Genomic DNA, 47078 nt, shown 5'->3' with positions numbered 1-47078 from the left:
GCGCTCCCCGGCGAGCGCCAGGGCCGTGGGGTCCCGGTCGAGGGCGACGAGCCGCGCCTCGGGGAAGCGGGTGAGCAGCGCCTCGCTGTGGCCCCTCCAGCGTTCCTGACCGCCTAATCCTTAGCGGCCTGGGTCACCAATGTTGCCCAAGATGCGAAGTCTTGGGCAACACGTCGGGCTTTCTCCGGGTTCTCCTCGAGAGCCTTCTTCACGAGGTTTCGGGTGACGTGCCGTTTCGCGAGAGCCACGGCGTTCTCCAGCTGCCCGAGGGAGCTCGGGGTGGTGGGCGCCTGGTCCGTGCGGTTGAGCACTTCGCCCTGGATGGCCTTCTTCGGCTTGCCGTACCCGAGCGTCTCTACCGCCGTCTTGAGCGTCGCAGCAGTGGGCTGGCCGTTCTTTTTCTCCGATTTCGACCAGGCTTCTGTGACGGCTTCCAGCCCGTTGTGCCGGAGAACGGGTGCGAGGACCTGGACGTGGCCGGTGTTGGCATTCGCTCCCTCCGGGAGCGCCGTCTGCACCTTGGCCGTGGCGACGAGGAGGTAGCCGTGGGTGGACGAGTAACCCCAGCGGCGCTCCACGTAGTCTACGAAGTTCTTGTACTCCGGGCTCCACAGGTCGTCGTCGTGGATGAGCGCGAGGGCGGGGCCCGCCTCACGGTTGAAGCGCTCCCGCGCCTGCCTAACGGTGAGTTCAGCGTTGTCCTGCGCCTTACCGATGATCTCTTCTAGGACCGCCAGGCGTTCGGCCGCCGTCCCTTCGCGAGCGGCGCGTGGGAGCGGCACGAGGCCGGTCGGCGTATCCGCTGGGTCGGCACGGTCAGCCGCCTTCGCGAGGCCGGCCCTGCCCGCTCCGGCAGGGGATGCCGCCGCTGCGGCCTTCTGGAGCAGCTTGGATGCCATCAGGCGCCTTTCTGTACGAGTGCGTGATCCAGGAGCTGTCCGTACCACCCTCGGAGCCTCTTGGCCTCGCGGCCAGGAGCGGCAGTGATCGGCGCGCAGGCCAGTCGGCACTCCTCGCGCACGGAGTAGCTGACGATCCCGGAGTAGTGGCCTTCGTCGGCGTCCAGGTCATCGAGCACCATGTCGCCAAAGGTCTCGACGATGCGCTCGTTGACGAAGTGGTTGACGGCACGCATGTCGTTCTTCTTGGGAAGGATGCTGCGTACCAGTCCGGCGATCTCCAGGTCCTCGTTCATCCCGCTGCCTGGCGCACTGACGAACCGGATGGTGCGCAGCGCCTGCTCGGCTCCGAGCTGGCCGTCCGTGGTCAGGGTTGCCGGGATGAACACCTTCTTGGCGGCGATGAGTGCGCAGGTGGCGAGCTTGCCGCCAGCCCTTGGGGGGACGTCCATGACGGCCAGGTCGATCTCACCGTTCAGGCCCTCCAGGGCTCGGCGAAGTCGAGTCTCGAACATGGTGGCGTCGGTTTCACGGCGACCGAGAGGGCGCTCCGAGGGGAGCACCCAGACGTTGGACGGCCATGACGCCCCAGCGCGGCTGATCGCGTCGTGGATGAGTTCGGCGGGGTCTCCCGGCAGGGTGTCGGCCTCCGGGTCGATGTAGAGGAGGTCGTTGATCGTGAAGCGTGGTTCCTTCACGCCGAGCTCTTCGGTGAGCGTGGCTCGGGGATCGAGGTCGACGGCGAGCACGTTGAGCCCGCGTTCGGCGGCTTCCGCCACCATGCCCGCAGAGTTGCTCGTCTTGCCGACGCCTCCCTTCTCCGAGTAGTTCGCGACCCTCTGCACGCCAACCTCCACCTGTACGATCAGTTCCGCGCTGGATCTTCGCCGCATAGACACCATTTCGGCAAATCGCCGCAGGTTGGGACGTCGTGCTGGCTTAAGCGCACGGGAGGAGCGTAGCGCCCCCAGATTCCCAAATTTGGGAAACACCGGCGCCACCACCTTGAGACCATGAGGGATTTGCCCAGAAACAGAAAAAGGCCCGGTTCCCGCGATGTGCGGGAACCGGGCCTTGGATCAGTTCTGCGTGCCGGTCATGGCCTGGGCGTAGGCAGTGGCCTGCTCAGCCTTGGCGGGGTCGAGGGCGGCCAGGTCCCGCAGCAGCCCGGCGACGGTGAGGGCGTTGCGCTCGGGGAGGACGACGGTGCCGTCCGGCGCACGGACGACGCCAGCGGCGGGGTTGGCGGGGACGGGGGCCGCGGTAACCCGGCGACCCTGAGCAAAGGTGATGTCGGCAAAGTCAGCCCCTTGGATGACGGGGCCGGATATGCGGGCGCCGGGGGCGATGTGGTTGTGGACGGTGGCCATGGAGTCCTCCTGGTGGGTGGTGCGGGGAGCGTACAGATCAGGTGTGCGAGCTGGCGGGGGAACGGTTCGGATGTGGCGGGTGCTACTCGGGCTGACTGATAACGCGGTCGTTGCTCTCGTCCCAGGCGGTGCAGTGGTTCGTGGTGCGGCCGTCGTCCCACTGGACGGTGATGGACCACCAGCGTTCGTCGTCGCCGCGGTCGATGGCGACGACCCGGTAGTCCTGGCCCCAGTAGCCGCAGCGGTAGCGGCCTCCGATCTGCTGGGGGCCGAGGCAGCGGGAGACGTACTCCTCGCGCGTGGGGGATTCGTCGATCTCGCCGATGAGGCCGAGGGCTTCATCGAGCTCGTAGTCGTACGACATAGGGCAGGGTCCTCTCAGCGGTTGTGGTTAACGTCGAGGTTTTTGATGCGCTCGATGCGGGCGCGGCCGGTCACCGGGTGCTCGCCTTCGTGGTGGCGATCAGCGCGGCGAGGCTCTCCCAGCCGTGGTGCCAGGCGCTGTCGAGGTGGAAGGCGCCGTTCATGCCGAAGTCGGCCTGGCGGTAGAAGCCCTCCTTGCCGGTCTGGGTGGCGAGCTTCTCCAGGACGCCCTTGCCCGGCACCCGGCGATCCGCGGCGTAGTGGGTTCCGAGGGACAGAGCGAGCGCGGCCGCAGCCGCGCCGGGGTGAACCCGGATGCCCAGCGCACGGGCGCCCAGCCCGGCGAGAATCGCCTGGGTAGCGGTGTAGGTGAGGCAGTGGTGCAGGCACGCCTTGCGGCCGTCGGCCGTGCCGTGGGCCGTCTTCTCCTTGGTGCGCGGGTCCTCGTAGGTGACCGGTACCTCGTCGGAGGCCCCCTTCACCCGGGCGCAGAAGTCCGACTGGATCCACATATCGCCGATCGCGCTGGCGGCGCGGGTCAGTCCGAGTAAGGCGGCGAAGACGGCGGGACGCTGCATGATGGAGTCTCCTGATCTCGAAGCGGGTGACGGAGGCAGGGCGGTCGGCCCTTTGCCGATGCGCGGCGGAAGTGCTGTCGCCCCGGCCGGTGTGGCCGGAGCGATGAGTCTGCGGTTCAGAAGGGCGGTTCGTCGGGCCAGGGGTCACGGACCGGTAGGAGCCGGAGCCTGTGTGTCGGGCGGTCCCAGCACCAGCAGATCTCGCCGCCCGGGTACGGGCCCTCGGACCACCAGCCGCCCTCGCCTTTGCAGTCGGGACAGCCCGGTCGGGGCCTGGGGGAGAGCCGGATCTCGTGACACGAGACGGCCAGTTCCCAGCAGCCAGCCTCGAGCGCGGCGGCGGCCGTGAGGACGGCCGGGACAGCGGAGGCCAGCAGCAGAGCGGTTCGGGCACGCACCGGTCAGCTCCGTGACGGGTGCGGCAGGACCAGGAAGCGAATGCCCGTACCGCTGGAGCAGGGCTCTGCGGTGAGGAAGTCCGGTTCGTCGCGCACCAGCTGGAGCATCGTTCGCTTGATGAAGTCGGCCGGGCGCCGGAGGTCGACACGGTCCTGGTGGAAGTCGCTCAGATTCACGGTGCGCGGCTGGTCGCTGTAGGTGCGCTTGCTCCACAGCCGGGAGCGCACGATCTTGGCAGCCTGGTCGCCGTCAGGCGCCGCCGGCACACCCCGGGGCACCGCCCGGCATCCGGCCGCGTGCGCGTTGACGGCCAGAGCGGCGTCCTGCTCGGACATCGGGGTGCGCGCGGCGGTCTCCGCTGCGCGGAAGGTGCAGCCGAGGCACGCGGCGGCGTAGAAGGAGGTGCCGCGTTCGCCACTCACGGTGTAGACGAGGACGGTGGCGCCTTCCAGGGCCCGGTAGCGCTGGGCGACGATCGTGCCTTCCGGGGTACAGGTTTCCGGGTCCGGCTCGGCGGGGCGGTGGGTGGGCAGGCTGAGTGCCATGGATGTCTTCTCCTTGGTCTAAGCGAGGCGGTCGGTGTGGGTCACGTGAACCCCCTCATCAGGGGCGAGGTCAGTGGGCAGGGGCCTGCAGGGGCACTTCCGCGATGGGGGTCCAGGTGATGTGCCGGCGATCGTGCCGCTGGGCGACCAGGCTCAGACGGTCGGCGCGCAGGGTGACGGGCTCGCCTCTGTGATCGGACAGGGCGGCCTTCAGAACGCGCCGGTCCGGGCGGTCAGGGCCGTCGGTGACGTACGCGAGCGAGAGGTGCGGGTAGTAGATGGCCGGGATCAGGGGGAAGCGGCCGCCGGTGATCTCTGCGTCAGCGCGGGCGGTCAGCTCCCACAACTGGCGGGCGGGCTCACCGGGGCGCGCGGCGCATTCCACGGCCACCGTGCCGACGGTCGGCCGGTCGAAGACAAGGTTGAACGGGGAGATGATCTGGCACTCCTTGGAGACCCGCTCGACGATCGCGTCGATCTCCTCGTCCCGGTAGTCGTCGACGGGGCCGGCGTGCAGGAGGGTGCAGTGCACCCACGGTGCCGGAACCGGCGCGAGCCCGGGGCGGTGGGATATCGCGCGGTACAGCTCCACCAATGCCTCGCGGACGACTTCCTGGTCGAACAGCAAGTGCCAGTGCAGGTCGGCCCGGCCCGCCGGCCAGGGATTTCTGCGCGACTCGACGCCGGCGAAGAAGCTCTCCATGAACGGACCGGTCACCGCAGGACCCCCGCGGCCGCGGTGAGCTCGGAGGCCAGCCGGACGGTGCTGAAGCCCTCGTGGCGCAGCTGGTCGCGGGTGGGGAGCTGCGCGTGGAGGTCGTGCAGTACGTGGGTCGGTACCACGCGGTTGCGGGCGGCGTTCTGCGCTTCGACGACGACCAGCGGTATGTCGAAGAGGACTGCCACGGTGGGGCGTTCCCAGTAGCGGGCGCGGGCGAGGAGGCCGGCGCGAACGTGGAGGTAGATGTTGGTGCTGTCGACCACGGTGGTGAGGTTCCGGGAGAGGCGGGCGTCCAAGAGCAGGTTCTGGATCTGGGCTGCGACCGGTGTGGCCGACTGGTCGGCTTCGTCGTCGGTGGCGAGCTTGCGGTAGGCGTCCAGGCAGACGCGCCAGCTGGCCGGATAGTGGGAGGCCAAGCTGGACTTACCGCACCCAGGCGGGCCGACGAGAACGCACAGGGTGCCGGGTTCGAGGTTCAGCGGGTCCATCGGTTCCCTTCATGAACATGGGGCGGCCCCGGCCGGGAAGGGCCAGGACCGCGGTGGTTGTGTGCTCTGCTCAGCGGTTGATGTGGAGGTTTTTGATGCGCACCCCGGTGCCGCCGGGGGACAGCAGGCGGCCGCCGGTGCCGCCCTGGCCGTGGATGAACACCGGGGCCGGCTCGGGCTGCTGCTCGGTACCAGCCTTCGCCGCGGTGGCGGTGCGCAGGCGGATGACGATCCAGCCGACGACGGCAGCGATGAGCACGACGAACGGGGTGAGGGTGGAGAGCGCGGTCATGGCGGTCGAGACCTCCGTCACGGCGGGGGCGGCGATGCGCAGCGCGAGGGAGATGGCCAGCGCCGTTCCGGAGAGGGCGACGGCGGCCAGGCACACTCCCTTTGCCCACCCGGGCACCGGCTGGACGGCGCCGGCCTGGTGGGCGGGGGCGGGTTCGAGGCGGGGGGCGACTTCGTGGGCCCACATCACCCGGCCGTCCGGCATGGTGATCTCCACGGCCGCCGGGACGCGCACGCCGTAGAGCTCGACTTCGCCGCGCGGTGCGGGGACGGGGTAGGCGTTCTGGTGCGGGGTGCTGACGTAGGGGACGGGGTCGGCCATGATGGGTGGGCTCCTTGTAGCGAGCACTGCGGGGACCGGCGTCCTGTGACGGGAGGCCGGTCCCCGCGGCGTGTTCAGAGGGCAGTCAGAGGCGGATGGCCCCGAGCGCGTGGGCGAGGGCCTGGGCGCTCTGGTTGATGGCGGGGGCGAGCCCGGTGGAGGCGAGGAAGAAGCCCAGCAGGATGCAGACGATGGCGCTGCCGCCGCGTATGTACCCGAAGCGCATAAGCATGATCACGATGACGAGCAGGATGAAGACGGCGCTGACGCTGACGGCCACGGAAACGGTCTCCTTCGTGGTGGTTGCCGGGAGCGGGACCAGCGGCTCGGCCAGCCGGTCCCGGGTGAGCGTGGGTTAGGGCAGGCGGTAGACGGACCTGCCGAGGTTGATCAGAGCGCCCTCGGTGGCCAGCGTGCTGACTTCGTTGTTCACGCTGCGGGTGGCGGGGCCGCCCTCGATGCCGCAGCCGACGGCCGCACGGATGTCCTTGAGGGCCAGGCCCTCGGGCTTGTCGGCCAGGGCGGCGAGGATGCGCTGGCGGATCGTGGGGGCCTTCGCCGCGGCGGCGTACGGGGACGGGGCTTCGGCGTCGGGGGTCTTGTCGCGCGCGGCCTCCAGGACGTCCACGATGTGTTCCAGTTCCTTGGTCAGGCCGGGCAGGCCCGTGGCGACGTCGAGCGGCGCTGACGGGGTGTCCGCAGGCTGCGGCGTCTCGGGCACCGGCGCGGTGGTGTTCCGGCGGGCGTAGGTGGCGCCGGCCGCGCGGGCTTCGCCGGGGGTGAGGGTCGGCATCGGGCAGCTGTCCATCAGTTCTTCGAGCTGCGGGTAGCGGCCGGCGACCTTCTTGAGGACGAAGGTCCTGAAAAGCGTCGCCTTGCCCTCGGTGATCAGCCAGCCCATGCCGGGGGTCGGCACGCCCTCGGTGGCTGCGGTGCCCTCGAACAGTTCCTTCGCTCCCGCTCCCTGGTAGATCCGTTCCGGGATGGGGGAGATGTGCGCGCCCGCTGGGGCGATGCCGTCCAGGCCCATGCCCTGGGTGGAGGAGGAGGCGGTGCGCAGCATGACGACGTGGCCCTCCTTGCCCTTCTCGCGGATCTCGTGGTTGTCGCCGAGCTCCTTGAGGTGGAGGGACTGGACGGACAGGTCGACGCCGATGCCGACCTTCTGGCCGGTCTTCTGCAGGTCACCGATCATCCAGGCGGCTTCCCGTCGGATGTCCTGGTCCAGGGAGGAGAGCAGGCGGTTGATCTCGTCGCCGGTCCACTGGATCACGCGCCACTGGCCGTGGAAGTCGAAGTCGCCGCGGCCGGAGCTGTGGTTCTCGCGGTAGACCTTGACGGCGTGCAGGGCGCGCAGCTGCTTCATCGTCTCGACGGGGCCTTTGGCGAAGTAGTCGATGCGGCCTTCCATCTCCGGCATCGACATGCCGCCCTGGACGTCGGCCATCCAGGAGATGACGCCGGAGATGCGCTGGGCGGCGCCGAGCAGGCGCATCAGGCCGGACTTGCCCGCGCCGGTGGTGCCGGCGGCGATGCCGTGCTGGGCGCGGCCGGTGTCGAAGTTGAACAGCTGGATGCGGGCCACACTGCCGTCGTGGGCGACGCCGATACTGATCCGGCCGCGTTCGTCCATCCTCAGGTCCTCGCGCGTGGGGGCGCGGACCTCGAGCAGCGGGTTGGCGCGGTAGATGTAGACGACCGCTTCGCGCGGGCCCGCGCCCTCCATGACCAGGCGGGAGGTGTCGTCGATCTCCAGCGCGCTGCAGAGCTTGGCGTGGTTGACGCTGAGCGTCTGGCCGCGGGCGGAGGAGATCCACAGCCGGATCTGGTCCTCACCGATGTCGTGCTGGACGAGGTCGACGCCGGGGGCGGCGCCGCCGGTGATGTCGACGTGCTCGGCCCACATGCGTTCCAGCGCCTGCCCGGGGGTCTCCTCGATCGCCGCGTGGAGCTGGGCGTGGTGGCGGGCTTCGGCGAGGCGGGGGGCGACCTGGACGGCGAGGCGGCCGGGGCCGTATCCGGGGAGTTCCCTGGTGTCGACGGCATCTTCGGGGACGTCGAAGACTGCTGCGATGGCCCGCTTGTTCAGGGCGGGCGGCATGGCGTGGCCGGCGGGGGCCAGGATGACGGCCTCGAAGTCGGGCTCGCCCGCCTGGTACTGGCGGATGCCGTGCAGTTCGGTCTCGCCGGTGACCTGGGCCCGGGCCCACAGCACCCGTACGTGGTCCTGGAAGGTGACCGGCTCGGGCTCCCCGACGGGCTGCGGCTCCTGGAGGACGGGCAGCTTCTCCGCGGCCTGGCGCAGCCCCTTGGAGCGGGTGAAGGGGGCCATCGGCACCATGACGGCCGTCCAGGCCGCCGCGCCGAGCATCGGCCAGCCGTTGGGGTAGTGGAAGACGGGGGCGAGCAGGCTGGCGGTGTAGGTGGCGGACCAGCCCAGCACCGGCAGCGTCCGCATCGCGGCGGTCAGCTGGCCGGTCCAGTCGTCGCCCTCCATGCGCCGCCACAGCCGCCATCCGGCGACGGCGCCGGTGACGATGGCCGCGCCGTGGGCCCACCAGGGCAGTTCCAGGGTCGGTCCGATCGCGGCCCAGGTGCCGGCCGCGCCGTAGACCAGTCGTTCCGCCCGGGCGAGGCGGCGTGCGGTCTTGCGTGTCAGCCCCCGCTCCTCGGCGACGGGCTCGGCCTTCACGATCTCGGTCGTCATGTCCCCTCCGGGGCAAAAAGAGGGGAGGGGACCCGGCCGTGCACCGGGCCCCCTCCTGGGGCTGCGTGTCCGCTCCGCGATCAGAGGCGGGCGGGGTGTTCGGTTGGCACCTGCGATGCGTGGGCGGCCCTGCTTGTTAGGCGAAGCGGTGGGCGGCAGCGGCCACGAAGCGATCGGCGGCCTTGATGGCGTCCTCCCGGAGCGCGGCGAGCTCTTCCAGGTTCGCGGCGTTACGGATCGCGTAGGACGCCTGGGCGGCCTCTTCCGCGGCCGGGGCGAGCGAGGGGGCGAGGACCGCGACCAGGACTTTGGGTGCTTCGATGGCCGAGCGGGTGTGGTGCGACTCGGCGCGGGCCTCGGTGAGGCGGTCCAGGTCGGCTCCGGTGAGCCGCAGTTCCTCGCGGACGGTCATCGCGCGGCGGTGGCTGGCGATGGCCGACGCGAAGTCGGTCACCGCCGTCAGCTCCTGGTCGCGGCGGTGGTCGATGCGGGCGTCGTCGCGGGCGGTACGCGCGACGCGGTGCTGGAGGAGCCCGGCGACGACGGCGCCGAGCAGGGTACCGAGCACGGCGATAACGGTGCTTAACATGAATCTCCCTCAGTCCCCCGAAGTGCAGGTACGGGTAGCGGTTCTCCCACGGCTTCCTACTTGACTTCGTTGAAGCCGGGCTTGGGCTGCTTGAAGCGCGAGGACTGCGACACCTCGTGGATGCCGCCGTACTCGCCCTGGTGGGCGTCGTTGAAGCCCTGCGCGTCGGTCTGCATGACGTCGGCCGCGTTCGCCAGGTCGCCGGAGGCGTCGGCCACCTTCCGCAAGGCGGCGGAGCCTTCCAGGATGAGCGCGGTGTGCTGCGGGTCGACCTCGGCCGCGTCACACATCTCCGACATGTGGCTGGCCTTGTCGGCGTTGCTGTTCATCCGCCGCTGCAGGGCCCACACCTTCTCCTTCAGCAGCAGGGCCTGCGTGGTCAGGGCGGTGACGCGGGCGCCGAGGGCGAGGAAGCCCAGCCCTTCGCCGTCGGCGGGGATCGCCGGGAGCGCCCCGCCGTGGGGAACGATGTCGCCGGACACAATCGGCCTCCTAGTGCTCGTTGTGGATGCGCGCGGACGGGGTGCGCAGGCCCGCGTCGGCGGTGGCCTGGGTGTACGGGCGGTAGGCGTCGTCCATCTCGGTCTTGGCCACTTCGCAGGTCTCGGCGCCGTTGAGGGATTCGGTCTGCATCTCCTCGGCCTTGCGGGAGAGCAGTTCCATCGACTCGGCGAGCTTGTGCATCGCGCGGCCGGTGACGGTGCCGATGATGTTGTGCTTGGCGGCCAGGACGGCCGCCAGCTCGTCGAGCGCGTACCGGATCTCCTTCGCCTCGCCCGCGAGAACGACGCACTCGTCGTGCGTGGCGAACGCCTGGGAGACCACCGTGTCCAGGAAGTCGATGACGTCGTCGAGCGTGACTTCGGTGGCGTGCTCGGCGCTCATCCCGGCCTGCATGGGGGTGGTGACAGCGGGCGCGGTGCCCACGGATGCCTCCTTCGCGATCGGGGTGCTGGTGTTGCCGGTGCCGACGGGAAGTGCCCGGGCCCCGGTGGTCACGGCGGCGGGCTCCCAGCGGCGGGCCCGGGAGCCGGGGACGTGCAGGCTCTCCACCGTGATCACCGTCTGTCCGAACGGGTCGGTGGCGCGCATGGAGTCGTAGGCGCTGCGCCGCGCCCCGCCGGTCCACGCCCCGGGGCCGGTTGCTCCGGTGGTGCCTCCGGTCTGGCCTGCCTTGGCCTTGGCCCGCTGGCCCGCGCGCTGGGTCCGGTCCTTGCGGCGCTGCTTGTGCCGGGCGAACGGGCCGCCGCCGCTGGCCGGTTTGCCGCCTCCCGTGCCCCGGCCCTTGCCGCGGCCCGGAGTGGGCCCCTTGGGCCTGCCCGGCTTCTTCTTCAGATTGACCTTGGGAGGCGCGCTCCCCGGGCCCGCCCCGGGAGTCTTGGGGGTCTTGGGTTTCTTGGTCAGGTCGACCTTCGGAGCCGCCGTCCCGCCCGCGCCCGGACCGGGCTTCTTCGCCTTCTTCTTCGTCAGGTCGACCTTGGGAGCGGTGCTGCCCGCGCCCGGGCCAGGGGCCTTGGGCTTCTTGGTGAGGTCGACTTTCGGGGCCGGGCCGGAGCCCGGCTTCGGCTTCTTCGTCAGGTCGACCTTGGCCACCGCCGGCTTCGCGCCGTCCTTGCCCTTGCTGTCCTTCTTCTTGCGCTTGACCTTGCTCAGCACGGGCGGGTCGAGGTGCTTGCGGCGCTTCTTCAGCCGCCGCCGCATCTCCTTGACCGTGGCCTCGCCGAGCGTGACGCGGCCGGCGTCGGCGGCCTTCTTCTCGTTCCGCTTGCCGTTCCGCTTTGCTTCTTTCGCCGCGCGGCGGGCCTCCTGAGCGGCCTGTTTGCGCTGGCGGGACGCGCCCCGTACCTGCGCCCGTTCTTCGAGGCCGGCGGCGTGCCGGGCGCCGCGCCTCTGCTGGCGGGCGGCCTGGGCGGCCGCACGCCGCTCGTTGCGGCCCCTGGCCCGCTCCAGGGACGGTCTGTGCTTCCCGCCCTGCGAGCGGCCGTTCGAAGGCGCCACGATGCCCTTCCCCGGGCTCTTCGGGGCCGTCCGCCCCGCCGCCCCGGAGCCCTTCGACGCGGCGCCGCGGCCACCGCCGCCGGTGCTGGGGGAGGTCGTCCTGCCCGAGGGGGCTTTCGTGGCGCCGGGTGCGGTCCTCTGCTTCGGGCCGCCGCTGCCCGCGCCGGTCGAGCCGTGCTTCGCCGGACGGCCCGCGCCGCCAGAGCCGCGACCACCGCCACCACTGCCGCTGCTGCGTCCACCGCCGCCCGTGAGCGAACCGCGGCCGCCGCCCAGGGCCTTGCGGCCGTAGTCGTGGCTGGAGGGCAGGGCCTTGGCGCGCCGCTGGGCGGCCTTGTCGTGCAGGCCCTGCATGGCCAGGCCGTGCTTGGCGGCCGCCGTCTCGCCGGCGAGCTGGTTCTTGAGGCGGGCTTCGCGCAGCGGCGCCGTCTCCGCCTCCTTCTCCAAGCGGCGCTGCCGCCGGTCCTGCAGGGCGGTGGCGGTGCCCCGCAGGGCGGCCAGCGCGACGGCCAGGGCGGCCGCGAGGCCGAGCGTCCCGAGGCCGGGACCATCGGCCTCCTCCTCGCCGTCCTCGTCGTCGGGGTCCAGGCCCTCCGTACGGAGCGTGACGGCCGGGGCGGCAGCGCCGGGAGCGGGCGGGAGGGAGGGCGTGAGGGCGGTCAGGGAGTCGGCCACCGAGCGCCGGCGGCGGGGCGCCGGAGGTGCGGCCGCCCCGTCGCCGTCCGGCTCGGTGTCGTCCGGGGGCGGCGGCGGGGCGGTGGGCGGCGCCGGGGGAGGCGCGCCCGGGAGCGGGGGGAGCCCCGGTGAGGCGCCTCCGCGGGGGCGGAACGAGACGACGGTTCCGCCGCCGTCCGCGCTCCGGTTGTCGTCAGCCACGGGCTTCTCCAGAGGGTTGACAGGGAGTGACCAGGTGAGGGATCCTCGCGCGCCCGCGCGCCCATGCGCCCGCGCGCCCGCCTTGACCCCCGGACCCGGTCCGCCCCAGGGTGATGATGATGGTGATGACCGCTACGTGCCGTGACGGCTGGTCTGGCGCTCCACCCAGTTCTCCAGGGTCCGCGCGAGGTCGCGCCAGGCTTCCGGATCGCCCGCCTCAGCCCGGTCCTTGCAGATCGTGCGGACCCGGTCGTACCAGGCTTCCGCCAGGCCCGCGTCGCCGCGCTGCTCCATCTGACGGCGCTGGCGGTCCTGCCAGTGCGCGTTGCGCCGGGCGGCCCGCGCTTCGCCGGCCGTGGGCATCTGGGACACCGTCAGGCCCCCTTGCGGTCGAAGAGGTCGTTCACGCCGCGGACCACCCGGGCACCGGCCGCGGGGTCGGATGCGTGCGCTCCGGTTTCACCGTCCGTGACCTCGCCCTCCGGCGGGCGGGGCGCCATCGACGCGGCCGTCTTGTGCAGCGACTTCGCTGCCAGCGCGCTCACCGACGTGCGGCGGCTGGCCTTCTTCTGCTCCCGGTCGGCCTTCTTCTGCGCGCGCTCGCCGGGCAGGGCCTGCACCACGCGCACGTGGTCGGCGTAGGCCAGGCGCAGCGACTCCATCGCCTGCGCGGCGTCCCGCGACGCCTTCACCAGGGCCCTCCAGTGCTTTTCGACCTTGCGGGCCCGCAGGCGGGCGGCGAAGCGGTGGTCGCCGTCGATGTGCTGCGAACGCAGGGCGATTTGGAAGACGACGTACCCGGCCTCGTAGCCGGAGACGTCGTTGTTGTGCTCGCGCTGGCGGTCCAGCGTGAAGGTGGTCAGGTGGTCCAGGTTGAGCAGCGGCCGGAACTCCGCGGGGACACGGTTCAAGGTCTCCTCGGCGACGTGCTCGATCTCGGTCACGGTGGTGATCTCCTCTCGAGGAAGGGGCCCGCCGTCGTGCGGGGGCAGAAGGCGGGCCCGGCCCGCGGCTTGCTCGCCGTGCGCGCTCAGGCGGCGCGGACGGCGCGGATCTGATTGCGGACCCACTCGGGGTCCACCTCGCCGCCGAGTTCGGCGGCGAGAGCGGTGGGTGACGGGGTTCCGCCCGCCGCGATGATCTCGGCGACGCGGGCCCGTACGGCTTCGCGCTGCTGAGCGGTGGCCCGCTTGCTACCGGTGGCCTTACCGGCCGTGCTGCTGCGGTGGCGGCCACCGTTACCGGTGCGGTTACCGCCACCGGTGGAGCCCGTTCTACCGGTACCGGTAGAACGCGGATTGCCGCTCGCACTACCGCCACCGGTAGAAGCCGGATCACCGGTACCGGTAGAAGCGGTAGTACCGCCGCTGGCGAAGGCGGGATTACCGGTGCCGGTGGAGGCGGTAGTACCGGTGGCGCCGCCCGGTGCTTCACCGGTGCTCCCACCGGCCGGGGTGCCGGTGCCGGCCTCCATGCGGTGCCGGTCCTTCTCCAGCTCGTGCACGCGCCAGACGACGACCGGGCCGATCGAGGAGACGGCCAGCAGCAGCCACCAGGGCGCCTGTCCGTCCGCGCCGAGAGCGATCACGTGCTGCTCGGCGAGCCGGTCGATGCCGTTGAAGAACACCGCGAGCAGCACCGCGACGTGCTTCTCCTGGAAGCCCTTCGCCTCCTTCTTCGCGTTGCGGTACGTGGAGATCACGTACAGGTCCAAGGCCGCGGGGAAGAGGACAGAGAGGTAGGGGCCGAAGCCTGCGAGCATCGCGAGCTGGTACTCGCCGACGGCGGCGATGCCCAAGCCGCAGATCTTCGCCAGGGTCTTGAGGAGCTTGCCGAAGGTACGGTCGGCCCAGCCCCTGATGGCCCGCGCCTTGCGGGCGACGCCGACCCACCACTTGGAGTGCCTCTCCGCCCGGGCCATCAGGTCGTCGGCAGCGGCCCGGATCTCCTGCGCCTGCGCCTGGGCACCGGCGAGGACCTGCTCGGCCTTCCGGACGGCCTCCTCCCCGGTGGTCCGTGCCGCAGCGGCGGCGGCTTCGGTCTTGCGCCGGGCGTCGGCGAGGGCCGCCTCGGCCTTGTGCCGGGCATCGTCGAGGATCTTCTCGGCCTCGGACTCGGCGGCCTTCGTGCGCTTGTCGTGGCCTTCGTGGGCCTGCTCCAGCAAGGTGCGGGCCCTGGCCGTGACGCCCGCGGCCTCCTCCTTGGCCGCCTTGCGCACCGCGGCCGCCTCGGCGGTCGCGGTGGCGCGCAGCTCCTCGACCTCGGTGAGGACGGCCTTCCGTTTTTCCTCCAGATCGGATTCCGCTTCGGTCTTCTCCCGCTGCCGGGCCAGGGCCTCGGTGTGGGCGACGGTGGCGGCCTCCATCCGGGCCTGCTCGACCAGGCGGTGGGCCTCGGTCCAGCCTTCGCGCACCCGATGCTCGGCCTCGGCCGTGGCCGCCTCCAGAGCGGCGGCGGCCTTGGCGTTGGTGTCGGCGGCCTCCTCGCGGAGCTGGTGCGCCCGGGTGGTGAGCTGACCGGCGACCGCTGCCGCGTCGGCCAGGAGGGCATCGAACTGCCGTCGGATGCCGTCGGTGATCTCCCGGTTCGTGGCCAGGATCTCGGTGGCGCGCTTGCGGGTGTGGTCGAGCGCCTTGGCCGCCTCGTCCTGCTCGGCGCGGGCCGCGTCCAGCCGCCGCCCGGCCGCCTCCTCGGCGGCACGGGCGGCGGCGATGGTGTCCTCGGCGCGGGCCTGCGCGGTGGTGATGATCCGGTCCGCCTCGGCCTCGGCGTGCTGCTCGGCCACGGCCAGCAGCTCGAACGGGGTGGGTTCCGGGGGCGGGAGGGGGCGGAGGGTTGCGAGGTCGATGACACCCGTGGTGTTCATCCGGCGTGGTGCTCCTGGTTCTGGTACTGCGGGGCCGGGGCGAGCGCGAGGCGCTGGGGGGCCGGGCCGACGGCGGGCTGCTGGTACGGGCGGGCCTGGCCGAGGGCGAGGTTCTGGTGCTGCTCGAACTCGATCGCCGACCACGTCGACGACTCACCGTGGGCCCGCTGGAAGTCGGCGGGAGTCGGGGCCGGTCGCTGCCACGCGCGGGTCAGGCCCAGGTGGTCCAGCCACTCGCGGACCGGGAGACCGGCCAGGTAGCGACGCTCGATCGCCCGGTCCAGCGGCGGCGCGGCGAACTCCCACCAGGCGAACAGCACGGCCACGGTGGCCACGGCGACCAGGGCGTGGTGGTCCTGGCCGCCCAGGTGGACGGGGCGCAGCATGCGGTCGGGGACACGGAGGGAGAGGTCGATGAAGCCGGCGGCCAGGGCGGCGGGGGCGACCAGGCCGACGAAGTAGTGCGCCCCCTGGGCAATGCGGGAGCGGCGGCTGCGGCTGGTCATGACGCCTCCTTGCTGGCCGGGATGGTGCACGCGGTGCTGCGGAACTGGTCGTCGGCAACGGGGCCGGGCCGGTACGTCCAGCGGTCGGGGTCGTCGGTGACGTTGCTGTCGATCCGGTGGGCGAGGGCGACGCTCGCCTCCTTGCTGCGCCGGACCCCGACGATGTCCTTGCCGCGCTGCAGAACGTGGACCTTGAGTTCGCCGTGGAGGGCGACGGCGGCGTCGGCGGAGGCGGCGGTGAGGGCCTCGCGGGTCTGGCGCAGGACGTCGGCCTGCTCCTTGTAGGCGGTGGACCACTCGGTCGCGTCTTCCTCGGCCTGCTTGAGGGCCTGCTCGGTCGAGGCGATCGTGCGGTCCTGCGCGGCGATGGTCTCGTTCTTCTCGGCGAGCAGGCGATCGCCCGCCTTGAGAATCACGCGCGTGTTCTCCACGCTGCGCGTCAGCTTCAGCACGGCGGCCTCGGCGTCGAGGAGCTGGCGGTAGCGCCTGCGGCTGAGGAACTTCATGCGGCCCGCCCCCCGGTGATCTCGGCGGCGCGGTTGGCGTCGAAGGCGGCGCGCAGCTCGGGGTCGAGCCACACCGCGGCGTCGGCGGTGGCCGTGGTGGCCTTCATCGCGGCCGTCACCTCGGGGTCGGGGCCGGGGCCGGTCACGGTGACGGACACCCTGCCGCCCGCCATGGTGCTCACCGCCCGGGCGACGCCGGGGGCGGGCATGCACCAGCCGGGCGAGGAGAAGTGCCGGGCGAGGCGGGGGAGAAGGTGGCGGGTGTCGGCGGTGAGGCGGATGTCGGCGGCCAGGCAGCCGGCCTCGACGCTGAAGCTGACTTCGATGCCGGGGTGCAGCGCCCCGACGGCGGAGACGAGTTCCAGGGCTCCGGCGAGAGCGTCTTCGATCTCGCCGATGGCGTCCTCGGCGCGGACCGGCAGGGCGGTCTCGGGCATGATGGTGACCACGCGGACTCCTTCGTCGTAGGTGGTGGAGACGGTCCGTGCGGGCCTCCGGGGATGCACGCCCCGGGGGCCCTTCTTCGTGCCGTGGTGCGTGGGCGGCCGGGGAATCGAACCCCGTCCCAGCCTCGGGGAGTGTGTGAGGCCGGACGCGTACCGGGCGCCGCCCGAACCGGCCGCCGGCAGAGCGCCGGGGCCGGAGCGGGATCTAGCGGTGGGCGGCGCGGTTGTAGCAGGGCGCGACGCCGGTGGAGGTGCCGATCTGGCCGGTGCCCTCGCAGATGTGGCACTCGGCGGTGGTGAGGTCGAGGGAGCGGGAGCGGGCGTACCCGGCGAGCTGGGCAAGTGCCGCGGCGGCCTCGGCGCTCTGACGGTGGAGCAGGAGCTTGGTGTCACCGGCGACGAAGAGGATGTCGCGGGCCCTGGCGTAGAGGTCGTCGGCCTCGGCGAGCCAGGCCGCGGCGGTCTTCGCCGTCCTGGGGATCGGGGTCGTGGTCATCTGATGCCCCTTCTATAAAGGGTGTGGATCGGTCCGCTTCAGTCGGCTGCCGTACGAGCAGCCACGGCCGCTGCCACCCTGTTCGAGGTGGCAACGGCCGTGGTTGTTCGTAGAGTGCGCGGCTACGACTGGCGCGCCAGCTCCTGGCGGACTGCGTCCGTGGTGAGGTCAGGGACCTCAAGCGGCACGCCACGGGCCTTCAGGCGCTGTTCGTCGGTCCGACGCACGGCCGACTCGACGCGTCGCCACTGAGCAGCGCGGGGGACCTTGCGCTCGGGCGGGCGAGGGGCGGCGATGCGGTGGACCGGCACCGGCGGCGCTCCCAGCGGCTTGTGAAACTGCCGGGCTGCGCGCCGCGTCTCGGCGGGCACCGCGTCGCGGAGCAGACGGTCCTGACGGGCCTGCCACGCCTTGACGTCGATGTCGACGACGACGATCTGGTTGCTTCCTGGGCAGCGGTCCTCCGGCCGACCGTGACCGTGCTCGGTGCCGACGTGTTCGTCGACCTTGAGCGTGGTGAAGCCGATGATCCGGTGCCAGGAGCGGCAGTCCTGGCAGAGCAGCGTCTTCTCCTCGCCGGGGCGGACGTTGAACTCTTCCGGCTTGAGCGAGCTGAGCAGGAGGGGCTTGCGGCTGTTGTTGCGCTTGGTACGGACGCGGTTCTTCGACATCAGACCTCCTTGGGGCTGGTGCTGCGCTGTCCGCCCGCCAGGCCGGGCCGACCTTCCGGTGGCCTGGCGGACAGACAGCGCAGCAGCGCTGTGCAAGGTGTGTGGTTGATCTATTCGGTACAGCTACCGACGGCTGGGGGAGCGAGGGCTCGACCCCGGCCGCTGCGCTCAAGCTGGCGGCAACTGCTGTTTTTCAAGGGTGCTTTGCAGGGGACCGGTGGTCCGGCTCCCTCATCCGGCGCCGCGGGTGGGCGCGGTTCCGGGTGAGGGAGCCGGGTCCGCGAGGACCTGGCTCGTCAGGAGGCGAGGTTCCAGCCGCCTCCACTTCATCGACATTGCTAACTTACCTGATACAGTCCGGGGTGTGTCAAGCAAGTTGGTGAAGCTATGAAAGCTAGCTAGGTCGAGGGGGTCGCTCTACGATGTCGCTCATGAGCAACGAGGCCGTGCAGCCATACCAGCGGATCGTCCAGGACTACAGCGAGAAGATCCATCTCGGGCGACTCACGGCCGGCACAAAGCTGCCGAGCACCCGAGAGCTGGCAGAGGAGTACGGCGTCGCGGCGGGCACGGTCCAGCGAGCTCTGACCGAGCTGCGCACCGCCGGGTTGATCTACTCCCATCAAGGCCGCGGCTCGTTCGTCAGCGGCACCAAGAGCAACGCCGACTTGGACCCAACTGCCCGTCTCAGGGCTCTTGAGTCCCAGGTCGCGGAACTCTCCGCACGTCTGGACAGGATCGAGCAAAGGCGCGATGACTGACATCGTCGCAAGCGGCCCGGTGGGCCAGTGCGACGGCGGTAGTGAGCGGCAGTGCATGGAAGCCCCCTGCGAGCTGCGATCTTTGGTGCGACAACTCAACAGGGGTTCGAGGTGCGGGAGTATCACGATGCGCTTCGGGTCTACTTCAACCCTGGCTTCAACGGAGTGGTGCTGCTCGTTGAAATCGCGTGTAGGGACAGGAGAAGCAGCTGGTAGAGGCGACGGCAGCGCATTTGGTCTCGGCCTGAAATGACGGATTCCCCCTCTGTGCCGCACTACGTTCATGGATATCAGTGCAGCTCAGGGGCTGTTTTCAACGAAGCCTTCAACGAGGCAGTGATACCGGCGTCCCGCGAGGCAGCCCTAGCCTCCAGGACATGGAGACGATCGGCGGGCACGACGTGGCAAGAGAACACCCTGGGTGGGTGCCGGGCGCGCTCCGGAAACACCGTGAAGCGCACGGGCTGACCCTCGAGGCGGCCGGCGAACAGCTGCGGGGAGTCGCGGAGGCTGCAAAGATCCGGCTCCAGGCGAACTTCCAGACGATCTCCAACCACGAATCGGGAAAGTCCTACCCCAACCCGCATTACCAGCGGGTGTACTGCCTGCTGTACAACGCGACGCCGTGGGAGCTGGGGTTCCGCAGCCGGCTTCCACACGAGGAGCAGTCACAGCTGCCTGGGCTGACCCCGCAGAACGACAAGGTGACAGGGGCTCACGTCCTGGCGGTGGAGTCGGCTCTGCTGCAGATCACCCCCGGCGGACAGGTCGACCACCACGGCCTACGTCACCGGATCCTGGATGCCTGGCGTCGGCGGCACACCGGTGGTGACCCGCACCGGCCGCACCTCGTGCTGGTCGGCGGGTATGCGGGCAGCGGGAAGTCGGAGCTCGCCGATTTCATCTCGTACTTGACCGGGTGGCCGCGGCTGGACAAGGACAGCCTCACCCGGCCCTTGGTGGAGGCCCTGCTGGTGGCCCACGGCGGCGACCCGCACGACCGGCACACCCCCTTGTACTTGGAGAAGGCACGGGATCCGGAGTACCAGTGCCTGATGGAGTCGGCGTTCGACAACATCAAGGCCGGGATAAGTACCGTGCTCGACGCCCCGTTCCTGCGAGAGTTCTCCGATCCGACCTGGCTGCAGCGGACGAGCAACCGGTGCCGGTCGTTCGGCGCGGAGATGGCCGTGATCTGGGTGAAGTGCGATCACGACAGCATGAAGGAGTACATCACCTTCCGCAGCGCGGCCCGGGACGCCTGGAAGCTGGCGAACTGGGACGAGTACGTCAAGGGCGTCGACGTGGACTTCGCGCCGAAAGTGGATCACTTCGTCGTCGACAACCGGCTGGGCTCCGCAGTGAGCCTGGCCGACCAGGCCAAGCTCGCCCTCGGGAGGATGTACGCATGACCACTCTGCCTACCGCTGTGATCCTGTGCGGCCCACCCGCCGCCGGGAAGGACACCGTGACCCGGGCCCTGACCGAGCTCGACTCCACGTACGCGCTCTTCCAACGCCTCAAGGTCGGCAGCGGGAAGACGAGCGGCTATCGGATGGGAACCGCGGAGCATCTGGCTGCGCTCGAAGCCTCCGGGGACGTCATCTACGCCAACTCCCGGTACGGCAACACGTACGTGGTGGACAAGCCGGGCCTGGACGAGATCGTCGCCGCCGGCCTCGTTCCCGTGCTGCACCTGGGGCAGATCGAAGGGGTACGCGCGGTGATCGAGGCGTACCCGGCGCGGTGGACGACCGTGCTGCTGTGGTGCACCCAGGAGGAGACCGAGGTGCGTTCGGTCGGGCGCGGCGACGCGGACACCAAGGCCCGGATCAAGGCGTGGCAGGCCACGCAGGACGACGTCGATGCCCACCCGGACCAGGTGTGGGACCTCACCTTGGACACGTCGACCGCATCGCCGGAAGAGTCAGCCCGGCTCATCGACCAGCTGCTGGACCGACGAGCGGGAGCGGCGACGGCATGAACCCGGGTTACGGCTGGACGAGCCGGTTGAGGGCGTCGGCGAGCGTGAGCTCACGGGCGTCTTTGGCGTCGTTCCACCGTGCCAGCGTCGAGGCGGCCGCACGCAGCATCTCCGGAGGGAGGCCAGCGGCCGCGAGCATGTCGGCGGCTTCCTCCAGCTCCGGGCCCCATCGCCAGGCTCGTACCGCGGTCTTGGCGATGTACTCGGGCTCGGAGAGGTACGAGCCGCCGCGCCGCGAGGCGACCTCGATGAGCTCCTGGTCGACGCCGTGTTCACGCGCCAACCCGATGGCGAGTGCCACCAGCACGCGCGAGGTCTTCTGGAAGCTGGCGTACGCGAGCTTGAGCGCGGACGCCTGCCCGACCTCGATGCCCAGCGTCTTGGTCCGGACCGCGGTGCCCACGAAGAGCTTTTCGACCTGGGTGGTCGCGGCGGTCGGCCCGGACAAGTACAACGTCGGCGTCTTGCCGCGCACGGGCGGGGAGCCGACGACTCCGCCGTCCACGACGGTCGCGGTCGGCTCGAGTACCCCGGCGATTCGTGCCGCCCTCTCGGGGTTGATGGCGTTGGCCTCCACGTACACCCCGGCGAAGCCGTGCCCGGCGACGTCGCGGGCCACGTCCTCTGCGGCGGCCGGCGGGCAGAGGCTGATGACGATGTCACTTCGGTCCGCCAGTTCGGGCAGCGTGGCCACAGCCGTCAGGCCGAACTGCGCGGCGCGCGCGGCGGACGCGGGGCTGCGCCCGGCCTCGCACCACACGATCGAGGCCGCGTTGGTGGCGGCGCAGGCTGCCACGGCGGCGCCCATGCTGCCAGGGTGGAGGATGCCGACGGTCGGCTGGTCCACGGGGCTACTCCGTCTCGTTGAGCAAGATGGCGATGGCGTCGGTGACGTCGCCGACGACGTGGTGCGCAGCGGGAAGCTCGTCGGGCCAGGGGCGGCCGCGCAGCCAGATGGTGCGCAGGCCGGCCTGGTGTCCGCCGACGACGTCCCCGGGCTTGTCGCCGACCATCCATCCGCCGTCCGCGAGGTTCACGTTGCAGCGGGACGCCGCGAGTTCGAAGAGGCGCAGGTCCGGCTTGCGGATCTCCAGGTCGCCGGAGACCGCGACGCCGTCGGCCAGGTCGGCGAGGCCGGTCGCGGTAAGTTTCGCGCGCTGGATGTCGCTGGCCCCGTTGGTGACGATGCCGATCGTCCATCCGGACGCTCGCAGACGAGCCAGTCCTTCGAGGACTTCAGGGCGGCAGATGCTGGCGGCCGCCATGAGGCCGACGTACTCGTGCCACAGTTGCTCCGCGGGCACCTCCAGGCCGAAGACGTCTCGCAGCCGGACGAAGTCGGCGGCGTTCGCGCGGTCGGCCAGCTCGGTGCGCAGCCACTGTTCGGCAGCTGGCGGGAGAGCATGGGCGCGGCACAGGCCGGTCACGGCGTCGCTGAGTGCCGACTGCCGGTCGGCCAGCGTGCCGTCCAGATCGAAGAACGCGAGGCGGGACACGGGCACGGAGCCTATCGGGCATCGGATGGACCGCAGTTCGCGGTGACAGCTTCTCCCATCCGGCGATCGCATCGTGTATCTTTCAGGGAATCATCGATCTTGAGAGGCTGCGCCGTGACCGACCCGGACCGCTTGAAGCGGGTCGACGCCCTGCTGGACGACGTCCTGCCGCCGCCACCCGTGCGCGCGAAGCTACGCCTCGCGGCCGGCCTCACGCAGCAGGAAGTCGCGGAGGCCGTGGGCGTGAAGCGCCTCGCCGTAGCCCGCTGGGAGTTGGGCCAGACCCATCCCCGACGTCCGCACCGTGCGGTCTATCTGCATTTCCTCAACCGCCTCGCGGAGCGGTATCCGGAGGCCACGAAGGCGGATGAGGGCATGCCGACGCCAGCCTCCGAAGGGGGGTCGGGATGACCTAGTGGTCATCGGCCGCGCGCGCCGAGAAGCGGATTAACCACCCGCTGGCCTCGCGCGGCCCGTCTACCGACCGGATTAACCACCCATGTCGGCTGCTCAGATCCCGGTTCCCGCCGGTCCTGAGCTGCGGCTCACCGAGCCGCTCATTTCAAACCCGGCCCCTTACCAGGGCCAATGCACCACCGGCCACTAACCAAGGCCACCACAGCCGTAGCAGTACCGATCGCATCACCCGCGGGGCCCCCACCACAGGGGCTTCGCGGTTCAGCAGGACCGGGAGGGGAGGAGAAATCTCCCCCCGCCCGATCGGTGTCCGCCCTCTTCTCACGAAGGGGGCGGCACCTGACACATCCGCACATCTGGTTCGGCCGGGCCCGAGGGCTCGGGTCGGTCCAGCTATATGGAGAGCAGGTCGTTTCTCATAGTGCCCGAGAGTGGTGTCCCCTGTCAGCTTGGCTCTGTCCGTTTCACCCCGGTTCGAGACCCCCGCGCTTCCCGCGTGTCGGGATTCGCACACCCCGTTTGTCCTGTTCACGGTATTAATCACGAAGATTCCTGGGGTCGGAGTGTCACACGGACCCCGGTTGCCCTCCTGGCGATCGCCGGGGGTGCGCTGCTGTCCGGCCGTGCTCATCTCGCCGCTGTCCACAGCGCGGGCGCTGGACGCCGGGCGCTGTCCACAGGTGATCTGGTCCAAGGTCGCCGGATGGTTCGTGTTCAAACCTCTCTTCGGGCGGGCCGGTGAGCGCCGTGGCGGCACCGGCCGCCGTGATGGTGCCCGCTCCGCGCCCGTCGGTCGACGACGCCGACACGGTCACCGTGCTGCCCGGCCTCTTCGTGCCGGAGGCGTCGCAGTGGCTGTCGGCGTCGTCGGGCCGGATCGCGGGCGACGGCTACTCCTGGATGCAGGCGGTCCACTGGGTCGCCGGGTCCGGGCTGTACCAGCCGCGGCGGCACCGGTCGCACGGTCCGCGCTCCTTCGGTCCGACGACCGTGCGCGTCGCCCAGGAGCTCGCGGCGCTGTTCCCGTGCCGTCCGGGGATCGAGTACCTGGTGCGCCGCACCGGCCTGTCGGAGCGGTCGGTGGAGTACCACCTGGGGATGCTGCGGGAGGCCGGGCTGCTCGCTTACATCGTGCGGGGCACCCGGGTGCGCGGGGAGTCGGCGCAGGCCAGCGAGTTCGCGCGGATGATCCCGCTCGAGTTCGACGTCGCGCTGGGGATCCGCACGGTGCAGCGGGATGAGGACGCTCCGCAGTACACGCGTGCGGTGTCCGGGATCGCGGAGGCCGGCCGGGAGCTGATGGCGAAGCTGGCGAAGAAGGCGGCGCGTAAGGTGCGCAAGCCGCGCTCGAAGACGTCGTCGAAGGCCCCGTCGAAGGGCACCCGAACGGGTGCTGACCAGGGCGCTGTGGCGGCTGTTTCCGGTGAGGCCCGTTGCACCCCAATGGGGGATAGTTCCTCAAGTGCTTCTACTGCGGGTACTACTTCCTTCCCCCCTGAGAGCAAGCTCGCCAGCGGGCAGAGCAAGTCCCCCACCCCGAAGAAGTCCAGCGGCAAGGCCGGCGGTCGCCGGAAGCTGAACGCGGTCGGGCGCCGTTTCCAGCTGGCCGGTGAGCTGATCCGACAGGTGCCCTGGATGGGCCGGGCTTCGGTGCCCCAGATCGCCTGGATCCTGCGCGAGGTCGCGGACGCGGGCTGGACCGCCGATGAGGTGATCGCGTTCCTGGACCTCGGCGACGCCCCGGAGCGGGTGCACCGTCCGTCAGGGTTCCTCGCCGGGCGGCTGAAGGGGGCAGTGGCCCTGTGGCCGACCGCTGAAGGCCGGGCGCGCGCCGTCCAGGCGTACCGGGACTCCCGCCGCGCGGAGCAGGCCCGCCACCAGGAGTGGGAAGGCGACTGGCAAGGCCCGAAGTCCCCCGCCGTTCAGCGCCTGGTCGCCGAGGCGTTCGCCCCCAGGGTCGCTGCCCCGGCCATCCAGGCGGGAGAGGGCGTCGGCCAGGCGCCGCTCGTGCTGGAGGAGCTGACCCGCGAGCAGGTGCTCGACTGGCGCACCCGCGCGGCGAAGGACCACCAGATCGTCTTCGACCACATCGACGAGTACGGCGAGCCCTCCGCCCGCCGGCTGTTCACCAACGCGTTCGTCGACCAGGTGCTGCGCCTGGCCGACACCAGCCGCCTGGTCCTGGCACACACCACGTGGAGGCAGACATGACCCAGCCGTTCGACGCGACGCGCAGCGACGGCCCCGAGGCACTGGGCCTTCAGCAACCGACGTGGTTCACCGACCACGTCACCCGGTGGTGGGTACCGGCGCTGGGTAGTGAAAGCCTCGCGCGGTTCCTGCACCCGGCCGGTATCGACGCGAAGGGGCGGCTGCACGTCATCTGCTCCCAGAGGGCCTACGCGACGCACGTGCGGTTGGCGGCGAACGTGATGGTCGAGCGCATCAACGAGCTTGTTCCCGCTGCTCGCGTCACCGGGATCCGGGCGCACATGCGGCCAGTCGTGGTTCTCATCATGACCGCCGATGCCGTCACCGATCAGCAGCTGCTCGACGACGTGTTGCTGGAGACCTGCTACGACGTCGTCCAGGACTGGGGCGTACACCACCCTGTCGTCCTCCAGCACACAGCCGAGACCACGGCCGACCAGTTCGTCGCCGGCTGGGCGGCCACGCACACCGAGGCGACCAGCGGCATCAGCGCTCCCGTCCGTGCCGCGGTCTACCCCGCTGACCAGCACCGCCACGGCGGCAAGGCCGTCGAGGTCCGCGACCTCGAGCTCGTGACCGGGCGCCCGGACCTGTGCCTCGCCTTCTGCGCGAAGAACCACCCGATGCCCCCTCTCGCCCGGCTAGCCGTCCGCGCTGGCCTCACCGTCAGGCAGGTGTGGTCATGACCCACGAGCAGAACATCAGCGGCGTCGACCTCGCCCGGGTGATGCTGCACGCCGCTCGGGAGGCGGCGAAGAAGCGCGGCGCCACCGGAGCCCGCGCCCCGCGCCGCCGGGCCCGCGCCGTACGGCACGACGGCCGGGACCCGCAGGGGTTCGCCACCGTGCTCCAGGGCCTGATGGCCGACCGGGCCTGGGACATCCCGGCCGCCGGCGGCAGCGTCCTGGACCAGTGGCCGGCCATCGCGGCCAACGTCTCCCCGAACCTGGCCGCCCACGTCCAGGCGACCGCCTTCCACACGGAGTCCGGGCGGCTGGACCTGCGCCCGGACTCGCCCGCGTACGGCACCCAGCTCCGGCTGCTCAGCACCCGCATCGTCGCCGCGGCGAACGATGCGGCCGGTACGCAGGCGGTCCGCAGCATCCGGGTCCTGGCCGCCGGCGCCGTGTCCCGGGAGCACACGGTGCAGTCCACCCCGGCGGCCCCGGCCGCTACGGAGGCGCCGGTGAAGACCAGGGAGATGGCCTCGCCCGGCTTCCACCAGGCGCTCGCCGCGCACCGGTCGGTCACGCCCGCACAGCGGGTCGACCCGGGGATCGCGGCGGCGGTGGAGCGGCAGACCGCCGCGATGCGCGAGCTCAGCCGCCGGGCGTTCCCCGACACCGAGCCTGCCGACGTGCCGGCTCCGCTCGAGGCAGTCCGTCTCCAGCGTCGGCGCCAGGCCGCGGCCACGGAGGCGGCCGCCCTCAGGCGGGCCCGTGCCGAGCGTGCCGCTCGACGGTCCGGAACGACGGCCGTGGTCGCCCAGCGTGCTCTGCTGCGGTCTACAGCCTGAAGCGGACCAGTACCGCCGGCCGCATCTGCGGGGCCGGACGGGCGGGGTACGGCCCCGTGCGGGCGCGATATCGTGGGGGCCTGATGACCGCCGCTTTTCATGATCTGGCAGGAGAGCCCCGCGTGGCCGAGGACCCCATCGCCCAGAGCGAGATCGCCGCTCTCACCCGCCGCTACGAGCAGGCGCAGGAGACGACGGAGCGCGAGTTCGGGATCGTCAAGTCCGACCTGACCGCCGTGCGGCTCCAGGTGGGCAACCTCGACCAGAAGGTCAGCAATCTCGACACGAAGCTCGGCAAGCTCGACGAGAAGCTGGACGAGAAGGTCGGCGAGCTCGCTGGCCAGGTGCGCGACCTTAACGAGAAGATCGACCGTAATCAGGCGCAGATCGTCGAGCTGCTGACGGCGCTGGTGGGCAGGGACCCCGGTACCGCGTAGGCACGCTGCGCATCAAGATCAAAGAAAGGTCCGGCGAGAGCGGCTCTCGCCGGACCTTTCTGCCGCGTGAGGGGGTGCCCACGGCTACCGTCATTCGTCATGGACATGAACACGCTGCTGTACCGGTACCGCGTGGAGGGCATGACGGTGGCGCTGGGCTGTGTGCTGGCGGCATTGCGCTGGTGGACGGAACCGCGCGCCGCTGGCGTGATCATGATTGCGGTCGTGGCCGGGGTACTCCAGGCATGGTCCGGGTTCTCCGGGCTGGGCAACACGGTGTGGGCGGGCGCGGCCGGGCAGGACATGACCTGGCGCACCTACCGCGACCCCGACGTGATGGTGGCGAAGGACGGGGGTCGCAACGAGGACTCCCAGTTCTTGATCGGCCAGATGCGCCGGGTCGAGGAACGGGTGGAGGCATTCGCCGGGGAGACCGGCATGGAGCGGATCTCGCTCTCGGTCGCCGGCGGGCGGATCGGCACGTGGAACGCGGCGTCCTCTGTCCGCTTCGGACGGCGCGGGCATGTCACCCTGGGGCTCATCTGGCTGTGGCCCGGGCGCAATGCCGTGATGCCGTACATCCTGGAGCACGAGCTCGACCATCTGCGGCGGCGCGATTCCCACATCAGGACCGCCGCCGCGGTCGTCGGGGTGGTGCTCATGGTGCTGTGCATGGGTCTGCTCGCACTGGACCGGGCCGCCGCCGTGCTGGCCGGGCTGGGTGTGCTGTGGGTGGCGTACCTGTGGTGGTCCGAGCTGGCTTGTGACCGGGCCGCGGCCCGCCGCTGCGGCCGCGAGATGGCACTCGCGTCCTGGCGGCAGGAGCTGGAGGATGCCCGCCTCCTCCCGCCGGTCCGGCGCCTGTTCGTCGCGTTCTGGGCGCTGCGGTCCCACCCACCGGTGCGGCTTCGGCTGTGGCTGTCCCGCCTCGCCCCGCCCGCGGATCGTGACCGTGCCCTGCCCCCGGCCCGGCCCTGAGGACCCCGACTGCCGGACGCGAGGGCGGCCCTGGCGGCTAGGACGGCGTGTTCAGCTGAGCCCGGCGGGCGGTGACCAGGGTGCGCCAGCGGGCTCGGGTGGTCTGTTCGCCGTCGAGCCACCGTGCTGATGATCCCGGCCGGGCGGGGAGGTCAGCCATGAAGTGGACGAGCTCGCTGTAGTAGGCGTAATCGCCGTTGCGGGTGAGGTCGCCGAGTCGGGAGAGGGTGACGGCCAGGTCGTCGTGTGCGTCCAGGACGGCGTGGTGGAAGGCGAGGGCCAGCTCCAAGGCGGTCTGGAGCGTGGGGAGCCCGGCGACGTCGATCTCGGTGCGCAGCACTCGGGCCCGGTCTTCGACGCCGGTGGTGCCGGCGTCGCGCAGGAGGGCGGCGATCTCGGTGGTGAAGGCGGTGGCGCGCAGGTCGAGGCCGTCCAGGAGCTGCCGGGCGAGGGTGATCTCGTCGTCGGCCTGCTGGAGGTCGGTGAAGGCGGCGACGAAGGCGCGCTGGGCCTGGGCGATGGCGCGCTCGCCGGCGAGGGAGTGCTCCTCAGCCTGGGCGCGGGCGGCTTCGTAGGTGGCGGCCGCGCGGGACAGGTCGCCCTGGGGCCACCAGATGTCGCCGAGAACGCGGTGCTGGCGCCCTTGCTCGCCGAGGGTGCGGGCGGCGTCGAGGGCGGCGGGGAAGTCACCGGCCATGCGGGCGAGGTGGACGAGGCCGCGGCGGGCGTCGGGGGCGAGGCGGCCGCCCGTGTCGGCGACACGCTGCATCCCGTCGCGGGAGGCAGCCGTGTGCCCGAGGTCGCGGTCGGCCTTGGCGCGGTAGTACAGGGCCATCTCGGTCAGGTCGCCGGGCAGCAGGCCGGTGTCGATGACCGCGGTGAGGCGCTCGACGGTGCGGGCACGGTGTTCGCGCTGGCGGCGGGCGAGCGCGCTGAGGAGCTCGGTCAGGCCGTCGGCCGCCGTCTGGATCCCCGCGTCGGCCGGCTCGTCCGCGGCGGGCGGGGCGACGGGCTCCCAGACGAAATCGGCGACGTATGCCCAGGCGGCCTCGGTGAGCCAGCCCAGGTCGAGGCGGTGGTCCCGGGCGAGGCGCAGGCCCTGGCGCAGGCAGGCGACGAGCAGGGCCCGGCCGCCGGGGCCGGGCTGGCTGGTCCACTGCTCGCCCAGTGCGGTCAGGGCTCGCTGGGCAGCCTGCTGCCAGTCGGCGGTCGTCCAGCGGTCGTCGGTCTGGTCGTCGGCGCTGCGGATCGCGGAGCGGACGACGCCGTGCAGGTGGAACGGCCACAGCGCGAAGGGGTCCTCGCGGACGAAGGGCCGCTCGAGCAGGCGCCGCACCGGGGCCTGGTGGGAGAGGCCGGCGGCGCGGGCGGCCAGGGTCTCGTCGAAAGCGTCCAGCAAGGACACCGCGCGGGCGACGTGCCGCTCTTCGGAGGGCAGGTCGCTGAGGGTGCGGGCGACGAGCGCGGGGAAGGGGTGGGTGAAGTCGCCGGGCTCGGGGGTGCGGGTGCGGCGGATCTCCAGGAACCGCATGACGGCCAGGTCGAGGTGGAGCGGCAGCCCGTGTGAGCTGCGGGTGATGACGTCGCGGATGTCCTGGCTGATCAGGGGCTCGTCGTCGCGGGTGAGCCGGCGGGCGAGGTAGGTGTCGCAGTCCTCGGGGGAGAAGTCACCGATCAGCAGCTGGCGGCGGCCGCCGCTGCCCGTGGCGGTCCGCGCTGCGGGGGGCGTGTGGTCGGCCAGGCCCGGCCAGCTGGTGGGGCCGGTGTAGTCGAGCTGGCCGTTCAGGGCCGCGTCGCCCCAGGAGAGGCGATTGCGGCCGGTGATGACGAAGAGGGCGGCGGGCATCAGCCACACCAGGCGCTGGATGAGGCGCTCGAAGTCGCGGCGAGGGTCGGCGATGTCCTCGAACGTGTCGAGCAGTATGACCGGCACGACCTGCTTCTTCTTCGGCAGCTGCGAGAGCTCCCAGGCCAGCAGGTGCGCGTAGTAGGAGAGGGTGTCGATATCGGGGTCGGCCTCGAGGAGGTCGGCCAGGCGGTGGCAGCCGGCCAGGGCCTTCACCGTCTGCTGCCGCTGGCGCAGTGCCCTCACCAGGGTGGTGGTGACCTGGCCCGCGGCCGCGCCGACGAGGCCGGGGAGTGCCAGGGCGCCGGCGACTTCGCCGAGCGCGGACTGCATCTGCTGCGGCAGGCCCTTGGCGAATTTGGCGAGTCGCCCCCGGCGCAGGTATTCGTCCAGCGGCTCACCGGGGTGGGTGGCGTCCCAGTAGCGGCGCAGGGCGATGTCGAAGGCCGGCAGCGGGCGTCCGAGCCCGGCCAGGGCGAGCCGGATGCTGAGGATGATGCGTTCGAAGTCGGTGCCGCCCGAGCGGGCGAGGTCAACGCGCACCGGCAGCAGCCGCGTGTGGGGAAGAGCGAGTTCGCCCCACTGGGAGGGGCGGTTCTCGCTGCTGGTGAGGGCGGCTTCCAGCACGCGGGAGAAGGTGGTCTTGCCGATGCCGCCGATGCCGTACAGGTTCACCACGTTGTCGCGCGGCGCCTCCAAATCCTGGGGGTCGAAGCCGGGCTCGGCGATGCGCTCGAGGTGCTCGGCGAGCGCGGCCCCGACTGTCTGCCACTGCAGCTGGCGGTTGGTGAACGCCTCCACCGCGGCCAGCGTGTGGTCGTTGGTGCTGAACAGCGCGCGAAGGTCCCGGCCTGCCATGAATTCCCCCCAGGAATGATCACCTGGGCGTCAACCTACGCTCTCCCCGGCGCCGGTGGCAGGGTCCGGAGCCGGACTCGGCGCGGCTGGGGCCTGTTCTTGGCCACCCCCGGCGCAGTCTCCGAACCCGTGGCAGGGCCGGGTCGTCCGTCTTGCCGGGCCTGTCCCTTCGGGCCGACAATGATCCTTTGTTCCAACACCAAGGCGGTCTTCCCGTGCACGACCCTGCCCACCCCGCAGGCCCCTCCGGCGACCCGGCCCACGGCAGCTCGGACGCCACCGCCGACGACGCGTTCACGGCCGTCACGCGGGTGATCGCCTGGTACACCCAGCAGATCCTGGCCGAACGGCGCTCGGCCGCCCCGGACCAAGGGCGCCTCGAGCAGCTGCTGGAGCGGCAGCGGGCGTGTGTGGCCGACCGGAACCGGCTGGCCGGAGCCGGCCCGGAAGAGACCGCCCGGATCGCCGCAGACTACGAGGCGCGCGTCAAAAAGCTGAGCGAGTCGTAAGCCCCGGCCCCGGCCTGGTGCTGTGCCGGGAGCGGCAGCGCGGCCAGCGGCGCCGGACGCTCGAGCCGGCGCGGCTGCAACGGCGCCGGCAGCAGGGGTCGCGCGAGCTCCTCGGCTTCCAGCAGCTCGTCCCGGTACTCCGGCAGCGCCGCCCGCAGCCACCGCTGCACGCTCAGGAATCGCATGGCCTCGGGGAAGGTGTAGGGCCTCTGCTGTTCGAGGACCAGGGCATGCGCGGCGCCGGCCCGGTGGGTCCAGCGGCCGTCGTCGCCGCGGTGGTTGCGGTAGAGGGCGCTCTCGTCCGGCCGCAGGAGCACCACGGAGTCGGCCACGGTCTGCTGCTCGGCCGCTGTGACGGCGTCGATGACGGCCTGAAGGCTCCGGTCGTGACGGGCAGCGCTGGGGAAGGAGGCCGGGCCGCTGCGCACCGCTCGTGCGTAGCGGGCGGCGCCGGCCTGGCGGCTGTCCGCGGCGCGCAGGGCGGGCACCACGACCTCGATGCGGTACCCGGCCTGGCGGAAGCCGGCCGCGCTGCTGAGGAACTCCCCGGCGCTGTCGGGGGACAGGGCCAGGACGAGGTTGCCGCGCCGCGCTCGTACGTATGCTTCGGCCTTCGCCTGCCACGCTGCGCAGTCCGCGCCGATGCGCTGCTCGGCCGTCCGCGGCTCGTCCTGCATCAGCTGCCAGTAGTCCGGGTGCATGGCCGCGAAGTCCCCGGGCGTGAGCCAGGTCGACGGTCCGGGCAGGGCCGCAAGGACCAGGCGGACCGTCTCCATCGTGGCGGTGCCGGGTTGTCCCAGCACGTACACCACCGCCGGGCGTTCCTGCGGCGCGATGTCGGCGAGGTGGGCGGGGGCGAAGAGCTCGTCGAAGATCCACTGGTGCTCGTGCGCGGAGAGCCGGTGGTAGTCCACGCCCGGCGCTCCAGTGCGGGGCTGCGCGATGCGCCGCACCGGCTCTGCCCAGGCGGCGGCTCGCTCGGCATCCCGCTGCACCGCCAGCCCCCAGTCTGCGGGAAGACGCCGGTCGTGGGCGTGGCGGTCGGCCTGGGCCAGCGCCCGGCGAAAGTGCCCGGTCTCGGCGGCGGTCCAGGGCCGCGACCGGGCGTTGACCACCGTGTCCTTCGCCGCCGGCGGGCGACGCCACCCGCCGGGCCCGAGCTCGTTGCGGTACAGCACGTGGGGTCCGGGCCGCACGACGAGCAGCCGGTCGGCTAGGTGCTCGGCCTCGATGACCTCCAGGGTGCGCAGCATCCCCGCTACGCACCGGTCGTGGTTCTCCCAGGACACGAAGCGGGCGTTGCCCGCCTGGGCCTGGCGTACGTAGCGGTCGAGCACGTTGAGTTGGGTGACCGCCTCGGGCACGGCCAGGGCCACGACCTCGATCCAGTAGTCGGCCTGCCGGTAGGCGGCCGCGGTGGCACGGAAATCTTCCGCATCGGCCAGCGCGGTCTCCACCACGACATCGAACCGGTGGCTGCGGGCATACGCCTCGACCTCGTCCTGCCAGCGGCAGGTGTCCGGCCGGACCCGCACGCCGGCGGTGCGAACGTCTTCGGCCAGGAGCTCGGCGTAGCGGTGATGGGCGGCCTTGTATAAGTCGCGGCCGACCAGCACGGCCCCGCCGCGGTGGTCGAGGGCGGTGTGGAGGAGGCCGGCCAGCATGGTCTTGCCGCTGCCGGGCGGGCCCGAAACGAACAGGGCGACCGGGCGGTCTTGCCGGGCGGCGTCCTTCGTCCAGGCCGGCAGGATCTCGGCGGCGAGGATCTCCTGGTGCTGGTCCTCCGGCAGCACGACCGGCGGGATCTTGTCTTCTCTCACCGGTGCTCCTGGACGGTCATAAGGGCTGCTCTCCGGGCAGGTACGGACAAACGAGGCTGTGGCTACTTGGAGTTGGTGGTGGCCAGCTCGCGGCGCAGGTCGTCCAGGAGGGTTCCGTCGGGCAGCCGCCACAGTGTCCAGCCGTTGATGATGTTGCCGGTCACGGCCTCGGCGGCCTTCGACGGGGACGGGAAGGGACGGGCGTGGCCGTCGACGATGAGCTGCCCGTCGGCGGTCACCACGGCGCGCCCGGACCGGCCTGCCCGGCGCTGGTGGAAGGTGAGCACGGTGTCGGGAGCCAGGAGCCCCGCCTGCATCAGCCCCGCGAGGGGCCCGTGGGGGACGACGGACGGCGACGTTGTCGCCGGTGCGGCTCCGGTGCTCAGGGTCAGCGTGACGTGCACGGTCTCGTCGCTGCCGGCCTTGGCCAGGTGCGCGAGGACGGCGGAGTCGAAGTGGATGCTGAGCGTGGGCATGCGGGCTCCCCGAGGCAGCGGTGCCGAGTGAAGTGCTTCTCGTGATCAGCTTAACTTCTCCGGGCTCCAGTGATCCAGGAGACAACTTGTGGTCCTTGCCGCACGGCGCGAAGAGACGCTCCCTGAACGTGCTCATGACCGCCGCAATGTGGGTAGGTCGCTGCTGGCCAGGCCGGACGGTCGGGCATACGAGGCGCGGAGGAACACCTGAATGAGCGTCACCACCACCTACCTGTCCAAGACGGAGGTCCAGAGCCTGCTCGGCGTCACGGCCTTCGGCTTATGGCGGATCACCAGGAAGTACGACGACTTCCCCACCCCCGAGAGCGACCCGGACCCGTTCGCGACGAAAGACGACGAGGTCTGGGACGGCACCGAGCTCTACCGCTGGGCCGCCAAGACCCCCGAATTCGAGCACCGCGGCGCGGCCCTGCTGCGCCCGCTCCCGGACGACCTTTCACCGGGCAAGTGGGCCGGATACCAGGACACCCCGAAGGGGCCGGCGCTGGACTGGCACACCGTCCTGGGCACGCTCCGTCTCGTCCACACCAGCAAGAACCAGACCGCATCCGCCGTCGCCGCCGACCTGGCGCAGCGCGGCAACCCGGACGGCGTGACCAGCGTCTGCGCCCTCTACGGCGACATCAGCTTCAGCGGGCCGGCGCTCGTTGCCGCCGACACCGCCCACCCGACGATCGAGTACGAAGCCCAGTGGGGCGTCGTCGCCCAGCTCGCCGGGCAGGACCTGCCCTGGTGGCCCGGCCTGCTGCGCTCCGCCCAGCTCATCCGCCAGTGGCATCCTGGAGCCCCGGCTCTCGTCGCGGAGGTCCCCGCCAGCGCCAGGGAACAGATCTTGCGCCGGGCTGCGGCGAACGGCGTCTTCGACGCCACCGCGCAGGCTGTGCTGACGGACATGGCCAACGATCTGCGCAACGACCGCGTGCGCGACGCCGAGCACGACATCGAGCTCTTCGGACGGCACTCCACCCACCTCGTCATCGGCGCCCGGCCCGATATCAGCCAGCATCCCCTGCCCACCATCGACGACCGCCAGGTCCTCGCGGCCGGCTGGAAGGCGATCGCCGCCAGCAGCCACCCGGACGCCGTCGCCGCTCTGGAACTCGTCCTCGCACGCGATCCCCGGCTGCTGCCCTTCGGCGCGCTCACCAAGCTCGCCCTGCGCCCCGGCACGATCGCCGAGCAGTGGGTCCGTCGGCTCACGCTGTGCGACCCGACCGCCGCCCACGCAGCCCTCGCCGGCGACCGCCCGGTCGATGCCTTCTTCGTCGACCCCCTGACCGACATGCCGGTCCTGCGGACCACCACGGGCGACACCCCCGGCCTGCGGTTCTACGCGCCGCTGGCCCTGCCCGACACCGGTGCCGAGCTCACCTCCGTCGTCCTGGACGGCACCGTGTGGGTCAAGACCAGCGACGGCCAGGTCCATCCCGCCCCGTGCACGCCGAACGAGCACCTGTGGTGGGGCGACGGCTGGGGCGACAAGCCCAGCGAAGCCGCCACCGTCATCACCACGCTCCTGGACAACCTCGGCGCCACCGTCGACCTCCGCGAGCACTGGAAGGTGGCCCCGCGCGGCCTGACCGCCCTACTCGAGAAGCAGGCGAAGCCCGGCCCGACCGAGATCGCCCGTCACACGCTGCTGCACGCACGCATGACGACGCCCCCGCGGTCGTCGTACGAGGACTGACCGAACCCGCCCCTCGTTACTTGGTGTCGAGGTGCTGCTCGTAGACGGTCGGCGCCCCCGAGGCGCCGACCGTCGGTTCCGACATCACCGGCCGGGGCCGGTTCGCTGTCCGAGGGCGAGGACGAGTGCTGCGGCCTTGAGCCCGAGTTCGGCCGGGCCGGAGAGCGCTGGGTCGAGGTAGGTGGCCCCCGCGACGGCCATGAAGGCGACGGCTGCGCCAAGGGTCCACTTCGCCGCTCGGTGGCGCTCGGGATCCCCTACCGGCGGTTCGGGCCGGGACTGCTGATCGTTGGACATGGTGTCCTTCCTGTGCGGTGTACACCCACTACGTAGGTGTCATGGAGGAGGAGGATGTACGGCTCCACCTCTTTGCGTCGCGGGCTCGCGATGGACAGCACCAGCGTGTGATCGAATTCCGCGAAAGTGTTAGGAGCTCAGGACCACGGCGGCGCGAGCCAGCGGTACGGACGGAGCCGTCGGCGCCGCGGACCCGGGTGAAAGCCCCAGACGGCTACCGCCGCGCCCACCCGGCGCCGGCAGGCGAGTGGCGGTCTCGCCTGCGGCACATCACCTATTCACGGCGGACTGAGTCCGCTTCCAGCTATGTCTTCTCGGCGCGGCGCCCCTGCTTGGGCAGGGGCGCCGTTCGTCGTCTTCGGAGGCTCTTCACCAAGAGCGCGATTCGTACGCGAAAGGTGCGGTGAACGTACGCGATCCGTACGGTTCATGGGGTAGGGTGTTAGTCAGGAGGTGTTTCATGTCCGAGTTGTTCGACGCGGTCGACGCCCTGCTCGCGTCCCGCGCCGTGCTGCCGCCACCAGCGGAGCGCAAGCGGCTGCGTGCCGCGCACGGCCTGACGATCGACGAGGTGGCCACCGCGCTGAAGGTGCGCCGGGCCACGGTGTCCGGCTGGGAGTCCGGTAAGACCGAGCCCCGTCCGCCGGAGCGCGACGCCTACGCGCGGCTCCTCGAAGGGCTCGCGAAGCTCTACCCCGCCCCGGCCAACGCCACCGCGCCCGGCGAGGACACGGCGGTACCGCAGACCTTCACCGGCCCGACGACCCCGGCGCCGGAAGCACGGACTTCCGCAGGGCAGGTGCCCGAGGCGGTGGCCACGAATACTGCTGAGAACACCCAGGCCCCTTCCGTCGCCGTTCCCGCGCCGGCCGCCGCGCCGAGCCCGGCCCGCACCGCCAGGCCGTCGTCGACGTCGCGCCGCCCGGGCGCGCGGAAGGCAGCCCCGGCCGGAACCCCGGCGGGCGCCGACCCGCGGTTCGAGAACGGGCCGCTGGCGGTCGTCGACGTCGAGGACGGGCAGGTGGTGGCGTACTGCACCGGCGGCCTGGTCCTGGACGTGCCCGCCAAGAGCCTGCCGTCCCTGGTGGACTGGACGCTGAAGGAGGCGAAGCTCGGGCAGCCGAAGCTCTCCGGCCCCGGCAAGGACGCCGACCCGCTGCTCGTGCTCGCCGAGGCCGCCCTGGAGCGCTACGGCCTGCCGGTCACCCTCACCGACGAGGAGCGGCTCGCCGGGCGGATCCCGGAGGGCCACAAGGTCATCAAGCAGCTGACCCGCGCCGACTGGCAGCTGACGAAGAGGGGCTTCGGGCCCTGGGCGCGCATCTACCGCCCGGCCAAGGGCTCGGACCGCCAGTGCGTGCAGCTGTGCATCCCGTCGTGGAACGCGCTGGACACCCGGCACTGGGGCGCGGCCGGGCAGCTGCCGCCGGCGGAACTCGCCCGGCTCCTGGGCGTGTACGCCTCCCGGGTGATGACGCCGCGCGGCTCGACCGCCGTGACCGGCCTGGAGCTGATGACCGCCCTGCACCCGGCGACCCGCGCCTCCGAGCCCGACGCCGACGGCAAGCGGCACTCCGAGCACAACCCCGGCTCGCTGGGCAAGGACCCGGTCGACTGCGCGCCGTGCGAGGCCCCCGACGGGCACCCGCTGCTCAAGGAGCTGGGCCGCTTCCACGTCCGTGGCCCCGGCGAGAGGCTCTTCGAGGAGGCATACGACTGGGCCCGGCCCATGACCGACGACGAGTGCACGCTGCGCCACCTCGTCGGCCTGGACGTGAACATGGCGTTCGCCGCGGGCGCCAACGGGCTGCCCGTCGGCCTGGGCGCACCCACGCACGTGAAGAACCCGGTCTTCGACCCGAAGCTGCCCGGCTCGTGGCTGGTGGACCTGAGCCACGTCGACCTGTCGAAGGTGAAGGTCGGCAAGGAGTGGGTGCAGCTGGACGGCAGCCTGCTGCCCTCCCCGTTCACGCCGAAGGGCGAGACCCCCGAGGGGCCGGCCTGGTACGCGACGCCGACAGTGGCGTATGCGGTGGAGCTCGGTTACGACGTCGCGCCGACCGAGGCGTACGTCCGGTACGACAACGGCCGCTACCTGGACGGCTGGTACAGCCGCCTGCGGGACGCCTACCTCGCCACCATGGCCGACCTCGGCGTCGACGCCGACCTCGCCCCGGCCGACTTCCTGGCGGCGATGGACGGCTACAAGCAGCGCGACCCGCAGATGGCGATCCTGGTCTCGGCCATCAAGGCGACCGTCAAGGGCGGCCTGGGCAAGCTCCGCGAGAGGCCCCGCGGCGAGGGCTGGCGGCCGGGTGAGCCGTGGCGCGCGCTGGCCCGGCCGACGTGGCGGCCGGACATCCGCGCGGCGGTCATCTCCCGCACCCGGATCAACCTGCACCGCAAGATCGTCAAGCACGCGGCGTTCACCGGGCAGTACCCGATCGCGATCCTGTCCGACTGCGTCGTCTACGCCGCGAACGGCCCGAGCCCGCTGGACTTCCTGCCCTACCGGGAGGGCAAGCCGCTCCCGGGCGGTTTCAAGCTCGGGGTCAACCCGGGCCTGGTCAAGTGGGAGGGCACCCAGAGCGTGCTGTGGGGCGAGGAGGTCCGCGAGCGGCACAACGCTCCGGAGCTCAACCTCGCCCGGTACATCAAGGACGGCAACGTCACCGACGACGACAACGGCGAGTAGGGGAGCGGACAGGCGATGGCCAAGGAGTTCGGGGACGGCCTGGACCAGGCGGTGCAGAAGGCGTTCACCCGCCCCGCACCCAAGGGCGCGGGCACGCAGATGCGGTACCTGGTCAAGCAGCTCAAGGCCACCAAGGCGGTCGCCGAGGTGCTCGGGATCTCGCAGCGGCAGGTGGAGCGGTACGTCGCGGGCCAGGCCAAGAAGCCGCGGGCCGACCTCGCCGCGCGCTTGGAGCGCGAGGTGAGGAAGCGTTGGCAGCCGCAGATCAGGGCCAAGGCCCGGGAGAAGGCGGCGACCACCGGCGGCATCGTCATCGACGTCCACGCCCGCCTCGGCTACACCGGCGCACCGATGGACAGCACGGACGAGGCCCGCATCCGGCACCTCACCGTCGCCCTGCCCCCGCAGCACGCCGCCCGGCTCTTCGACGCCCAGCAGCAGGGAGCCAACGAGAACACCCTGCGCCAGCTCACCGCCGAAGCCCTCAAGGAGGTCTACTTCCAGGACAGCGGCCGCCGCGCCGGCTCCCTCGAAGAGGTCCAGATCAACGACGTCCTGGACCTCGAGTTCGACCTCTGAGCCAGGCATCACCCCGAACAGCCCGTGAGCCCCGGACCGATGCGGTCCGGGGCTCACGGGCGTCCGTACGCGGGCCCGCTCAAGGGCCGGCCATCGTGCTGCTCCGCGTCTCAGACGGCCTGGCCGACACGGATGAGCCGCTCCTGCGTGTAGCCGAAGAGGAGGTCGACGTGCCGGCGGAAGAGCGGGGGGTTCGCGCAGCACACCTTGGCCAGCGAGGGAGCCCCGCCCTTGGTGGTCGCGTAGCGTCCCTGGTCGCCCTTCGGGTCACGGGCGTACAGGTCCCGCACGAACTCGACGACCAGGTGCTGCTCCTCGCCCCCGGCGAAGAGGTCGTCGCCGCTCTCCTGCAGATGCTTCAGCAGCTTGCCGAGGTCGTGGTTGAAGCTCTGCCCAGGTCCGACGAGCGCCTTCAACGAGAGCTCGGCCAGCTGCCGGGCGAGGAAGAAGGCCGGCTGCGGGATCCCGGCGTCGATCAACGCGACGGCGCCCGCGTAGAACTCGCCGATCGTCTCGTCGGACGCGTTCACGCAGTTCGTCCGGGATAGGCACAGCGCGTCGGGCCACTCGTGGTGGGCGTCCATGTCGCCGAACGGGCTCACATAGGTCATGCCGGGCATTGTGCACCGGCAGCTCGGCCGCGAGGGACCGGATTTCCGCGCTCGCTCACCGCTAGTCGTCGCTGCCGAAGCCACGGTCGAAGCCTCGGAGGACCGGGTCCAGTTCGGCCGCGGCCCCGCACAGGGAACACAGCCGAGTGCCCGGGTGCTGCGCCGCGTCCAGGGCCCGGTCCAGGGTGAGCACCGGCGCCCCGGCAGGGGCCTCCGCGCAGTCGACGGCGTGGACGGTGCCCTGGCCGGGCCCGCGGCCGCCGGCCTTCGCCAGCACCCAGCCGGACGGGCGGCGCGGCCCCAGCTCCCTCTCCACGAGCGAGGGCGGCTCCAGGTACTCCACGGGCACGCCGTCGTACGAGACGCCGTCCAGGGGCCGTACGTGCTGGGGCGCGCGGACCCAGACCCGGTACTCGGCCGGCTCCACCGTGTCCCCGGGGCCGTTGCGGTACGCGGGGATCCCCACCTCGTACAGCCAGCCGTCGCGGACCTGCCGCTTGGACCACAGGCGTCCGACGACGTCCTGGTCCCCGGGCAGCAGCACCCGGATGGGGACCGGCACCGATTCGGAGGCGGAGGAGGACGACGTCATGCCTCCACCGTAGGCGCCGCCCCCGACAGCACCCGCACTGACCTGCGCGAACGCGGACTCTGTCCACAGGCCGGGGCCCAGAGCATGCCGGTATGACGAACGACGACGCACAGCAGCCGGCCCCGGGCCGCGGCAAGGTCCTGGAAGCCCTCGCGCAGGCAGAGCGGAAGGTTTTCACTCGGCCCGCACCGAAATCCGCAAAGGCCCAGATGAAATTCCTCCTCACGCGCGCGAAGGGCTCGACCAAGGTCCTGGCCGAGCGTCTGGGTGTCTCCCGCCGGACGGTGGAGCGCTACCGCGCCGGGACCCTGACGACCCCGCAGAAGCGGCTCCAGGCCGCCCTGGTGGAGGAGACCGAATCCGAGTGGCAACCGCAGGTCAGGGCCCAGGTACGCGAACAGGCATCGACCACCAGCGGCATGATGGTGGACGTCACGGCGTACTTCGGATTCGTCGGCAAGGGCAGCTCGGACGACGGCCGCGAGCGCTCCATCACCACGGACATCTCACCCACCTACGCCAAGCAGATCCTGGAGCTCCAGGCAGCCGGGGCGACGGAAGAGGACCTGCATCCGCTCGTCGCCGAGGCCATCACCGAGTCCTATTTCACCGAATGGGGCACCCGGGCCAAGGGCCTGCGCGCAGATTTCACAAACGTTGTGGCGATAGCTTTCCGGTTCTGACACGGCGGAATTCTGGAGCTGCTATAAACCGTATTTGAGCCGAAGCAGGTTAGTTGTCACATAGGCAGGCTTGTTGTCACCGACGGGGCCGCGGGCCGTTGTCGATCGCCTCGGGCGCACGTAGGTTCCGGCATGTCACCGGCAGAGCGGTGGCCCAAGGAGAGCGGGCGTGATCTTCTGAGACGAAGTGTTCGCCTTGCTCATGTGCGGGCGGGCCCACCCCTCACAGGAGGTACGCCATGGCGGCGAACGAGGACGACGAGTTCGAGAAGATCTCGGACGAGACGGAAACGGAGACGGAGACGGACGATCTTCTCAACGCGAGCAGTGCTGAAGACTCCCCCCACCTGTTGCCGGGCATGAAGTCCGCCATGGGCATCCAGGGCTACACAGTGAAGAAATGGCCCGCGACCAAGGCGGAGATCATCGCTGCAGCCAAGGCCGACGGCGCTGATAAGGACCGTCTCGACCTTCTTTCCCAGCTGCCGAGTGCCTCGTACAAGGACATCCAGGCACTCAAGAGGGACTGGGATCGGATCATCCAAGGGTGAGCGCCGCGGTTAGCCATCCGGGCCAACTGCGGCGCACCAGGATCGCGGGGCGGGCAGGGCCGGCCGACGGGGTCGCCGTGCAGCTCAGGTGGCCGACGGAACAGCGGGAGCCGTGACAACAACCATGCATTCCGCGCTGCTGGTGACAAGCAGCGCGCCGACCTGGTGACGACTACCGTGCTGCGCCGCGCCGAATCGGCTGTTCAGTGGCCGTCGACGGTGACAGCTATCGCGCTTCGGCACAATTCGGCGGGCCGTCGACAACGCTCTGGCGGCGGCTCGCTTCCTGTCCGGACCACGATTGCGAGGCCGATGATGACCACGCCCTGGCCGCCCCGGCGCACCGCCGGCCGTCCGCTCCCCCCGCGCGTTGCCGCGCCCCGCGAGCCGGTCGACCCGGCCCGCATCGGCCGCCGCGTCGTACGGCGGGAGGCGAGGGGCATGGACGCGGGTGTTGTCGCGGCGGCCCTCGAGGAGGCGAGGTTCGAGGCGCGGCAGGCGTCCCGGTACGAGGACCTGGCCGACGATGTCCGTGGCCCGGCGGAGCTCGCGGAGTGGGAGCGCATCGCCGCGCTGCTCTCCGGGGCGCCGGCGGGCACGGTGTACGACCCGGACGCCGACGACGTCGTCCAGGCCGAGCTCGCCGCCGACGCCGCCGCCCGGGAGACCGAGCTGGGCGAAGCCGTCCGGATCGCGGCCCGCGCCAACCACCTCCAGGTGCTGCGCGACCTCGGCACCCTGGACCAGGCTGAGCCGGCCGAAGGCGACGAAGCCGTAAGCGACGAGCTCACCCGCCGCGCGGGCGGCTACGTCCAGGCCGACGTCGACGCCTGGCTCGCCCACGCCCTGGCCGCGCACCGCGGGCACTACCGCGACCCGGCCGCCCGCGACGCCGCCGCCGGCCTCCTGACCCCGCCGGTCCTCGCCCACGCCGCCCTGCTCGGCGAACTCCTGCGCCTGGTCCCCGACGCCGACGCCGACGAGCTGGCGTTCGCGGCCCGGCTCGCCGCCACCGAGCCCGAAGCCGTCGGCGCGCTCACCGCGCTCCTCACCCGCGCCCGCCCCGAGGCCCCCTGACCGAACCCTTCCGGTGTCATGCTCACAGAGCGTGTGCGTGACACCGGCTGTCACGCACACCCCGGGAAGCGTCACGCCACCTCAAATACGTCCATGAATGTCCGTTTCAGTGGCTCTCCAGGGCCGCCCCGGCCGGGATCCGCAGGCAGGCGTGACACATAAAAGTTGAACCCCCGAGTGCCGCCGATCCGTACGGAACGTGATCGTGAGTGACCCGTCTCATCGAACCTTGGCGAGTCTCATCGAAGTTTGACGGGTTGCGGGTTGTCTCACCTGAGTTTGATGGTGCGGTGAGCTGTCCTCGGGGGTGTTGGGGTTCCGGAAGGGGGCTTGGTGGCATTTACGGTTCGGGCCTGGTGAGACACGGCGCCGGGCGGGGGTCGCGCCTGGGCTGAATGTGAGTGGATCACGCGCGTGCACGCTGGGTATCTGCTTGGCTACAGTACGGAAGGGATGTTCCCATCCGGCGACCTCCGAGGAGAAGCGGCATGGCGACAGGCATCGTGAAGTGGTTCAACACTGAGAAGGGCTTTGGGTTCATCCAGTCGGACGACGGGGGCCCGGACGTGTTCGTCCACTTCTCCTCGATCCAGACCACCGGCTTCAAAGAACTGGCCGAAGGGGCCAGAGTCGAGTACGCCGTCACCCAGGGGCCCAAGGGACCGCAGGCTGAGCAGGTCGTCACGATCGGCTGACCGGGAGAACCGCGCCCGGCCCCGCCGCAGTCCGGGGGGCCGGGCGCGGCCTGTTCAGCGCACGTCGGTGTCGGCAGCCGACGTTGGGGGTTCAGGTTGTGCCGGTTCGGGGCCGGCCACGGTGGCCGCCTACCCGGCTGCCTCCCGGCCGGGCCGCGGCAGGCAGCCGGGCGAGCCAGGCCGGTCAAACTTCGCTGAGACTGGCCAAACTTCGTTGCGACAGGACAGTGAGCCCGGGTTCGGCCGGAGTGGTCCCGGGCCCTTCCGCCCGGCGATACCGTGGTGAGGCCCGCCAGTTACGCGCCCTGGAGCCCTCGATGAGCGAACAGCCGGCCCCCGCCGACACCGTCCGGCAGCAGCTAGAGCCCGCGGCCGCCGACGCGGTCCGTGCGTACGCGGCCCGGACCCGCGAGAACGCCGACCAGTTCGCCGCCGTCCTGGAGGACATCGCCGCCAACGGCCTGCCAGCGGTGGAGGACTGCACGCCGTGGGAGGAGCTCCGCGAGGCCCACCTGGCCCGGCTCGCCTCGCAGCGCCCGGCCGTCGCCTGATGGCCCCGCAGCACAGCCCGCGCCGCGCCCGGATCGCGTTCTCCGACTCCGCCGCCAAGCAGCTGGAGGCCATCACCAGCGAGGCGGAGCTCCACGCCCTGGACCGCGCCCTGGTCGTCGTCTCCGTCGACCCCGACATCGGCGAGGCCCTCCCCGGCGACACCGCCGGCCCCCAGCTGCGCCAGTACACCGACGACCTCGAACGCGTCCGGCTTCTGTACTGGGTCACCGCGCTGCGCACCGTGGTCGTCGTCGCCTACATCGAGGTCTGACCCGCGAAGGAGTCCACCGTGCCGTCGATCGTCCAGGAGCTCTCCGGCCACCGTGACCTCGGCGGGCTGCGCATGGTGGTGGTGGAGTGCCCGGCCCAGGCGACCATGCTCCGCGAAGGCCCGGCACAGGACCCCGGGCCGGGCGCGGCCTGGCTCGCCTACCTGTGCCCCGCGCACGCCGTGGACCTCGACGGGTGGCCCGGTGCCACGGACCACCCGGACACCGGCACCATGCCGTGCGGCACCGTTCTCGACTACCGCTCCGGCGAGCAGCAGCTCCAGTCGCACGCGGACCTGTGGCTCACGCGCTTGACCGGAGTGGACCCGGCGGCGCACGACGGGTGGGCCGACGTCCTGGACCAGGCCGACCGGATCCTGCTCGCCCGGGTCGACGAGGCCGCGGCCGCCGGCGAGGACAGCCCGCTGCAGAACATGCTGGCGCTGATGGACGTGGCCAAGCGGGCCGCAGCCCGAGGCGACCTCGGGGTGGCGGCGACGTCCCTCGCGTACTGCGAGACCTTCGCCCAGAGCCTGTGACCTCGGCGTTGCACCCTTGCACCCATCGCCCGGGAAGCCTGCAACAGGCACTGCAACAGCCAGGTGCAACAGCGCCCGCGTTGCGAAACACGCCAGGCAGCGGGATCCGGGCGCGTGTTGCACCCCGCGTTGCAGGCCCCGCCGAGCCGCGCCCGGCTTCCACGGCTCGTTGTCAGTGACCTGCTCGGTGACCCGGCCGTCCGCGCCGCTCACATGATCCTTCCCGGCGCTGTACGGCCCTCTGCGGCGCTCTGACGCCCTTCCGGCTCCCCCCAGCGGCGATCAAGAGCCTCCGAGGCGCTCACAGGGGCGTACAGCGCCTCACGGGCCCGGCGCGGCGTCGCCGACCTGGAAGAGCCGGCGCCAGCAGCGGGGCTCCGGTGCCTTCTCACCGCCGGTCTCCTCGCCGTTCCCGGCTCCGAGCTCTGCTCTCAGGGGGAAGGAGATACAGCCCGCACGCAGGTACTACAAGTACCTAACTACATTGGGGTGCAAGACGGCCCCCGAGACCGGCCCGGCCTGGGACCTCGGCGGCAGTCCGGTGCAGCACGGCCGTGCTGCTCGCTGCTGCCCCTGCTGCTCCCGGCGGTGAAGGGTGCAAGGCGCCGCTGCTGCTCGTGCTGCTGCTGACCGGCGGGGTGCAGCAGGCCCGGCTCCGGGGTGCAGCGCAGCATTCGCACGACCCGGACGGGACACGGCTGCTGCTCGTGTAGCAAGGCCGACCTCACCGGTGCAGCGGGCGGCTGCTGCACCGGGGCCGGCTACCGGCTCGCGGCTGCTGCTCCGACGTGCTGCTCGGCTGGGGCTCGCGCAGCCGCTACCTGGGTGACGGACGAGTTTGTTCTGGAGGACCAGAACAAACCGGTTCAGCTGGTGCTACCGGAGGCGATCCCGTGTTCGGGCCTGCATCCGCTGGTTGTTCTGCTCCTCCAGAACAATCCGGTTTAGCTAGTGATACCGGCTTGATCGCGGGCACGAAGAAGGCGCTGCACCCGGGGGTGCAGCGCCTCGTGGCCTCGCGGGGCCAGGGCCGTCAGCCGGTGGCGGCGAGGTTGGCGACCTGGGCGGCGTACCGGGCCCGTCGCTGCTCGGTGAAGCGCTCGGGTTCGGCGGCCTTGATCTCCGGGATCGGCATGGGGTAGGCGACCTTGCCGCCGGTCAGCAGTGGGTGGAGCTGGTAGAGGCCGTCTTCGAGGCTCCAGGCGAGTCCGCACTCGCGCAGTTCCTTGAAGCCACGGTTCACCGTGGGCTTGCTGGCCCCCAGTTCGCGCGCCATCTCGTTCTGGCTGATCGTGGCGGTGCCGCTGTCCGGGTCGCTCAGGTACATCAGCTCGTCCAGGACGCGGCGGCCGGCGGTGGTGATGTCGACCAGGGCCAGGAGGCGCAGTACGGCGCGGGGGATCTCGACGGGCGCCTCTGTGGGAGGGCTGGGGACGTAAGAGCTGCTCACGGAGCCTCACCACTTCCGATCAGGACGACGCTGCAACAACGAGGATATGCCGCGCGGGATCACGCGCTCGCCTTGCGCACGGGCTTCCGCTGGCGGAGAGCGACGACCTTCTCCTTGCGGCGGGCGGCCTCGGTGGCCTTCTTCTCGGCCTCCCGCTCCTGGCGCCACTCAGTGGGGTAGTCGGGGTGCGGGATGATGCAGACCGGCCCCTCCGCGGCGTTCCAGAGCTTCTGCCACTTCTCCTGCTCGCCGGAGGTGCCGGCCACCGTCAGCCACGGGTTCAGCTGGAGGGTGCCGCGCCTGGCGGTGCGCATCCAGCCGATGTGCGTGAAGAACTGGCTGGCCTCGTTCACGGAGGCTGCCGACAGGTTGCACCGGGTCTGGAGATCACGCTGACTGGTCTTCACGAAGCCGCGGGGGACCGCGCGCTCCTTGTCGTCGGCCCGGTTCGCGTTCTGGAGCGCCATGAGCTTGCACCAGACCTGGAACCAGCTGCCGGGCGCCTTCAGGCTGCCGAGCACGTCCAGGAGCAGCCGGGCGTCCAGGACGTAGCCACTGACCTCGGCGCTCGCGGCGAACTCTCGGCCCTGGATCTTCTCCACGCCCAGGATCAAGCCGCCCTTGCCGTCCGACCGCGCGACCACGCGCTCGCCGGGGCGGACGATCGGCAGCTGTTCCATCAGCACAGTCCTCCAGGGATGATCAACGGTTCGGTGAGCACGGTAGCACTAGGTAAACCGGCTTGTTCTGGAGGGGCAGAACAAACGGTGCCTCACAGTCACCTAACGACTCGTCAGGTTCGGGGTGACTTTGTTCTAGGTTTCCAGAACACTCGGGAGCCGTTTGTTCTGGAAACCTAGAACAAACGGTTTCGCTTCGCCGCAGGTCAGGGCCGTTTTCGGCGTGGATCCCTCTTAGGTGTCTTTAGACACCAGCCACCACCCCAGCCCCCGCTGCCACGCCGCGCACCACGCGGCAAAAACCGCTGGTCACAGCGGGCGTGTCGCTGCCGACACCCACCGGATCGGGGTAGCCGGCCTCCGTGGCTGAGCTCGCTTCGCGTGCGGCGCCGCCCCCGGGTGCGGGTCGGGGACAGCAGCAGCGGCTCTGAGTCTCGGGTGGTACCAGCCGTGACGATCAAAAGCCCGGAAGCGTGGCTGGTCCCGGGGGGAGGTTCCGCCGCCCGGCCCTGGGGGCCGTTCGGCTCCGGTACCTCCGCACGCCGGAATTCCGGCTTTCTCATATCCGAGGTACCGTTCTGTGGCTGAGGTCGGACACTTCCCAATTCGTGATTCCTCGCCTAAGTGGTGGGCTTCATGCGGGCGCTGATGGAAGCTCAAAATCCGAACCCCGCCCGGGTGGTTGGGGGGTGTCTCGTGTTTCCGCCAACGGTACATGCTGCATCAACCCGATGCACCCGCTACACTAGAACCCGACACGAACGAGCGACCCCCACCCCTCCGTAGCCAGCCAGGCCCACGCAGTGGGCCCCAACGGTTCTGGAGGCGCAGCCGGAAGGACCGTCAGGCGGGGGAGCGCAGCGGACCCGCCCCAGGAGGGCGCAGCCCTCCTCTCCCTCCCCAACTCCCCTACAGGAGGCCCCACCAGCCGCACCGTCAGGACCCGATCGGCCCGGCCGCGCATCGCGCGGCCCGCCGGGCGCGCAGCGGCCGGCCCCACTGGCTCCCGGAGCGCAGCGCAGGGAGCCGCCCACGCTTCGCGTGGGCGCGGGGAGCGCAGCGACACCCCCCCCCGTGCCCACGCCCCCGGCTTGGGCCAGGACGGAGTAGCCGCCACAGAAAACCAAGACAAAATAAAAAAAACAAATAATGAG

Annotated in this window: 53 protein-coding genes and 1 pseudogene; 21 read left to right on the top strand and 33 right to left on the bottom strand. The window is 71.3% G+C overall.

From position 1 onward, the window contains the following. The 23 genes and pseudogenes from AB0G59_RS27975 to AB0G59_RS27865 form a co-directional block, all read right to left on the bottom strand. Positions 1 to 93 (bottom strand): annotated as a pseudogene (locus AB0G59_RS27975) (16S rRNA (cytosine(1402)-N(4))-methyltransferase); the annotation flags it as partial. Between the two features lie 20 nt (positions 94 to 113). Beyond that, the gene (locus AB0G59_RS27970) at positions 114 to 899 is read right to left on the bottom strand and encodes a hypothetical protein (RefSeq protein ID WP_360917194.1); all 786 of its coding nucleotides are present in this window, start codon (positions 897 to 899) and stop codon (positions 114 to 116) included. Continuing rightward, positions 899 to 1744 (bottom strand): ParA family protein, encoded by an 846-nt coding sequence (locus tag AB0G59_RS27965; protein ID WP_360917191.1) that lies wholly within the window; start codon positions 1742 to 1744, stop codon positions 899 to 901. Before AB0G59_RS27965 ends, AB0G59_RS27970 begins: the two co-directional genes overlap by 1 nt. A 234-nt stretch (positions 1745 to 1978) precedes the next feature. Continuing rightward, complete coding sequence (locus tag AB0G59_RS27960) at positions 1979 to 2269, bottom strand: hypothetical protein (protein ID WP_360917188.1); 291 nt, start codon at positions 2267 to 2269, stop codon at positions 1979 to 1981. 82 nt (positions 2270 to 2351) lie between these two features. Further along, the gene (locus AB0G59_RS27955; protein WP_360917185.1) at positions 2352 to 2633 is read right to left on the bottom strand and encodes a hypothetical protein; all 282 of its coding nucleotides are present in this window, start codon (positions 2631 to 2633) and stop codon (positions 2352 to 2354) included. Between the two features lie 70 nt (positions 2634 to 2703). Continuing rightward, positions 2704 to 3210, bottom strand: a complete 507-nt coding sequence (locus AB0G59_RS27950) for a hypothetical protein (RefSeq protein ID WP_360917183.1) — start codon at positions 3208 to 3210, stop codon at positions 2704 to 2706. A gap of 401 nt (positions 3211 to 3611) precedes the next feature. Then, positions 3612 to 4154 (bottom strand): hypothetical protein, encoded by a 543-nt coding sequence (locus tag AB0G59_RS27945; RefSeq protein WP_360917180.1) that lies wholly within the window; start codon positions 4152 to 4154, stop codon positions 3612 to 3614. A 70-nt stretch (positions 4155 to 4224) separates the two neighbouring features. Next, positions 4225 to 4872: a 2'-5' RNA ligase family protein gene (locus tag AB0G59_RS27940; RefSeq protein ID WP_360917177.1), complete on the bottom strand. Its 648-nt coding sequence runs from the start codon at positions 4870 to 4872 to the stop codon at positions 4225 to 4227. Next, a complete protein-coding gene (locus AB0G59_RS27935) occupies positions 4869 to 5363 on the bottom strand; it encodes an ATP-binding protein (RefSeq protein WP_360917174.1) in 495 nt (164 codons plus the stop codon). The genes AB0G59_RS27940 and AB0G59_RS27935 overlap by 4 nt, the downstream gene beginning before the upstream one ends. Positions 5364 to 5433: 70 nt before the next feature. Then, positions 5434 to 5976, bottom strand: a complete 543-nt coding sequence (locus tag AB0G59_RS27930; protein WP_360917171.1) for a hypothetical protein — start codon at positions 5974 to 5976, stop codon at positions 5434 to 5436. An 85-nt stretch (positions 5977 to 6061) separates the two neighbouring features. Continuing rightward, positions 6062 to 6256: a hypothetical protein gene (locus AB0G59_RS27925; RefSeq protein WP_360917168.1), complete on the bottom strand. Its 195-nt coding sequence runs from the start codon at positions 6254 to 6256 to the stop codon at positions 6062 to 6064. Between the two features lie 75 nt (positions 6257 to 6331). Further along, positions 6332 to 8683, bottom strand: coding sequence for a hypothetical protein (locus tag AB0G59_RS27920; RefSeq protein WP_360917165.1), 2352 nt, complete (start codon positions 8681 to 8683; stop codon positions 6332 to 6334). A gap of 136 nt (positions 8684 to 8819) precedes the next feature. Continuing rightward, positions 8820 to 9272, bottom strand: a complete 453-nt coding sequence (locus tag AB0G59_RS27915; RefSeq protein WP_360917162.1) for a protein kilB — start codon at positions 9270 to 9272, stop codon at positions 8820 to 8822. Positions 9273 to 9328: 56 nt separating this feature from the next. Then, entirely contained in the window at positions 9329 to 9754 is a 426-nt protein-coding gene (locus AB0G59_RS27910; protein ID WP_360917159.1) for a conjugal transfer protein TraB, read from the bottom strand. A 10-nt stretch (positions 9755 to 9764) separates the two neighbouring features. Beyond that, the gene (locus AB0G59_RS27905; protein WP_360917157.1) at positions 9765 to 12146 is read right to left on the bottom strand and encodes a hypothetical protein; all 2382 of its coding nucleotides are present in this window, start codon (positions 12144 to 12146) and stop codon (positions 9765 to 9767) included. A 132-nt stretch (positions 12147 to 12278) separates the two neighbouring features. Next, entirely contained in the window at positions 12279 to 12518 is a 240-nt protein-coding gene (locus AB0G59_RS27900; protein WP_360917154.1) for a hypothetical protein, read from the bottom strand. 2 nt (positions 12519 to 12520) lie between these two features. Further along, a complete protein-coding gene (locus AB0G59_RS27895; protein WP_360917151.1) occupies positions 12521 to 13090 on the bottom strand; it encodes a hypothetical protein in 570 nt (189 codons plus the stop codon). An 86-nt stretch (positions 13091 to 13176) separates the two neighbouring features. Beyond that, positions 13177 to 15012 (bottom strand): hypothetical protein, encoded by a 1836-nt coding sequence (locus tag AB0G59_RS27890; protein WP_360917148.1) that lies wholly within the window; start codon positions 15010 to 15012, stop codon positions 13177 to 13179. Continuing rightward, positions 15009 to 15518, bottom strand: a complete 510-nt coding sequence (locus AB0G59_RS27885; protein ID WP_360917146.1) for a hypothetical protein — start codon at positions 15516 to 15518, stop codon at positions 15009 to 15011. The genes AB0G59_RS27890 and AB0G59_RS27885 overlap by 4 nt, the downstream gene beginning before the upstream one ends. Further along, on the bottom strand, positions 15515 to 16024 hold the full coding sequence (locus AB0G59_RS27880; RefSeq protein ID WP_360917143.1) for a hypothetical protein: 510 nt from the start codon (positions 16022 to 16024) through the stop codon (positions 15515 to 15517). The genes AB0G59_RS27885 and AB0G59_RS27880 overlap by 4 nt, the downstream gene beginning before the upstream one ends. Then, complete coding sequence (locus tag AB0G59_RS27875) at positions 16021 to 16473, bottom strand: hypothetical protein (RefSeq protein ID WP_360917140.1); 453 nt, start codon at positions 16471 to 16473, stop codon at positions 16021 to 16023. Before AB0G59_RS27875 ends, AB0G59_RS27880 begins: the two co-directional genes overlap by 4 nt. 202 nt (positions 16474 to 16675) lie before the next feature. Next, the gene (locus AB0G59_RS27870; RefSeq protein WP_360917137.1) at positions 16676 to 16966 is read right to left on the bottom strand and encodes a hypothetical protein; all 291 of its coding nucleotides are present in this window, start codon (positions 16964 to 16966) and stop codon (positions 16676 to 16678) included. 122 nt (positions 16967 to 17088) lie between these two features. Beyond that, positions 17089 to 17637 carry a hypothetical protein gene (locus AB0G59_RS27865; RefSeq protein WP_360917134.1) on the bottom strand — a complete coding sequence of 183 codons (549 nt, stop codon included), beginning with the start codon at positions 17635 to 17637 and terminating at the stop codon, positions 17089 to 17091. 431 nt (positions 17638 to 18068) lie between these two features. Between AB0G59_RS27865 and AB0G59_RS27860 the strand changes: the two genes are divergently transcribed. The 3 genes from AB0G59_RS27860 to AB0G59_RS27850 all read left to right on the top strand — a co-directional run bounded on the left by AB0G59_RS27860 (position 18069) and on the right by AB0G59_RS27850 (position 20382). Next, positions 18069 to 18398: a GntR family transcriptional regulator gene (locus tag AB0G59_RS27860; protein ID WP_360917131.1), complete on the top strand. Its 330-nt coding sequence runs from the start codon at positions 18069 to 18071 to the stop codon at positions 18396 to 18398. 377 nt (positions 18399 to 18775) lie between these two features. Next, the gene (locus AB0G59_RS27855) at positions 18776 to 19810 is read left to right on the top strand and encodes an AAA family ATPase (RefSeq protein WP_360917128.1); all 1035 of its coding nucleotides are present in this window, start codon (positions 18776 to 18778) and stop codon (positions 19808 to 19810) included. Next, a complete protein-coding gene (locus AB0G59_RS27850; RefSeq protein ID WP_360917125.1) occupies positions 19807 to 20382 on the top strand; it encodes a guanylate kinase in 576 nt (191 codons plus the stop codon). Before AB0G59_RS27855 ends, AB0G59_RS27850 begins: the two co-directional genes overlap by 4 nt. Positions 20383 to 20389: 7 nt before the next feature. On the opposite strand, the gene AB0G59_RS27845 is transcribed toward AB0G59_RS27850, so the two are convergent. Both AB0G59_RS27845 and AB0G59_RS27840 read right to left on the bottom strand, forming a co-directional pair. After that, on the bottom strand, positions 20390 to 21229 hold the full coding sequence (locus tag AB0G59_RS27845) for a DUF1932 domain-containing protein (protein WP_360917123.1): 840 nt from the start codon (positions 21227 to 21229) through the stop codon (positions 20390 to 20392). 4 nt (positions 21230 to 21233) lie between these two features. Continuing rightward, entirely contained in the window at positions 21234 to 21878 is a 645-nt protein-coding gene (locus AB0G59_RS27840; protein ID WP_360917120.1) for an HAD family hydrolase, read from the bottom strand. Between the two features lie 114 nt (positions 21879 to 21992). On the opposite strand from AB0G59_RS27840, the gene AB0G59_RS27835 reads away from it, so the two are divergent. The 6 genes from AB0G59_RS27835 to AB0G59_RS27810 all read left to right on the top strand — a co-directional run bounded on the left by AB0G59_RS27835 (position 21993) and on the right by AB0G59_RS27810 (position 27437). Continuing rightward, positions 21993 to 22289, top strand: coding sequence for a helix-turn-helix domain-containing protein (locus AB0G59_RS27835; protein WP_360917117.1), 297 nt, complete (start codon positions 21993 to 21995; stop codon positions 22287 to 22289). Between the two features lie 753 nt (positions 22290 to 23042). Then, the gene (locus tag AB0G59_RS27830; protein WP_360917114.1) at positions 23043 to 24506 is read left to right on the top strand and encodes a helix-turn-helix domain-containing protein; all 1464 of its coding nucleotides are present in this window, start codon (positions 23043 to 23045) and stop codon (positions 24504 to 24506) included. Then, a complete protein-coding gene (locus AB0G59_RS27825) occupies positions 24503 to 25192 on the top strand; it encodes a DciA family protein (RefSeq protein ID WP_360917112.1) in 690 nt (229 codons plus the stop codon). Before AB0G59_RS27830 ends, AB0G59_RS27825 begins: the two co-directional genes overlap by 4 nt. Continuing rightward, positions 25189 to 26022: a DciA family protein gene (locus tag AB0G59_RS27820; protein ID WP_360917109.1), complete on the top strand. Its 834-nt coding sequence runs from the start codon at positions 25189 to 25191 to the stop codon at positions 26020 to 26022. The genes AB0G59_RS27825 and AB0G59_RS27820 overlap by 4 nt, the downstream gene beginning before the upstream one ends. 122 nt (positions 26023 to 26144) lie before the next feature. Further along, complete coding sequence (locus AB0G59_RS27815; RefSeq protein ID WP_360917106.1) at positions 26145 to 26459, top strand: hypothetical protein; 315 nt, start codon at positions 26145 to 26147, stop codon at positions 26457 to 26459. Positions 26460 to 26558: 99 nt separating this feature from the next. Further along, positions 26559 to 27437, top strand: a complete 879-nt coding sequence (locus AB0G59_RS27810) for a hypothetical protein (RefSeq protein WP_360917103.1) — start codon at positions 26559 to 26561, stop codon at positions 27435 to 27437. Between the two features lie 37 nt (positions 27438 to 27474). On the opposite strand, the gene AB0G59_RS27805 is transcribed toward AB0G59_RS27810, so the two are convergent. After that, positions 27475 to 30141: an ATP/GTP-binding protein gene (locus AB0G59_RS27805; protein ID WP_360917100.1), complete on the bottom strand. Its 2667-nt coding sequence runs from the start codon at positions 30139 to 30141 to the stop codon at positions 27475 to 27477. A 215-nt stretch (positions 30142 to 30356) separates the two neighbouring features. Between AB0G59_RS27805 and AB0G59_RS27800 the strand changes: the two genes are divergently transcribed. Further along, positions 30357 to 30650 carry a hypothetical protein gene (locus tag AB0G59_RS27800; RefSeq protein WP_360917097.1) on the top strand — a complete coding sequence of 98 codons (294 nt, stop codon included), beginning with the start codon at positions 30357 to 30359 and terminating at the stop codon, positions 30648 to 30650. On the opposite strand, the gene AB0G59_RS27795 is transcribed toward AB0G59_RS27800, so the two are convergent. Beyond that, the gene (locus AB0G59_RS27795) at positions 30614 to 32470 is read right to left on the bottom strand and encodes a zeta toxin family protein (RefSeq protein WP_360917094.1); all 1857 of its coding nucleotides are present in this window, start codon (positions 32468 to 32470) and stop codon (positions 30614 to 30616) included. The genes AB0G59_RS27800 and AB0G59_RS27795 overlap by 37 nt on opposite strands. Before the next feature lie 62 nt (positions 32471 to 32532). Next, positions 32533 to 32946: a DUF4357 domain-containing protein gene (locus tag AB0G59_RS27790; RefSeq protein ID WP_360917091.1), complete on the bottom strand. Its 414-nt coding sequence runs from the start codon at positions 32944 to 32946 to the stop codon at positions 32533 to 32535. Between the two features lie 211 nt (positions 32947 to 33157). Between AB0G59_RS27790 and AB0G59_RS27785 the strand changes: the two genes are divergently transcribed. Continuing rightward, positions 33158 to 34654, top strand: a complete 1497-nt coding sequence (locus tag AB0G59_RS27785; RefSeq protein WP_360917089.1) for a hypothetical protein — start codon at positions 33158 to 33160, stop codon at positions 34652 to 34654. Between the two features lie 84 nt (positions 34655 to 34738). Here AB0G59_RS27785 and AB0G59_RS27780 read toward each other — a convergent pair whose 3' ends face one another. Beyond that, the gene (locus AB0G59_RS27780; protein WP_360917086.1) at positions 34739 to 34951 is read right to left on the bottom strand and encodes a hypothetical protein; all 213 of its coding nucleotides are present in this window, start codon (positions 34949 to 34951) and stop codon (positions 34739 to 34741) included. A gap of 460 nt (positions 34952 to 35411) precedes the next feature. On the opposite strand from AB0G59_RS27780, the gene AB0G59_RS27775 reads away from it, so the two are divergent. Then, positions 35412 to 37646, top strand: a complete 2235-nt coding sequence (locus tag AB0G59_RS27775; RefSeq protein WP_360917083.1) for a helix-turn-helix transcriptional regulator — start codon at positions 35412 to 35414, stop codon at positions 37644 to 37646. 15 nt (positions 37647 to 37661) lie between these two features. Further along, positions 37662 to 38225: an XRE family transcriptional regulator gene (locus tag AB0G59_RS27770; protein ID WP_360917080.1), complete on the top strand. Its 564-nt coding sequence runs from the start codon at positions 37662 to 37664 to the stop codon at positions 38223 to 38225. Between the two features lie 110 nt (positions 38226 to 38335). Here AB0G59_RS27770 and AB0G59_RS27765 read toward each other — a convergent pair whose 3' ends face one another. After that, a complete protein-coding gene (locus tag AB0G59_RS27765) occupies positions 38336 to 38836 on the bottom strand; it encodes a hypothetical protein (RefSeq protein ID WP_360917077.1) in 501 nt (166 codons plus the stop codon). A 61-nt stretch (positions 38837 to 38897) separates the two neighbouring features. Then, positions 38898 to 39428, bottom strand: a complete 531-nt coding sequence (locus AB0G59_RS27760) for a DUF6233 domain-containing protein (protein WP_360917075.1) — start codon at positions 39426 to 39428, stop codon at positions 38898 to 38900. A gap of 92 nt (positions 39429 to 39520) precedes the next feature. Between AB0G59_RS27760 and AB0G59_RS27755 the strand changes: the two genes are divergently transcribed. From AB0G59_RS27755 to AB0G59_RS27720, 8 genes are all read left to right on the top strand, one after another. Next, positions 39521 to 40111, top strand: a complete 591-nt coding sequence (locus AB0G59_RS27755; protein ID WP_360917072.1) for a terminal protein — start codon at positions 39521 to 39523, stop codon at positions 40109 to 40111. Between the two features lie 239 nt (positions 40112 to 40350). Beyond that, positions 40351 to 40662 (top strand): DUF2795 domain-containing protein, encoded by a 312-nt coding sequence (locus AB0G59_RS27750; protein WP_360917069.1) that lies wholly within the window; start codon positions 40351 to 40353, stop codon positions 40660 to 40662. Between the two features lie 312 nt (positions 40663 to 40974). Next, positions 40975 to 41739 carry a hypothetical protein gene (locus tag AB0G59_RS27745; protein WP_360917066.1) on the top strand — a complete coding sequence of 255 codons (765 nt, stop codon included), beginning with the start codon at positions 40975 to 40977 and terminating at the stop codon, positions 41737 to 41739. A gap of 488 nt (positions 41740 to 42227) precedes the next feature. Continuing rightward, on the top strand, positions 42228 to 42434 hold the full coding sequence (locus tag AB0G59_RS27740; RefSeq protein ID WP_360917063.1) for a cold-shock protein: 207 nt from the start codon (positions 42228 to 42230) through the stop codon (positions 42432 to 42434). Positions 42435 to 42751: 317 nt separating this feature from the next. After that, positions 42752 to 42985, top strand: coding sequence for a hypothetical protein (locus AB0G59_RS27735; RefSeq protein ID WP_360917060.1), 234 nt, complete (start codon positions 42752 to 42754; stop codon positions 42983 to 42985). Next, on the top strand, positions 42985 to 43257 hold the full coding sequence (locus tag AB0G59_RS27730; protein WP_360917057.1) for a hypothetical protein: 273 nt from the start codon (positions 42985 to 42987) through the stop codon (positions 43255 to 43257). Before AB0G59_RS27735 ends, AB0G59_RS27730 begins: the two co-directional genes overlap by 1 nt. Before the next feature lie 18 nt (positions 43258 to 43275). Then, positions 43276 to 43794 (top strand): hypothetical protein, encoded by a 519-nt coding sequence (locus AB0G59_RS27725; protein WP_360917054.1) that lies wholly within the window; start codon positions 43276 to 43278, stop codon positions 43792 to 43794. Positions 43795 to 44348: 554 nt separating this feature from the next. After that, a complete protein-coding gene (locus AB0G59_RS27720) occupies positions 44349 to 44507 on the top strand; it encodes a hypothetical protein (RefSeq protein ID WP_360917051.1) in 159 nt (52 codons plus the stop codon). Positions 44508 to 44827: 320 nt separating this feature from the next. Here AB0G59_RS27720 and AB0G59_RS27715 read toward each other — a convergent pair whose 3' ends face one another. After that, on the bottom strand, positions 44828 to 45244 hold the full coding sequence (locus AB0G59_RS27715) for a helix-turn-helix domain-containing protein (RefSeq protein WP_042809017.1): 417 nt from the start codon (positions 45242 to 45244) through the stop codon (positions 44828 to 44830). A gap of 59 nt (positions 45245 to 45303) precedes the next feature. Beyond that, positions 45304 to 45924, bottom strand: a complete 621-nt coding sequence (locus tag AB0G59_RS27710) for a hypothetical protein (RefSeq protein ID WP_360917048.1) — start codon at positions 45922 to 45924, stop codon at positions 45304 to 45306. Between the last annotated feature and the right edge of the window lie 1154 nt (positions 45925 to 47078).

This window comes from Streptomyces sp. NPDC021096 (assembly GCF_040641275.1).
Taxonomy (GTDB): domain Bacteria; phylum Actinomycetota; class Actinomycetes; order Streptomycetales; family Streptomycetaceae; genus Streptomyces.
The sequence above is the reverse complement of the archived record's forward strand: the minus strand, read 5'-3'. Positions and strand labels throughout refer to the sequence as shown.

What these genes read in the sequence shown, in the direction of transcription:
- AB0G59_RS27970 (WP_360917194.1), bottom strand. Translation starts at nt 899, where the DNA reads ATGGCATCCAAGCTGCTCCAGAAGGCCGCAGCGGCGGCATCCCCTGCC.
- AB0G59_RS27960 (WP_360917188.1), bottom strand. Translation starts at nt 2,269, where the DNA reads ATGGCCACCGTCCACAACCACATCGCCCCCGGCGCCCGCATATCCGGC.
- AB0G59_RS27955 (WP_360917185.1), bottom strand. Translation starts at nt 2,633, where the DNA reads ATGTCGTACGACTACGAGCTCGATGAAGCCCTCGGCCTCATCGGCGAG.
- AB0G59_RS27950 (WP_360917183.1), bottom strand. Translation starts at nt 3,210, where the DNA reads ATGCAGCGTCCCGCCGTCTTCGCCGCCTTACTCGGACTGACCCGCGCC.
- AB0G59_RS27945 (WP_360917180.1), bottom strand. Translation starts at nt 4,154, where the DNA reads ATGGCACTCAGCCTGCCCACCCACCGCCCCGCCGAGCCGGACCCGGAA.
- AB0G59_RS27935 (WP_360917174.1), bottom strand. Translation starts at nt 5,363, where the DNA reads ATGGACCCGCTGAACCTCGAACCCGGCACCCTGTGCGTTCTCGTCGGC.
- AB0G59_RS27930 (WP_360917171.1), bottom strand. Translation starts at nt 5,976, where the DNA reads ATGGCCGACCCCGTCCCCTACGTCAGCACCCCGCACCAGAACGCCTAC.
- AB0G59_RS27920 (WP_360917165.1), bottom strand. Translation starts at nt 8,683, where the DNA reads ATGACGACCGAGATCGTGAAGGCCGAGCCCGTCGCCGAGGAGCGGGGG.
- AB0G59_RS27915 (WP_360917162.1), bottom strand. Translation starts at nt 9,272, where the DNA reads ATGTTAAGCACCGTTATCGCCGTGCTCGGTACCCTGCTCGGCGCCGTC.
- AB0G59_RS27890 (WP_360917148.1), bottom strand. Translation starts at nt 15,012, where the DNA reads ATGAACACCACGGGTGTCATCGACCTCGCAACCCTCCGCCCCCTCCCG.
- AB0G59_RS27885 (WP_360917146.1), bottom strand. Translation starts at nt 15,518, where the DNA reads ATGACCAGCCGCAGCCGCCGCTCCCGCATTGCCCAGGGGGCGCACTAC.
- AB0G59_RS27880 (WP_360917143.1), bottom strand. Translation starts at nt 16,024, where the DNA reads ATGAAGTTCCTCAGCCGCAGGCGCTACCGCCAGCTCCTCGACGCCGAG.
- AB0G59_RS27870 (WP_360917137.1), bottom strand. Translation starts at nt 16,966, where the DNA reads ATGACCACGACCCCGATCCCCAGGACGGCGAAGACCGCCGCGGCCTGG.
- AB0G59_RS27865 (WP_360917134.1), bottom strand. Translation starts at nt 17,637, where the DNA reads ATGTCGAAGAACCGCGTCCGTACCAAGCGCAACAACAGCCGCAAGCCC.
- AB0G59_RS27860 (WP_360917131.1), top strand. Translation starts at nt 18,069, where the DNA reads ATGAGCAACGAGGCCGTGCAGCCATACCAGCGGATCGTCCAGGACTAC.
- AB0G59_RS27855 (WP_360917128.1), top strand. Translation starts at nt 18,776, where the DNA reads ATGGAGACGATCGGCGGGCACGACGTGGCAAGAGAACACCCTGGGTGG.
- AB0G59_RS27850 (WP_360917125.1), top strand. Translation starts at nt 19,807, where the DNA reads ATGACCACTCTGCCTACCGCTGTGATCCTGTGCGGCCCACCCGCCGCC.
- AB0G59_RS27825 (WP_360917112.1), top strand. Translation starts at nt 24,503, where the DNA reads ATGACCCAGCCGTTCGACGCGACGCGCAGCGACGGCCCCGAGGCACTG.
- AB0G59_RS27820 (WP_360917109.1), top strand. Translation starts at nt 25,189, where the DNA reads ATGACCCACGAGCAGAACATCAGCGGCGTCGACCTCGCCCGGGTGATG.
- AB0G59_RS27810 (WP_360917103.1), top strand. Translation starts at nt 26,559, where the DNA reads ATGGACATGAACACGCTGCTGTACCGGTACCGCGTGGAGGGCATGACG.
- AB0G59_RS27805 (WP_360917100.1), bottom strand. Translation starts at nt 30,141, where the DNA reads ATGGCAGGCCGGGACCTTCGCGCGCTGTTCAGCACCAACGACCACACG.
- AB0G59_RS27790 (WP_360917091.1), bottom strand. Translation starts at nt 32,946, where the DNA reads ATGCCCACGCTCAGCATCCACTTCGACTCCGCCGTCCTCGCGCACCTG.
- AB0G59_RS27785 (WP_360917089.1), top strand. Translation starts at nt 33,158, where the DNA reads ATGAGCGTCACCACCACCTACCTGTCCAAGACGGAGGTCCAGAGCCTG.
- AB0G59_RS27780 (WP_360917086.1), bottom strand. Translation starts at nt 34,951, where the DNA reads ATGTCCAACGATCAGCAGTCCCGGCCCGAACCGCCGGTAGGGGATCCC.
- AB0G59_RS27775 (WP_360917083.1), top strand. Translation starts at nt 35,412, where the DNA reads ATGTCCGAGTTGTTCGACGCGGTCGACGCCCTGCTCGCGTCCCGCGCC.
- AB0G59_RS27770 (WP_360917080.1), top strand. Translation starts at nt 37,662, where the DNA reads ATGGCCAAGGAGTTCGGGGACGGCCTGGACCAGGCGGTGCAGAAGGCG.
- AB0G59_RS27765 (WP_360917077.1), bottom strand. Translation starts at nt 38,836, where the DNA reads ATGACCTATGTGAGCCCGTTCGGCGACATGGACGCCCACCACGAGTGG.
- AB0G59_RS27760 (WP_360917075.1), bottom strand. Translation starts at nt 39,428, where the DNA reads ATGACGTCGTCCTCCTCCGCCTCCGAATCGGTGCCGGTCCCCATCCGG.
- AB0G59_RS27755 (WP_360917072.1), top strand. Translation starts at nt 39,521, where the DNA reads ATGACGAACGACGACGCACAGCAGCCGGCCCCGGGCCGCGGCAAGGTC.
- AB0G59_RS27750 (WP_360917069.1), top strand. Translation starts at nt 40,351, where the DNA reads ATGGCGGCGAACGAGGACGACGAGTTCGAGAAGATCTCGGACGAGACG.
- AB0G59_RS27745 (WP_360917066.1), top strand. Translation starts at nt 40,975, where the DNA reads ATGATGACCACGCCCTGGCCGCCCCGGCGCACCGCCGGCCGTCCGCTC.
- AB0G59_RS27740 (WP_360917063.1), top strand. Translation starts at nt 42,228, where the DNA reads ATGGCGACAGGCATCGTGAAGTGGTTCAACACTGAGAAGGGCTTTGGG.
- AB0G59_RS27735 (WP_360917060.1), top strand. Translation starts at nt 42,752, where the DNA reads ATGAGCGAACAGCCGGCCCCCGCCGACACCGTCCGGCAGCAGCTAGAG.
- AB0G59_RS27730 (WP_360917057.1), top strand. Translation starts at nt 42,985, where the DNA reads ATGGCCCCGCAGCACAGCCCGCGCCGCGCCCGGATCGCGTTCTCCGAC.
- AB0G59_RS27710 (WP_360917048.1), bottom strand. Translation starts at nt 45,924, where the DNA reads ATGGAACAGCTGCCGATCGTCCGCCCCGGCGAGCGCGTGGTCGCGCGG.